At 66.3% G+C, this 56861-nt stretch carries 56 protein-coding genes (2 of these 56 running past the window's edge); 25 read left to right on the top strand and 31 right to left on the bottom strand.

Annotation, left to right across the window (positions count from 1 at the left end; all coding sequences use genetic code 11):
* Positions 1-1135 carry the 3' portion of a thiolase C-terminal domain-containing protein gene (locus OG716_RS12765; RefSeq protein ID WP_405137854.1) on the top strand. 26 nt of this gene lie to the left of the window's left edge, so 1135 of the gene's 1161 nt are visible here — the last part of the coding sequence; its start codon lies off the left edge, out of view; it ends in the stop codon at positions 1133-1135.
* 2 nt (positions 1136-1137) lie between these two features.
* Complete coding sequence (locus OG716_RS12760; protein ID WP_405137853.1) at positions 1138-1575, top strand: hypothetical protein; 438 nt, start codon at positions 1138-1140, stop codon at positions 1573-1575.
* Here the strand turns inward: OG716_RS12760 and mftR are convergent.
* A complete protein-coding gene (mftR, locus tag OG716_RS12755; RefSeq protein WP_405137852.1) occupies positions 1543-2145 on the bottom strand; it encodes a mycofactocin system transcriptional regulator in 603 nt (200 codons plus the stop codon). The genes OG716_RS12760 and mftR overlap by 33 nt on opposite strands.
* Positions 2146-2237: 92 nt before the next feature.
* On the opposite strand from mftR, the gene mftA reads away from it, so the two are divergent.
* Genes mftA through mftD form a run of 7 tightly spaced genes read left to right on the top strand, consistent with a single transcriptional unit; the run spans position 2238 to position 8173 of the window.
* A complete protein-coding gene (mftA, locus tag OG716_RS12750; RefSeq protein ID WP_405137851.1) occupies positions 2238-2339 on the top strand; it encodes a mycofactocin precursor MftA in 102 nt (33 codons plus the stop codon).
* Positions 2329-2622 carry a mycofactocin biosynthesis chaperone MftB gene (gene mftB / locus OG716_RS12745; RefSeq protein ID WP_405137850.1) on the top strand — a complete coding sequence of 98 codons (294 nt, stop codon included), beginning with the start codon at positions 2329-2331 and terminating at the stop codon, positions 2620-2622. The genes mftA and mftB overlap by 11 nt, the downstream gene beginning before the upstream one ends.
* Complete coding sequence (mftC, locus tag OG716_RS12740; protein ID WP_405137849.1) at positions 2619-3839, top strand: mycofactocin radical SAM maturase; 1221 nt, start codon at positions 2619-2621, stop codon at positions 3837-3839. Before mftB ends, mftC begins: the two co-directional genes overlap by 4 nt.
* 5 nt (positions 3840-3844) lie before the next feature.
* Positions 3845-4537, top strand: a complete 693-nt coding sequence (gene mftE, locus OG716_RS12735; RefSeq protein WP_405139651.1) for a mycofactocin biosynthesis peptidyl-dipeptidase MftE — start codon at positions 3845-3847, stop codon at positions 4535-4537.
* On the top strand, positions 4513-5589 hold the full coding sequence (locus OG716_RS12730) for an SDR family oxidoreductase (protein ID WP_405137848.1): 1077 nt from the start codon (positions 4513-4515) through the stop codon (positions 5587-5589). Before mftE ends, OG716_RS12730 begins: the two co-directional genes overlap by 25 nt.
* Entirely contained in the window at positions 5586-6992 is a 1407-nt protein-coding gene (gene mftF, locus OG716_RS12725; RefSeq protein ID WP_405137847.1) for a mycofactocin biosynthesis glycosyltransferase MftF, read from the top strand. The genes OG716_RS12730 and mftF overlap by 4 nt, the downstream gene beginning before the upstream one ends.
* Positions 6989-8173 (top strand): pre-mycofactocin synthase MftD, encoded by a 1185-nt coding sequence (gene mftD / locus OG716_RS12720; protein WP_405137846.1) that lies wholly within the window; start codon positions 6989-6991, stop codon positions 8171-8173. Before mftF ends, mftD begins: the two co-directional genes overlap by 4 nt.
* Before the next feature lie 280 nt (positions 8174-8453).
* On the opposite strand, the gene OG716_RS12715 is transcribed toward mftD, so the two are convergent.
* The 4 genes from OG716_RS12715 to OG716_RS12700 all read right to left on the bottom strand — a co-directional run bounded on the left by OG716_RS12715 (position 8454) and on the right by OG716_RS12700 (position 12945).
* Positions 8454-9848 (bottom strand): amidohydrolase family protein, encoded by a 1395-nt coding sequence (locus OG716_RS12715; protein ID WP_405137845.1) that lies wholly within the window; start codon positions 9846-9848, stop codon positions 8454-8456.
* The gene (locus OG716_RS12710) at positions 9842-11092 is read right to left on the bottom strand and encodes a CoA transferase (RefSeq protein WP_405137844.1); all 1251 of its coding nucleotides are present in this window, start codon (positions 11090-11092) and stop codon (positions 9842-9844) included. Before OG716_RS12710 ends, OG716_RS12715 begins: the two co-directional genes overlap by 7 nt.
* Before the next feature lie 87 nt (positions 11093-11179).
* Positions 11180-12283, bottom strand: a complete 1104-nt coding sequence (locus OG716_RS12705; RefSeq protein WP_405137843.1) for an enoyl-CoA hydratase/isomerase family protein — start codon at positions 12281-12283, stop codon at positions 11180-11182.
* A gap of 2 nt (positions 12284-12285) precedes the next feature.
* A complete protein-coding gene (locus tag OG716_RS12700; RefSeq protein WP_405137842.1) occupies positions 12286-12945 on the bottom strand; it encodes a TetR/AcrR family transcriptional regulator in 660 nt (219 codons plus the stop codon).
* Positions 12946-13055: 110 nt separating this feature from the next.
* On the opposite strand from OG716_RS12700, the gene OG716_RS12695 reads away from it, so the two are divergent.
* Positions 13056-13844 (top strand): enoyl-CoA hydratase, encoded by a 789-nt coding sequence (locus OG716_RS12695; RefSeq protein WP_405137841.1) that lies wholly within the window; start codon positions 13056-13058, stop codon positions 13842-13844.
* A gap of 39 nt (positions 13845-13883) precedes the next feature.
* Here OG716_RS12695 and OG716_RS12690 read toward each other — a convergent pair whose 3' ends face one another.
* The 10 genes from OG716_RS12690 to OG716_RS12645 form a co-directional block, all read right to left on the bottom strand.
* The gene (locus tag OG716_RS12690; protein WP_405137840.1) at positions 13884-15134 is read right to left on the bottom strand and encodes an acyl-CoA dehydrogenase family protein; all 1251 of its coding nucleotides are present in this window, start codon (positions 15132-15134) and stop codon (positions 13884-13886) included.
* On the bottom strand, positions 15131-16261 hold the full coding sequence (locus tag OG716_RS12685) for an acyl-CoA dehydrogenase family protein (RefSeq protein ID WP_405137839.1): 1131 nt from the start codon (positions 16259-16261) through the stop codon (positions 15131-15133). The genes OG716_RS12690 and OG716_RS12685 overlap by 4 nt, the downstream gene beginning before the upstream one ends.
* Before the next feature lie 31 nt (positions 16262-16292).
* Positions 16293-17048, bottom strand: a complete 756-nt coding sequence (locus OG716_RS12680) for an SDR family NAD(P)-dependent oxidoreductase (protein WP_405137838.1) — start codon at positions 17046-17048, stop codon at positions 16293-16295.
* A gap of 22 nt (positions 17049-17070) precedes the next feature.
* The gene (locus tag OG716_RS12675) at positions 17071-18729 is read right to left on the bottom strand and encodes a thiolase C-terminal domain-containing protein (protein WP_405137837.1); all 1659 of its coding nucleotides are present in this window, start codon (positions 18727-18729) and stop codon (positions 17071-17073) included.
* Between the two features lie 42 nt (positions 18730-18771).
* Positions 18772-20133: a cytochrome P450 gene (locus OG716_RS12670; RefSeq protein WP_405137836.1), complete on the bottom strand. Its 1362-nt coding sequence runs from the start codon at positions 20131-20133 to the stop codon at positions 18772-18774.
* A gap of 10 nt (positions 20134-20143) precedes the next feature.
* Positions 20144-20338, bottom strand: coding sequence for a ferredoxin (locus OG716_RS12665; RefSeq protein WP_405137835.1), 195 nt, complete (start codon positions 20336-20338; stop codon positions 20144-20146).
* 13 nt (positions 20339-20351) lie between these two features.
* Positions 20352-21212 (bottom strand): mycofactocin-coupled SDR family oxidoreductase, encoded by an 861-nt coding sequence (locus OG716_RS12660; protein ID WP_405137834.1) that lies wholly within the window; start codon positions 21210-21212, stop codon positions 20352-20354.
* A gap of 32 nt (positions 21213-21244) precedes the next feature.
* Positions 21245-22498: an amidohydrolase family protein gene (locus OG716_RS12655; protein WP_405137833.1), complete on the bottom strand. Its 1254-nt coding sequence runs from the start codon at positions 22496-22498 to the stop codon at positions 21245-21247.
* Between the two features lie 160 nt (positions 22499-22658).
* Positions 22659-24122, bottom strand: a complete 1464-nt coding sequence (locus OG716_RS12650) for a FadD3 family acyl-CoA ligase (protein WP_405137832.1) — start codon at positions 24120-24122, stop codon at positions 22659-22661.
* Positions 24119-25300, bottom strand: coding sequence for an amidohydrolase family protein (locus OG716_RS12645; RefSeq protein ID WP_405137831.1), 1182 nt, complete (start codon positions 25298-25300; stop codon positions 24119-24121). The genes OG716_RS12650 and OG716_RS12645 overlap by 4 nt, the downstream gene beginning before the upstream one ends.
* A 154-nt stretch (positions 25301-25454) precedes the next feature.
* Here OG716_RS12645 and OG716_RS12640 point away from each other — a divergent pair, with 154 nt between their 5' ends.
* Complete coding sequence (locus OG716_RS12640) at positions 25455-26186, top strand: enoyl-CoA hydratase/isomerase family protein (protein WP_405137830.1); 732 nt, start codon at positions 25455-25457, stop codon at positions 26184-26186.
* A gap of 20 nt (positions 26187-26206) precedes the next feature.
* Positions 26207-27100, top strand: coding sequence for an alpha/beta hydrolase (locus OG716_RS12635; protein WP_405137829.1), 894 nt, complete (start codon positions 26207-26209; stop codon positions 27098-27100).
* Here OG716_RS12635 and OG716_RS12630 read toward each other — a convergent pair.
* The 13 genes from OG716_RS12630 to OG716_RS12570 form a co-directional block, all read right to left on the bottom strand.
* The gene (locus OG716_RS12630) at positions 27075-27482 is read right to left on the bottom strand and encodes a DUF427 domain-containing protein (RefSeq protein ID WP_405137828.1); all 408 of its coding nucleotides are present in this window, start codon (positions 27480-27482) and stop codon (positions 27075-27077) included. The two genes, OG716_RS12635 and OG716_RS12630, sit on opposite strands and share 26 nt — an antisense overlap.
* 13 nt (positions 27483-27495) lie before the next feature.
* Positions 27496-28362, bottom strand: a complete 867-nt coding sequence (locus OG716_RS12625; RefSeq protein WP_405137827.1) for an acyl-CoA thioesterase — start codon at positions 28360-28362, stop codon at positions 27496-27498.
* A gap of 18 nt (positions 28363-28380) precedes the next feature.
* Positions 28381-28962, bottom strand: coding sequence for a carboxymuconolactone decarboxylase family protein (locus tag OG716_RS12620; protein ID WP_405137826.1), 582 nt, complete (start codon positions 28960-28962; stop codon positions 28381-28383).
* 45 nt (positions 28963-29007) lie between these two features.
* Positions 29008-29751, bottom strand: coding sequence for an SDR family NAD(P)-dependent oxidoreductase (locus OG716_RS12615; protein WP_405137825.1), 744 nt, complete (start codon positions 29749-29751; stop codon positions 29008-29010).
* Complete coding sequence (locus OG716_RS12610) at positions 29748-30575, bottom strand: TauD/TfdA dioxygenase family protein (RefSeq protein WP_405137824.1); 828 nt, start codon at positions 30573-30575, stop codon at positions 29748-29750. Before OG716_RS12610 ends, OG716_RS12615 begins: the two co-directional genes overlap by 4 nt.
* Positions 30576-30597: 22 nt before the next feature.
* Positions 30598-32034 (bottom strand): aldehyde dehydrogenase family protein, encoded by a 1437-nt coding sequence (locus OG716_RS12605; protein WP_405137823.1) that lies wholly within the window; start codon positions 32032-32034, stop codon positions 30598-30600.
* Positions 32034-33740, bottom strand: a complete 1707-nt coding sequence (locus OG716_RS12600) for a thiamine pyrophosphate-binding protein (protein ID WP_405137822.1) — start codon at positions 33738-33740, stop codon at positions 32034-32036. The genes OG716_RS12605 and OG716_RS12600 overlap by 1 nt, the downstream gene beginning before the upstream one ends.
* A gap of 3 nt (positions 33741-33743) precedes the next feature.
* Positions 33744-34661 carry an SDR family NAD(P)-dependent oxidoreductase gene (locus tag OG716_RS12595; RefSeq protein ID WP_405137821.1) on the bottom strand — a complete coding sequence of 306 codons (918 nt, stop codon included), beginning with the start codon at positions 34659-34661 and terminating at the stop codon, positions 33744-33746.
* Positions 34662-34670: 9 nt separating this feature from the next.
* On the bottom strand, positions 34671-36494 hold the full coding sequence (locus OG716_RS12590) for a flavin-containing monooxygenase (protein WP_405137820.1): 1824 nt from the start codon (positions 36492-36494) through the stop codon (positions 34671-34673).
* A 26-nt stretch (positions 36495-36520) separates the two neighbouring features.
* Positions 36521-37903, bottom strand: a complete 1383-nt coding sequence (locus tag OG716_RS12585; protein ID WP_405137819.1) for an SRPBCC family protein — start codon at positions 37901-37903, stop codon at positions 36521-36523.
* 27 nt (positions 37904-37930) lie between these two features.
* Positions 37931-38779 carry an SDR family NAD(P)-dependent oxidoreductase gene (locus tag OG716_RS12580; protein WP_405137818.1) on the bottom strand — a complete coding sequence of 283 codons (849 nt, stop codon included), beginning with the start codon at positions 38777-38779 and terminating at the stop codon, positions 37931-37933.
* Positions 38780-38787: 8 nt separating this feature from the next.
* Positions 38788-40383 carry an SMP-30/gluconolactonase/LRE family protein gene (locus OG716_RS12575; protein WP_405137817.1) on the bottom strand — a complete coding sequence of 532 codons (1596 nt, stop codon included), beginning with the start codon at positions 40381-40383 and terminating at the stop codon, positions 38788-38790.
* A 228-nt stretch (positions 40384-40611) separates the two neighbouring features.
* Entirely contained in the window at positions 40612-41418 is an 807-nt protein-coding gene (locus OG716_RS12570) for a FadR/GntR family transcriptional regulator (protein ID WP_405137816.1), read from the bottom strand.
* A gap of 120 nt (positions 41419-41538) precedes the next feature.
* Between OG716_RS12570 and OG716_RS12565 the strand changes: the two genes are divergently transcribed.
* The 5 genes from OG716_RS12565 to OG716_RS12545 are packed head-to-tail and all read left to right on the top strand — an operon-like array spanning position 41539 to position 46789.
* Complete coding sequence (locus tag OG716_RS12565; RefSeq protein ID WP_405137815.1) at positions 41539-42687, top strand: acyl-CoA dehydrogenase family protein; 1149 nt, start codon at positions 41539-41541, stop codon at positions 42685-42687.
* On the top strand, positions 42687-43691 hold the full coding sequence (locus OG716_RS12560) for an acyl-CoA dehydrogenase family protein (protein ID WP_405137813.1): 1005 nt from the start codon (positions 42687-42689) through the stop codon (positions 43689-43691). The genes OG716_RS12565 and OG716_RS12560 overlap by 1 nt, the downstream gene beginning before the upstream one ends.
* 4 nt (positions 43692-43695) lie before the next feature.
* Positions 43696-44478, top strand: a complete 783-nt coding sequence (locus tag OG716_RS12555; RefSeq protein WP_405137812.1) for an enoyl-CoA hydratase/isomerase family protein — start codon at positions 43696-43698, stop codon at positions 44476-44478.
* The gene (locus tag OG716_RS12550; RefSeq protein ID WP_405137811.1) at positions 44475-45683 is read left to right on the top strand and encodes an acyl-CoA dehydrogenase family protein; all 1209 of its coding nucleotides are present in this window, start codon (positions 44475-44477) and stop codon (positions 45681-45683) included. Before OG716_RS12555 ends, OG716_RS12550 begins: the two co-directional genes overlap by 4 nt.
* Before the next feature lie 59 nt (positions 45684-45742).
* On the top strand, positions 45743-46789 hold the full coding sequence (locus OG716_RS12545) for an acyl-CoA dehydrogenase family protein (RefSeq protein ID WP_405137810.1): 1047 nt from the start codon (positions 45743-45745) through the stop codon (positions 46787-46789).
* A gap of 192 nt (positions 46790-46981) precedes the next feature.
* On the opposite strand, the gene OG716_RS12540 is transcribed toward OG716_RS12545, so the two are convergent.
* On the bottom strand, positions 46982-47509 hold the full coding sequence (locus tag OG716_RS12540) for a hypothetical protein (protein WP_405137809.1): 528 nt from the start codon (positions 47507-47509) through the stop codon (positions 46982-46984).
* Between the two features lies 1 nt (position 47510).
* Positions 47511-48203 carry a helix-turn-helix domain-containing protein gene (locus OG716_RS12535; protein ID WP_405137808.1) on the bottom strand — a complete coding sequence of 231 codons (693 nt, stop codon included), beginning with the start codon at positions 48201-48203 and terminating at the stop codon, positions 47511-47513.
* A 118-nt stretch (positions 48204-48321) separates the two neighbouring features.
* On the opposite strand from OG716_RS12535, the gene OG716_RS12530 reads away from it, so the two are divergent.
* A complete protein-coding gene (locus OG716_RS12530) occupies positions 48322-48858 on the top strand; it encodes an SEFIR domain-containing protein (RefSeq protein WP_405137807.1) in 537 nt (178 codons plus the stop codon).
* A gap of 279 nt (positions 48859-49137) precedes the next feature.
* Here OG716_RS12530 and OG716_RS12525 read toward each other — a convergent pair whose 3' ends face one another.
* Entirely contained in the window at positions 49138-51456 is a 2319-nt protein-coding gene (locus tag OG716_RS12525) for an NB-ARC domain-containing protein (RefSeq protein ID WP_405137806.1), read from the bottom strand.
* A gap of 129 nt (positions 51457-51585) precedes the next feature.
* On the opposite strand from OG716_RS12525, the gene OG716_RS12520 reads away from it, so the two are divergent.
* The 7 genes from OG716_RS12520 to OG716_RS12490 form a co-directional block, all read left to right on the top strand.
* A complete protein-coding gene (locus tag OG716_RS12520) occupies positions 51586-51909 on the top strand; it encodes a hypothetical protein (RefSeq protein ID WP_405137805.1) in 324 nt (107 codons plus the stop codon).
* Positions 51910-51936: 27 nt separating this feature from the next.
* Positions 51937-52329: a hypothetical protein gene (locus OG716_RS12515; RefSeq protein ID WP_405137804.1), complete on the top strand. Its 393-nt coding sequence runs from the start codon at positions 51937-51939 to the stop codon at positions 52327-52329.
* A gap of 21 nt (positions 52330-52350) precedes the next feature.
* Positions 52351-53247 (top strand): tetratricopeptide repeat protein, encoded by an 897-nt coding sequence (locus OG716_RS12510; RefSeq protein WP_405137803.1) that lies wholly within the window; start codon positions 52351-52353, stop codon positions 53245-53247.
* Between the two features lie 198 nt (positions 53248-53445).
* Positions 53446-54453 (top strand): SEFIR domain-containing protein, encoded by a 1008-nt coding sequence (locus tag OG716_RS12505; RefSeq protein ID WP_405137802.1) that lies wholly within the window; start codon positions 53446-53448, stop codon positions 54451-54453.
* 132 nt (positions 54454-54585) lie between these two features.
* On the top strand, positions 54586-55458 hold the full coding sequence (locus OG716_RS12500) for a DUF1707 domain-containing protein (protein ID WP_405137801.1): 873 nt from the start codon (positions 54586-54588) through the stop codon (positions 55456-55458).
* 227 nt (positions 55459-55685) lie between these two features.
* On the top strand, positions 55686-56453 hold the full coding sequence (locus OG716_RS12495) for a SecDF P1 head subdomain-containing protein (protein ID WP_405137800.1): 768 nt from the start codon (positions 55686-55688) through the stop codon (positions 56451-56453).
* A 334-nt stretch (positions 56454-56787) separates the two neighbouring features.
* Positions 56788-56861 carry the beginning of a TolB family protein gene (locus OG716_RS12490; RefSeq protein ID WP_405137799.1) on the top strand. Its footprint extends 922 nt past the window's final position, so 74 of the gene's 996 nt are visible here — the first part of the coding sequence; it begins with the start codon at positions 56788-56790; its stop codon lies beyond the right edge, outside the window.

Genomic DNA, 56861 nt, shown 5'->3' with positions numbered 1-56861 from the left:
GGGGATGACCGCGTTCGCCGAGCATTTCGCATTGGGTATCAAGGATCTGCTTCCCATGGCGTTCGCCGAGTGCGCCGCCACCGTCGACAAGGGCTTCGCCAAGGCCGATATCCAGGCCGCCTGGTTCGGTGAGTGCGGCACCGCGGACGGATTCCCGTCCGGCATTCTGGCCGATACGCTGGGACTGGCTGATATTCCGGTGACGCGGATCGAGAACGCCTGTGCCACCGGTCATGACGCACTGCGTAACGCACTGTTCGGGATCGCCTCCGGGGCCTGCGATGTGGCGCTGGTGCTGGGTGCGGACAAGCTGCGTGAATCGGCGTCGAAGGACATGCTGTGGGGCTGGGAGGCGATGTCGCGCGACAATGCGTGGGATTACCCGCTCGGGCTGGTCTCGCCGGCCGAGTTCGCTTTGCACGTCACCCGCTACCTGCACGAGTCCCCGGCCACCCGTGAGCATCTCGCGATGGTCGCGGTGAAGAACCATCGTTTCGGTGCGAACAATCGCAAGGCGCGCTTGCAGTTCGAGATCACCATGGAGCAGGCGCTCGGCGCGCCGACGGTGGTGACGCCGTTCGGGCTGTACGACTGCGCACCACAGAGCGACGGTGCGGCGGCCCTGATACTGGCCGCGGACGAGGTGGTGGACCGCTATACCGATCGCCCGGTATGGGTGCGCGGCGTGGGTTTGGGCCTGGATTCGGTGATGCACCAGCACAAGCGGGATATGACCACGTTCCCGGCGAGCGTGCGGGCCGCCCGCCAGGCGTTCGGGATGGCGGGTCTGACGCCGTCGGACGTGGACGTCGCCGAGGTGCACGATTTCTTCACCGGTGTCGAGCTGATGAGTTATGAGGACCTCGGTTTCGCCGAGCGGTTCGAGGGCTACAAGCTCGTCGAATCAGGGGCCACCGGCCCGGGCGGTACGCTGCCGGTGAATACCAGTGGCGGCCTCAAATCGAAGGGTCATCCACCGGGGGCGACCGGTGTCGCCCAATGCGTCGAGCTGTTCGAACAGCTGCGCGGCTGCGCCGTCAACCAGGTGGACGGTGCGCGAATCGGGTTGGCACACAATGTCGGCGGGCCTACGGCAGTCGCCGGAGTGACCCTGCTCGAGGGGCCGGAGCGGTAGCGATGGGCGACATGGTCGCCCTGGTCTGCGGGGGCGCCGCGCGCCGGCGCGCGGTAGTGGAACGGGCTGCGGCCCACGCGGGGCCGGGTGGGGTGGTGCACGTCGTCTGCGATGGTTCGCTGACGGTGACGCTCTCGGGCGCATTCGCGTTCCATGGCCTCGTCGTCGATCCTGAACAGTTGGAATGCGCGAACTTCGCGCAGACCGCAGGCACGCTGGCGCCTTACGCCTGTGGGTGGACATGGTCGCACCCGGTACTGGGCGCACGGACCGAAGCGTTCGAACTGGCCGCTCGGCTCGGTGCCCCGCTGGTAGTGCCCGATCGCCACTGGGCTCGGACCTGGACACCACGAATCATCGTGCCCGAGGCTCGTTCGGCACACCGGCGACGCTGGTCCGCGCTCCTGTCAGCCGCCGATCACGGAATCCGCGAACCCTGATTCCAGTGCGCGCAACGCCGATTCCAGATAGGCCGTCAGCGGAACCTCGTGCTGCTGTATCCAGCATTCGTAGGCGGCGCGGCAGGCGGCCAGCGTGGCGCGACCGACGGTGAGCGGATGAATCGAATCCGCCGGTTGCCCGGTGCGAGCCGCGACGAATTCGCTGATCGCCCGCTCCCAGGTGTCATAGCGCAGGGCGGCGCTCGCGATCAGGTCCGGTGTCGCGGTCAGCAGCCGGATGCGCTGGCGCAGTTCGGGTTCGTCCTGGGCGCGAGCGTGATTGACGTCCAAGACTGCGCGGCGGATGGCGGCCATGATCGCTGCGTCGGCGGGTGTCTGTGCCAGCGCCGCGCGAATCGCGGCCACCTCCCGTTCGAAGCCGTACCAGAGCACGTCCGGCTTCGAGTCGAAGTAACGGAAGAAGGTCCGCCGACTGACCCCGACCGCCGCGGCGATCTGGTCCACGGTCGTGTGCTCGAACCCCTGCTCGCTGAACAGCCCCAGCGCGACCAGTTCGAGACGACGACCGCTGGTCCCGGGCGGGCGACCCCTGCGAATAGTTCTTGTCACATCGTAAGAATCACATTATCTTGAGTGAGAACGCAATTATCGTCACGGAGTGACAGAACACCGGCCGTGGCAACCATCAGCAGGGAGTCGTCATGAGCAAGAACGTTTCCGACAGCAGCGGCGAGGATGCTGTGCTGGCCGAGGAGATTCTCGTAGAAGAGGTTTCGATCGACGGAATGTGCGGTGTCTACTGACCCGCAGCGGACCTTCGAACTCGATGTCGCCTGGAAAGTGTCCGACCAGGTCTCGGTCCGGCCGGAGCGGTTCGGCGCGCTGCTTTACCACTTCGGCACCCGGCGATTGTCGTTTCTGAAGAGCCCCATGCTGTTTCAGGTGGTTCGGACCCTGGCCGAATCGGTGTCGGCACGGCAGGCGTGCACGCTCGCCGGGGTCACCGAGGCCGAACTTTCCACCTATCGCAATGCCCTGGCCGGACTGGCCGCCACCGATATGATCCGGAAGAGGGATGCCCCATGACGGCCGCACCATTGCCTCTGGTCGAGCAATTCCAGTTCGGCCTGGACGCACCCATCTGCCTGACGTGGGAATTGACCTACGCCTGCAATCTGTCCTGTGTGCACTGCCTGTCGAGTTCGGGCCGCCGTGATCCACGCGAGCTGAGCACGGCCGAATGCCTGTCGCTGATCGACGAGTTCGAGCGGATGCAGGTGTTCTATGTGAACATCGGCGGTGGTGAGCCGACGATGCGGCCGGACTTCTGGGAGATCGTCGACTACGCCACCGATCACCACGTCGGAGTCAAGTTCTCTACCAACGGGGTGCGCATCAACCCGGCGGCTGCCACCCGTATCGCCACGAACAGCTATGTGGACGTCCAGATTTCCCTGGACGGAGCGACCGAAGCGGTCAATGACGCGGTCCGCGGCAAGGGGTCCTACGCCACGGCGGTCCGAGCCATGGAACTGCTGGCATCCGCCGGCGCCACCGGCTTCAAGCTCTCGGTCGTGATGACCCGGCACAATGTCGGTCAGCTGGACGGATTCCTGGCCATTGCCGATATGTTCGGCGCACAACTGCGACTGACTCGGCTGCGGCCCTCGGGGCGGGGGGCGGACAGCTGGGACGATCTGCATCTGCGGCCGGAACAGCAACGGACACTGTACGACTGGCTGCTCGAGCACGGCGAGCGGGTCCTCACCGGCGACTCGTTCTTTCATCTCGCCGCGTACGGTGAATCCCTGCCGGGCCTGAACCTGTGCGGCGCGGGCCGGGTCGTGTGCCTGGTCGACCCGATCGGCGACGTGTATGCCTGCCCGTTCGCCATCCACGACGAATTCAAGGCCGGAAATATCCGCACCCCGGGCGGTTTCCAGCGAATCTGGCGTGAATCGGAGCGCTTCGCGGATCTGCGCCGCCCGCAAACCGGTGGTGCGTGCACCTCCTGCTCGGCCTTCGACAGTTGCCGAGGCGGCTGTATGGCCGCGAAATTCTTCACCGGCCTGCCGCTGGACGGTCCCGATCCGGAATGTGTTCGCGGGCACGGGGAATCGGCGCTGCGGACTGCCGATCGGGCGCACGCGCCGCGGCCGTCGCAGGACCATTCGAGGAAGGGGCGATCGGTGGCGATCGGCATGCCGGGTATGTCCGGCAAGCCCGCCGCACTCGCCGCACCGGCGCGCGCGTGTGACGAGAGCCCGCTGGCCGGCCTGACGGTTCCCGGACGACCATCGTGACCGCAGTGTGGCGACTGGCCGACCTGGCGTGGCCAGAAGTGCATGAACTGGCGGGAAACGGCGCCCTGCTCGCGATCCCCCTGGGAGCCACCGAACAGCACGGCCCGCATCTGCCGCTCTCCACGGACACCGAGGTGGCGGTCGCACTGTGCGAGGCACTCGCGAACTCACGAGATGATGTGGTGATCGCGCCGGCCGTGTCCTACGGATCCAGCGGTGAACACGCCGGATTCGCAGGCACTTTGTCGATCGGCCAGGACCTCACCGAACTGGTGGTCACCGAATTGGGCCGCTCCGCCTGTGAGACCTTCGCACATGTGCTGTTCGTCTCGGCGCATGGCGGCAATGCCGGACCATTGGCCCGCGCCGTGGCCCGGCTGCGCGCCGAATCGCGCGATGTGCACGTCTGCGCCCCGCACTGGGACGGCGATCCGCATGCCGGACATATCGAAACAGCGCTCATGCTCGCTCTCCGCCCCGAATCCGTCCAGATGGCACGTGCGGAGACCGGTAACACCAGGCCCCTGCGCGAGCTCATGCCACAACTGCGCGAACACGGTGTCCGCGCCGTGAGCGACAACGGCATTCTTGGGGATCCCATGGGAGCGACCGCCTTTCACGGAGACCTCCTGTTGGACCGATTGGCCGCAGTCCTGTCGAAGGAAGTGGCGGCATGGCGCGCACCGGAGACGCTATGAACGGCCGCGTCGCGATAGTCACCGGTGCAGGTCGCGGCATAGGGGCGGCCACTGTCCTGCAACTCGCCGAAGCGGGCTGGTCCGTACTGGCTGTCGACCTCGGAATATCTGACCCCGATCTGCCCTATCCACTCAGCACAGCCGCAGAGCTCGACGCCGTTGTCGCCGAGGCCAATCGGCGCTCGGTCGAGGCGCATCGGGAGAGTCGGCGCGCGGTCGAGTCGCTATCGGGCGCCGAATCGCGCGGCCGGCGCGCGAAGCAGCACTCCCATCGAGCAGTTCGGTCCTTGACCGGTGTCTTCCGGCCAAAACTGTACGCGCACGCGGGTAAGCGAGTGCGGGACGTGTCCGCCCCACGGGACCTCCTTTTCGCCGAGCCGGGCGAGTCGGCAGCCGAGCAGCTGGGTTCACCTCTCGCACAGGTGGAATCGTCTGCAGACCAAGAGCATGCGGTGCGCGCGTGGTTCGCCGATGTTCGTGATCCCACCGCACTGATCGAGGCCGTGGCGTTCGCGGAGGCCGAATGGGGTGGGCTCGATGCCGCGGTTGCGGCCGCCGGGGTGATCGCGGGCGGGGTGCCGCTGTGGGAGATGCCGGTCGTGCAGGAGCGGGCAGTGCTGGATGTATGTCTCGGCGGGGTCGTGAATCTGGCTCGGGCCGCCGTTCCGGCACTGTTGCGCCGTCCGGAGCCGCGGTCGGGCCGGTTCCTGGCCGTCGCGTCCGCTGCGGCGACCAAGGGATTGCCGATGCTGGCGGTGTATTGCGCCGCGAAAGCCGGTGTCACCGGACTGGTCCGGTCACTGGGCGTGGAATTGGGTGGCACCGGAGTGACCGCCAACGCGGTGAGCCCGGGCTCCACCGATACCGCTCTGCTGACCGAGACCGCACGGCTCTACGGGCTGGCGGATGCGAAAGGGTTTGCCGCACAGCAGCCGATCGGCAGACTGCTCGACGCCGCGGAGATCGCCGCGGTACTGGTGTTTCTTGCAGGTCCCGGTGGCAATGCGGTAATGGGCACGACGCTGGCCGTGGACGGGGGGCTGGCGTTGTGACGACACCGCTGCCGGAGAATTTCCGGCTCATCCTGGATGCCGGTGTGCGGATGCTCGGTGAGAATCTGTGGTGGGGCGGGTCACCCGCGCGCCTGCTGCGGTTCACGCCCACGGGATACGAGGCGTGGCAGGAGTTACGGACCGGGCCGGTGCTGACCCCGGCGACGGGCAGGCTGGCGCGACAGCTCACCGATGCGGGTCTGGCGCATCCGCATCCGCCCCGGTTGGAGAGGACGGCGGATGTCACCGTGGTGATCCCGGTGCGTGATCGGCCGGTCATGCTGAGCCGGTGCCTGGACGCATTGGGGGATCGCTATCCGGTGGTCGTGGTCGATGACGGCTCCGTCGATGCCGCGGCGGTGGCGCAGGTAGCGGCCCGGCCGGGTGTGACGCTGCGAAGGCACAACGTGAATCAGGGCCCGGCCACGGCACGCAATACCGCATTGCGCACGGTGCGTACCGATCTGGTGGCGTTTCTCGACAGTGACTGTGTCCCGAGTCCGAGGTGGATCGACCGGCTCGCAGCACATTTCGTGGATCCGATGGTGGCGGCGGTAGCCCCGCGCGTCACCGCCCTGCGCGAGGGCGAGCGGTGCGCACTCGATCGTGGTCCACACGCGGCACGTGTGCTGCCCAACGCACGCGTATCTTTCGTTCCCGCCGCGGCATTGCTGGTTCGCCGGGGTGCACTGGACGACATCGCGACACCGGACGGGGTCTTCGACCCGAATCTGCGCTATGGCGAGGATGTCGATCTGGTGTGGCGGCTGCACCAGGCCGAATGGCGGGTGCGCTACGACCCGAGTGTGGAAGTGGCACACGAGGAACCGGTGGGTACGCGCAGGCTGCTCACGCGGCGGTTCCGCTACGGTGGCTCGGCCGCTCCGCTGGGGCTGCGGCATCCGGCCGCGCTCGCACCGCTGATCGTCTCCGGGTGGTCGGCCGCCACGGTGGTGGCGTTGCTGCGCGGCCGCCCGCTGCTCGCACTCATGCTGTTCGCCGGATGTCTTTCGGGCACCGGAAAATCCCTGACGACCGCAGGTGTGCCCGCGGGCCACGCACTTCGGCTGACTGCCGGTGATGTGTACCGCACCTGGCTCGGAATTGCCCGGTACAGCACGCAGTTCACGGTTCCGCTGCTGCCACTACTTGTTTCCGGCCGGGGCGGCGGGGCGCTGCGCTGGTGGCCGATCGGCGCCCTGCTGCTGGGCCGGATCGCGGGCGAACCGCCCGGCCGCCACCCGCTTCGCGCCATCCCGATCCTGCTGGCCGACGACCTCGCCTACGGGCTCGGTGTCGTCGCCGGATGCGTGCGCGAACGCACCGTGATTCCTTTGCGGCCCCTGGTGATTCACCGCCCGGGCCGTACCGAACAACGAACCGTACCGAGGAGTTCCCGATGACCGGCAGCTGGATGGAATCCGTCGAGGAGGCGCGGCGGCGCGCGCGCAGGCGCCTGCCACCGTCGGTGTACAGCGCGCTGTGGGCCGGGTCGGAGAAGGGTGTCACGCTGCGTGACAATGTCGAGGCCTTCGCCGAAATCGGCTACGCCCCACGGACAGCCGGCCTCTCGGACAAGCGTGATCTGGCGACCACCGTAATGGGACAGGAGATTTCGCTTCCGGTCGTGATATCGCCGACCGGGGTGCAGGCGGTCCATCCGGACGGCGAAGTGGCCGTGGCGCGCGCGGCCGCCGCGCGGGGCACCGCGCTCGGGCTGAGTTCGTTCGCGAGCAAACCCGTGGAGCAGGTGCTCGAGGCCAACCCCAAGACCTTCTTCCAGGTCTACTGGATCGGCAGCCGTGACGATATGTCACGCCGCCTCGAGCGCGCCCGCACCGCCGGCGTGGCCGGACTGATTCTCACCCTGGACTGGTCGTTCGCGCACAGCCGCGACTGGGGCAGCCCGCACATCCCGGAAAAGGTCACTGTCCGCGAGGCACTGCGCTTCGCACCCGAGGCGCTGCGCCGTCCACGCTGGCTGGCAACCTACGCCCGCAGTGGTGGGGTACCGGACCTGAGCGTCCCGAACATGGCCGACGAGAACGGCACGGTGCCGACATTTTTCGGTGCCTACGGGCAGTGGATGGGTTCGCAACGCCCAACCTGGGAGGACGTGCGCTGGCTGCGTGACCAATGGGAAGGGCCCTTCCTGCTCAAGGGCGTCATTCGAGTAGACGAGGCGCGCCGCGCCGTGGACGCCGGGGTCACCGCCATCTCGGTGTCCAACCACGGCGGCAACAATCTGGACGGCACACCCGCCGCGATCCGGGCGCTGCCCGCTATCGCGGAGGCCGTCGGCGATCAGATCGAAGTGCTGCTGGACGGCGGCATCCGGCGCGGAAGCGATGTCGTGAAGGCGGTCGCGCTGGGAGCCCGCGCGGTCATGATCGGCCGGGCGTACCTGTGGGGCCTGGCGGCGAACGGACAGGCCGGTGTCGAGAACGTGCTCGATATTCTGCACGCCGGTATCGACTCGACACTACTGGCCTTGGGGCACAGTTCGATTCACGATCTCGGCCGGTCCGATGTGCTTCTCCCGCCGGGCTTCCAGCGTGTGCTCGGTGCGGAGCCGCCGGGCTAGGGCGTGTTTTGAAAGTAAGTCGTGCTGGTTGAAAAGTGTGTCGGCGTGGGCGGACCGCTGAGTCGAACCTTCCCTGCACGGGTGCAATCCGTGCAGGGATGTCACTGCTCCGCCGCTGCTTACGGGTGCAGCGGGGCGGTGAACTGGTCGATGGCAGCCCACATCTCCGGGCTGGCGAGCATCGCGATGACCGCGACAGCCGCCCTGAACCCTGTTCTCGGCACCCACATTCTGAACCGCCTTCGTCTCGGTCCCGGCTGCCCGTTCGGTGTATCCCGCCTCACTGGGAAGCGAGATAGACCGGCTGTCCGCCCACGATGGTGGCGGCGACCAATTCGGCGCCGGCGGCCGGATGGTCGGCGATCTCCGCCGGTGCGGCGCGCAGCAGGGTGAGGTCGGCCACCGCGCCCGGCCGTACGGTACGGGGCACTGCGGGCCGCTCGGGGTAGCCGAAGAACAGTTGCAGCGCACAGTGTAGCGAAATCGCTTCGCCGACAGTGGTATTCATCTGCTTCGTGAGGCAAGCCGCCAGGACGCGCCAGGGGTCGGCTCCGCCGAAGGGCGCGTCCGTTCCGGCAGCCACCGCGACGCCCCGGTTCAGCAGGGAACCCAGCCGCCACAGGTCCGCTCGATCCTCCTCCGGGACGTCGAGTGCGTACTGCGCGGCTCGCTCGACCGGAAAGTGCGGCTGGGTCACCACGGTCAGCGCTAGAGCGCGCATGTGGTCCAGTACCGAATCCGGAACTATGGCGCCGTGCTCGATGCGGTCACCCGGCCGTACGCCCGCACTGTCGAGTGCCGCGAGGGTGAGAATCAGTTGCACCCGCGTCACGCAGTGCACAGCCACCGGCCGCGACGCCTCGTGTGCCTCCCGAATCGTCTCGGTGAGGTCGTCGAGGGTCGGGAGGTTCGTATCGTCCAGAAGAATCTTGGTGGGCCCCAGCGTGAAACGCGCGATCCGCGGATCGGTGATGGACGGCGGAGCCATGCAGTGCACCCGCTGCACGATCCGTCCGTCGGCCACCGCTCCCGCCAATTCCGACACCTCCTGCTGTGTCAGCCCCGGCGTCGCGTCGGTGAACCCGGTGATCCCGTGTCGAGCGGCCCGGCTGCTGACACCCGCGAGATCCAGTGGCAGGGAGGGGATTCGCGCACCCAGCCAGGAATCCATCCGCCACAACCGGCCCGTGAGCCGGCCGGCTGCGTCACGTTCGACGCCCGTGACCGCGCACTCGTCGAGCTCGATCTCGGCGCAGGCGGCCGAATTCAAGATCCACAGCCCGCCGCTGCGGTGCTGGACCCGGACCGGGCGGCCGGGCAGGGCGCGGTCGAGTAGTCGCCGATCGAGTGACCCCGCGACTGACTCGTGATATCCGATGCCCCGAATCCACTGTCCGGCAGGCAATTGCGCATCCGCGCGGTGAAGTTCGGCGATCAGGCCACTGAGATCCGGGATTCGCTCCGGCCCCAGTGGCACCGAATCGGAGAGGGCGGCCAGCGCCCGCAGATGGATATGGTGGTCGTGCAATCCGGGCAGCAGCCAGCCACCGTGTGCGTCGATATCGTTCTCGCCGGGCAGCGGGCGCAGGTCGGTCCCGCATTCGACGATGCGCCCACCCGTCCAGCGGACATCGGTGTGATCGCTGCCGAAGATATGTGCGCGCCGTATCAGCATCGAATACCGCTCGCCCGCAGTGGATATCGCAGGGAATCCGCCGGGATCGGCGGTGGCAGTACGGCCTGCGCGAGTTCGAAGGAGGTGCATTCCAAGATCCATCCGTCGCCGTGCGGTACGACCCGGTGTGGGCCGTGATCGACATCCGGCGCCGCCGCGAACGTCGCGGCGGTCGCGCGCATCGACAGGTCGATCAGCACACCCCCGCCGGTACGCACCGCGGTCGCGACCGCGAGCGCCGCGATGATTCCGGACAAGGGGTCGGCGATCGCGTCGCCGCAGAACACCGGCTCGTCCCCGCACCAGCCGACCAGTCCTCCGGCCGCTGCGGCGTCGTCTCCGAAGGCGACCCGCATGGGGTTCGTCCGCCCATATCCGGTGAGACTCAGCCACACCCGGCCGGGGCGGTGCGCCACCTGCTCCGGAGCGAGGCCGAGCTGCGCCAGCGCTCGGGGCCGGGACGCCTCGATGACGATATCCGCCACGGCGATCAGATCCGCCAATTGCGCACGCCCGGTGGCAGATCGAAAATCGACGGTGTGGAATTCGTGGCCGTCGTGCAACCACTGGAACAGCTCCGGGCTCCCGGTGCGACCGGCATCGGGGCGGTGCGAGCTCTCCACTTTCACGATTCGGGCGCCCGCGAGTCCGAGCAGTCGCGCGCACAGCGGACCCGCCCACAGCGAGGACAGATCGACCACCAGGCAATCTCGCAGGGTTGCCGCCGGATCGGCCGGGGCAATGCGGGAAGTGCTCCAAGGCAACCCAATTCGAGGCAGCGTTGTTTGCGACGGCGTCGCGATGCGGGGCCTCGATGGCACGGCGGCCGCGGGTACACCGAGCAGCCGGGCCTGCGAGGCGAGGGCCTGCGCCGACCACCGGCAGGCCGCGGTGGCAAGGGATGTCCAGGCATCCGATCCCGGTGCGATGCCGAGAATTGCCGGAACCGCGTCGATATCGTCAGGTCGCGACAGCGTCACCGCACACCATCCGTCCGCCGTGCGGAGCATTCTGCTCGCGCCCCCGACCGAGGTCCGGCCGTCCCGGGTTCGGCCGGACCAACCGGCCCGCCCGAAAACCGTTGCCGCCGGATCGATCACCACTTCCGCACCCACCTCGCCGGTCACCCGGGACAGTGTGCGCGTCACCGCGCCGAGCAGCTGGTACGCGGGCGCGGGCGAGGACACCGGCATACCGTCGCGGTGTCCGGTGAGCGCCATGCCCCCCGACGCTGCCCAGTTCACGACGGGACACTCCGGCAGTGCCCGCTGTATCAGCGCCGAATCTCGGGACAGTGCCGAGCCTGTTGACTGGGGTGTGTTTCTCATCGCTCAGCCCGGCGCGCCTGATATATCGTCCACAAGTCCCCATTGCAGTGCCTCGCGCGCGCACAGCGGTGTTCCGGTCAGCATGAGCCATGCTGCGCGCCAGCGGCCGATGCGACACGGCACGCTCACGGTGCCGCCGGCGCCGGGAATCAGGCCCATCGCGACCTCGGGGAAACGGAACCAGGTATCCGGTGCGGCGACGACATGACCGGCGAAAGCCGCTATCTCGGCGCCGGCGCCGATACACGCGCCATGCACGCGCACGGTCAGCCGGTCGGCGATCCGGTCCAGCACTCGCCACGGTGCGCGGTCCAGTCGCACCAGGTAGGCGGCGACCGGATCGATGGCGACGCCGAACTCGGCCAGATCGCCGCCACTGGAGAAAGCCGGTCCGGCGCCGCGGAGTTCGACCGATTCGATTCCCGGGTCCGACTCGGCCACCAGCAGTGCGTCGAGCAGCTCTTCGCGCACCCGTGCACCGAGCGAATTCCGGCGCGCCGAATGATCGAGCACGATCGAGAGCCGAGCCCCCTCGCGCCGCACCCGCACCAGATCACCCGAGGGGGCCGGTGCCGGTCGGGCAGTGCCGCGCTCGGTGAGCCAGCGCGCGAATTCGTTCCCGCCCAGCAACATCGAGTACGCCGCCGCTTCCGCGGCCAGCGCGGACGTGGTGCCCGCACCGCCGGTCCGCCGCAATAGCTGACCGCAGACCAGAGCGGCCCGGGGTGCGTGTGTCACCGCGTCCGTCACCTTCTGTAGCGCCGCATCGACATCGGGTACCGAAACCACCTCGCGCGGCGTGCGCTGCGAGGGCGCTGCGGTGAGCGTCACGGTAAGGGCATCGAGGAGGGGCTCCAGCCCCGGTGCCAGCGGCCGTCGCAGCACGCCCACCGTGAGGGGGAGGCTTTCGTGCAGCAGGGACGCGGCGCGCGTGATGGTTACGGACCCGGAGGCTGCGAGATCATCGAGTTCGACGACGACCAGGGGCGTGCCGGGCGCGCCGGCCGAAGAGAGGTCCAAGCCCGCGTATAGCAGTCGAGCGTGCAACGCGTCGACCCCGGCGGCGCCTGTCAGCGACGGGCCCGCACAGCTCGGTTCGGTACTCATTGTCATTCCTGACGCGCTACGCCCCGCGCGCACAGATTCCACACCTCTGCGGCGGTAATCGCCTGGGGGCCATTGCGATCGGGATTGCCGGGTGATTGGGCGGTGAACATGACGGTCTGCATGACCAGGGCCGCCATCCGGCGCGGCGTGATGTCCGCGCGTACGTCGCCGGCCGCCTGTGCCTGCGTCATCAGATCGGTGAACAACGTCAGCAGCCCGGCGTGCGCGATTTTGACCTGCGCCGGATGGGTGGCGAGCAATTGCGGCGCGAAGTCGGTGAACAGTGGACGCCGCGTCTCCGGATCGGGGCGGCAGCGCTCGAACAGCAACTCGACGGCCATCCGAAGCCGATCCAGCGGTAGCGCCGTATCGGCCGTATCGACGCGGATCTGTTCGGCGGACTGGTTGAGGGCGTCCTCGAACAAAGCGAGCAGCAATTCGTGTTTACCGTCGAATTGCAGATAGAAGCTGCGCAGGGACTGGCGGGAGCGGTCGACGACCTCCTGAACGGTGAGGTCGATGGTGCCGTTTTCGATGATGATCGCGCGGGCGGCATCGAGGAAGCGCTGAACGCGCAGTTCGGCACGTAGTTTGGCGGTGCGCAGCGAGCGCTCGACGGCCCGCTGTTTCCAGGCCGGCTCATCGGTTGGACTGGTGCTCACGGTCGCTTCGCTCCTCCACCTATGAGATCCTTGATTGCGTAGTGAGAGAATCGTATTCTCCGATTGTTGCACACAGCTGCGGTCAAAGACGCGTCTATGAGGAGCTCCTGATGAATATCCGCTACGAGGTCGCCGACAAGGTAGCGACGATTTCGCTGAACCGTCCCGAGGTGGCCAATGCCCAGAACGGAGCGCTGTTGGACGAACTCGATGCCGCCTGGCGCCGCGCCGCGGATGACGACGAGGTCGCGGTCATTCTGCTGCGCGCCGAGGGCAAGCACTTCTCCTCCGGGCACGACCTCAAGGGCGACAGTTCCGCACCCCGCCCGGCCAAGATCACCCTGGAAATGCTCTACCAGAGCGAATCTCGTCGCTACCTGGAGTATTCGCTGCGCTGGCGGAATGTGCCGAAGCCGTCCATCGCCGCGGTGCAGGGACGCTGTATCGCGGGCGGATTGCTGCTGTGCTGGCCGTGTGATCTGATCATCGCCGCGGACGACGCGCAATTCTCCGACCCGGTGGTGCTCATGGGGATCGGCGGCGTCGAATATCACGGGCACACCTGGGAACTCGGGCCGCGCAAGGCCAAGGAGATGCTGTTCACCGGACAGTCGATCAGCGGAGTCGAGGCCGAGCGGTTCGGGATGGTCAACAAGGTGGTGCCCCGGGCGGAACTGGATGCCGAAGCGCTGGCGCTGGCGCGGCAGATCGCGGCGATGCCCGCTTTCGGCCTGCGGCAGGCCAAGCGCGCGGTGAATCAGACGCTCGATATCCAGGGCTTCTACGCCGCGATCCAGTCGGTGTTCGACGTCCATCAGACCGGACACGGAAACGCGTTGAGCGTCAACGGCTATCCGGTCCTGGTCGATCTGGAACGAATGAAGGCAGCGAATCGCTGAGGTGTTCGCGGCCCGGGTCGTGGTGACCCGGGCCTGTTGCTAGCGACCGCGTTTCACCTCATTGAACGGCACGCCGCGGTCGGCTGCGAATTCCCGCGGCATGCCCAGCAGTCGTTCGCTGATGATGTTGCGGGACATTTCGGTACTGCCTCCGGCCAGACTCCAGGCCGCGCGGAACAGATAATTCAGGCCGATCCGGTGCTCGGGGTCGTGCGCGCCCGCGGTGGCGGCGGCGGCGCCCGCGATCTTCACGGCCGTATCGGCCTGGAGTGACGCGTTCTCGGCGCTGAACACCCGCACCAGGGAGCCTGCGGCGGGTGGCAGGGCACCCGCCGTGATCGCCTGTGAGACATGGGCGATGAGTTGATCGCGGACGATACTGCGGGCCCGCGCCGCGCCGATGTCCTCACGCACCCGGGCGTCCCCGATTCCGCCGACCGCGCGAGCCAGCTCGACCAGTGCGGTGACATCGCCCCCCAGATGCGGTCGCGCGCCACTGGTATAGGGGGAGGTGCCGCCGACCGCCGCGCGTTCGTGGTTCAGCAGTCGCTGGGTAGAGGCCCACCCGTCGTCCACCGCTCCCAGGACCGCATCGGCGGGCAGCCGCACATCGTCGAAGAACTCCTGGCAGAACTCGGTGGACCCGGTGACCTGCCTGATGCGCTGGATCGTCACGCCCGGCGCATGACACGGCACCAGGAACAGGGTGAGCCCACTGTGTTTGGGCACGTCCCAATTCGTGCGCGCCAGGCACAGACCGTAGTCGGAACCGTAGGCGCCGGAACTCCAGATCTTGGAGCCGTTGAGGAGCCATTCCTCGCCGTCTCGGTCCGCGCGGGTGGTGAGACCGGCCAGATCCGAACCGCCGCGCGGTTCGGAGAGAAATTGCGACAGAATCTCCTGCCCGCGCAATACCGCCGGGAGGTGGGCGCGCTTCTGCTCCTCGGTGCCGAGGTCCAGGATGGTGGCCGCACAGATGGCCAGGGTCGGCACATTGAGCACCAGCGGCATCTCGTAGCCGAGCGACTCCTCGGTGAAGGCACGCTGATGAGCCGAGGTGAGTCCTTGTCCGCCATAGGCTTTCGGGAAGCAGATGCCGGCGAACCCGCCCTCGTACAGAAGCTGCTGCAACGCGCGAGCGCGCTCCCAGATCGCATCGTCGTCCGCGCCGGTATAAGCCTTGGTGGCGGGTGCGAGATTGTGCTTCAGCCAGCGCCGGGCGCGGTCGCGGAAGTCCGCGACGGCCTCGGAGTCCGGGCTGTCCACGGTGTGGCTGTCGGTGGCACTCATGCGGCGGTCTGCTCCAGGAATTCGGTGATGCGGCGATACTGCTCCTCGGGGGTGCCGTACAGCGCCCGGCCGAGGGTGACGCGGCGCAGATACAGATGCAGATCGTGTTCCCAGGTGACACCGATCCCGCCGTGCAACTGCACACAGTCCTGCACGATGACCGGGGCACGGTCTCCGACATACGCTTTCGCGACAGCGGCGCATTCCGGCGCGGATTCCGCAGCGTCGTCCCATGCCGCGGCGGCGGCCCACGCGGTCGCGCGACAGGCTTCCAGCCAGGTCTTGTTGTCGGCCATCCGATGCTTGAGCGCCTGGTAGGACGCCAGCGGACGGCCGAAGGTGTAGCGGTCGAACATCCACCCGACGGTGACATCGAAGGCACGGCCGGTCGCCCCGACCATCTCGACGGCGGTCAGGGTGGAGGCAACCTGTAGCTGCGCGCGAGCCGCTGCCGCGGCGGCCGGACCACGATGCACCACGCCCTCCGACCCGACGGCCACATCGGTGAATTCGATGCTGGCCGTGGTGCGGACCAGATCCAAGGTCCAGGTGCGCGTGACGCTCACCCCGGGCGCGGTCGCGGGGATGAGCAGCTGCAGCGGCCCGTCCGAACTGTGAGCGGTCACCAGGAACAGGTCCGCGTCATCGCCGTACTCGACGCGATCCTTGACCCCGGTCAGCCGGTAGCCCTTCCCGTCAGGCGTTGCCAGGCACTCGGGAACGCTCAGGTCGAGTCCGCGTCCGGGCTCGTACAGGGCCCAGGCGGCGATCGAGGCACCCGCGGTGATCGCGGCGAGCGGCGCGGCGAACCGCTCGCCCGCGCGCACCAATCCGGCGAGCACGGCGCTGGTCGTCGCTAGGGGCCCCGGCGCGCAGGCGCGGCCGAATTCCCCGGCGATAATAGCGAGCTCTGTCAGAGGTCGTCCGGAAACGCTACCGCCGCCCAGGCTTTCGGGTACCAGCGGTGCGGTCCAGCCCAGTTCTGCCCCGCGTCGCCACCATGCGCGATCGATCCCGGTTCCGCTCTCACCGAGTGCGCGCACGGTGGTGAGGGGGACCGTGCCGGCGAGAAAGTCCCGGGTTGCGTCCTGGAAAAGCCGCTGATCGGCCGTGAGTGCGAGATTCATGAAATGCGCTCCCTGTTCGGCTGATTCGTGCTCACGCGGCGGACCAGGCGGCGTCGACCGGGACTATCGCGCCATTGACGAACGACGCGGCGTCGGAGGCGAGGAAGACCGCGACTTCGGCCATCTGCTCCGGCAGGGCCAGCGCCTGGGGAATGGCGATGATCGACTGATAGCGCTGAACGCCGACCGGGTCCAGCTTCGCGACGGCCTCGGCGAGGCCGGTGAGGGTGGGGCCGGGAAGAATCGCGTTGCAGCGAATTCCCTTGTCGGCGTAGGACCATGCGACATTGCGTGTCACCCCGACCACGCCGTGCTTGGACGCGGTGTAGGCGACACCGGAGGCCCCGCCGCGGATACCGGCCTCGGAGGCGGTGTTGACGATGGCCCCGCGACCCTGGCCGAGCATATGCGGCAGCACCGCGCGAGTCACCAGGAAGGTTCCGGTCAGATTCACGCCGATCACCCGATTCCATTCCTGCACGGACATATCCGCGGGCAGCGCCATGGTGTCGATGATGCCCGCGTTGTTGCACAGCACGTCGATGTGCCCGAAGGCCTCGATACTGCGAGAGACCGATCGGGTGACGGAGTCCTCGTCGGCTATGTCCACGGTGAGCGCCAGGGCGGCGTCTCCGATAGTGGCCGCGGTCTTCTCCGCGCTGTCCGCATCGAGGTCGGCGACCACGACGCGGGCGCCCTCGCGGGCGAAGGCGACGGCCATCGCCCGGCCGATGCCGGATCCGGCACCGGTGACGATGACGACTCGATTCTCGAAACTGGTGTTCACGAGTGGTTCCCTTCGGAAGGTGTCAGGTTCCGCTACGGAGCAGGATCGCGCCGCCCGGGGTCAGCCCGCCGCTCGAGACCACTCCGACCCGCGCACCCGGGACCTGCCGGTCCCCGGCCTCGCCGCGCAGTTGTGTGACCGCCTCGTGCAACAGGCCCATGCCGTGGGTGCGGCCGTGCGAGAGCTGGCCACCGTGCGTGTTCAACGGCAGCAGGCCGTCTCGCGCGATGTTCTTGCCGCCTTCGAGGAAGTCGCGAGCCTCGCCGATACCGCAGAAGCCGAGCGCCTCGATCCAGGACAGGCAGTTGAAGGTGAAGCCGTCGTAGAGCTCGGCGATGTCGACGTCGCTGGGGCGCAGGGTGGTTCGCGTCCACAGATGCGCGGCCGGGCCCAGTACCTGCGGCTCATGGGTCAGGGTGCTCTGATCCCATTCGATCCGTTCGATGATCTGGGTGCCGACAGCTTCCACCAGCACCGGTGGTTTGGGTAGATCCTGTGCCGCATCGACGGCGGAGACGATCACCGCGACCGCGCCGTCGCAGGGTACGTCGCAGTCGTAGAGGCCGAAGGGTGTGGTGATGGTCCGCGCCGCGAGGTAATCCTCCATGGTCATCGGATTCCGGTACACCGCAGTGGGATTGAGTTCGGCATTGGCGCGCTGGTTGAGTGCGATCCAGCCGAGGCTCTCGCGGGTGGTGCCGTAGCGGTGGAAGTGCCGCTGGGCGTTCTGGGCCAGGGTGTGCGCCGCGGAGGTGGCACCGAACGGAGCCATCCAGCCGGTGGTGCGCCCACCGGACGGGGTGATGCGGCCGCTGCGCATCAGTTCGTTGAACGTGGCCTCCCAGACGGTGCGGAAGCATATTACGTGCCTGGCCAGTCCGCCTGCGACCGCCAGCATGGCCGCGATGACCGAGCCGCCGGGCCCGAAGGTTTCGATGCCGCCGTTGTGCCAGGTGGGCCGGATACCGAGGGCGGCCTCGAGTGCGGTGACGCCGCCCTCGCCGAATCCACCCATATTGCCTCCGCCGGGATAGGAGGAGAGGCCGTCGATATCGTCCATGGTCAGCCCGGCATCGGCGACCGCGCGCTCGCATGCGCGCACGGTCAGCTGGAGCGGCGGCACCATCAGCCGGCGGCCGATCTCCGACATGCCGACACCGGTCAGCGCGACCTGGTCCTCGAATTTCTGCTGCCGGATCATCGGGCGCACGTGCCGCCAGATCTCCTGTGGCGCAATCTCGTCCATCGGAAGCGCGGCGGGCTCGGGCTGGTCCGCGACGGGCCGGAACAGCGGCAGCCAGACGTCACCGTCGGCCAGGAAAGTCACCTCCACACGCAGACCGAGTACCAGATCGGCTGGGGCGCAGTCGATTATGTTGGTGGTCAGGCGCACGCGCGGGTCGTCGTCGAGCGCGACCTGCGCTACCACATAGGGCGCGGGCATCCCGGGCACAGCGAAACGCTCGTTGACGGTGAACCCGGCCAGCGTGGCGAAGCCCGAGACCACCCGCACCCCGAGATCGTGCCCTCGGCAGTAGCGGCACACCGGTTGCGGCGGATGTATCAGCGCCGCACAGGACAGGCACTCCTGGATACGCAACCGGCCGTCCTCGCCGGAGGTCCAGAAGAATTCGTTGTCCAGGGTGAGTAGCGGCAGGGGTCGTCCCGAAGCCTCGGCCACATCGTCTCCTCGTATTGTCGTGGGCGCGTAAGGCCGGAGTTGTCAGATCTGTGCGACGTCGCGGTGCACCGTCACCGGTTCGGCGAGTCGTTGCTCGTTGCAGACCCGCTGCAACTTCTCGAGGGTCTCGTCGAGGCCCAGGCCCAGGCGCGGTCCGGGGGTGAAGGTCGCCGGCAGGTGCCGCATGCCCTGGATGACCGCGATGGTGTCGTAGTGCACCGTGGTCTCGAGATCGCAGACATAGTCGGGCATCCGGTCCAGGACCGCCACCAGCATCCGCTTGAACACCGTGCGCGCCACATTGGAACCGATGCACCTGTGCACGCCGAGGCCGAAGCTGTAGTGCCGGTTGCCTTTCCGGTCGAGGATGAGCTGTTCGGGATCGTCGAACACCTGCGGGTCCCGATTGGCCATGGCCCAGGACAACCAGACGCGATCGCCCTCCTCGAACCGCTTACCCGCTACTTCGCAGTCCTCGGCGATGGTGCGGCCGTCGCCCGGCGCGGGCGTGTAGTAGCGCAGGAACTCCTCGGTCGCCGCGTCGAGCAGCTCATCCCTTTCCTTGCTGAGGGTTTCGCGCTCGTCCGGGTGCTGCGAGAGCCATTCCAGTGAGTGCGCGGTGAGCGCGGTGGTGGTATCGAAGCCGCCGCCGATGAGCAGGCCGAGCATGCCCAGCGATTCGATATCGGGCAGTGGTTCGCCGTTCAAAGTCGCTTGCGTGAGGGCGTGAATCAATCCGGGGCGTGGGGTCTCCCTGATTTCGGCCATGTTCGCGAGCAGGTCGAGTCCCATGGTCCGATGCATTTCGGCCACTCGCGGATAGTCTTCGGACATCGGGGGCGTATAGACCGCCGCGTGAACCGGCTCGTTGTACACCTCCCATTTGTGCAGCGGGACACCCAGCATTCCCAGCGTGAGCACGGCGGGCACGATATTCGCCAGATCATCGACGAAATCGATGCGCCCGCTCTCGATCTTCTCGTCGATCGCGGCGCGTACCACTTCGTCGATGAACGGAATCCAGCGCCTGACCGCGGCGGGGGACAGGTAGGGGTTCAGCACCGTGCGCAGTTCGCGATGCTCAGGCTCGTCCATCTCCAGAATGCCGCCGCGGATACCCCGCGCCCGGGGTGCGGGCGGAATGCTGATACCCCGATAGCCGCGCCGAACCCCTTGCGGGTCATGGTCGCTGGAGGTGTACGGGCAGCGGGAGAGTTCGAAGACCTCCCGATTACCCGCGGCCACCCAGTGCCCCTCGTGGGTATCGGTCCAGGCGATGGGGCATTTACTGTGCATCTCCCCGGTGATGGCCTGGAAATTGTCGCGATAATCCGGCGCGAACCGGTCGAAGGGAAAATTGGGCTGCTTGCGTTCGGCCGTCTGGTCGGCATTCTCTACGGTCATGGTCGGCCCTCTATTCGCTGATGGAGATCGCGCGTTCGGGGCAGGAATGCACGGCCTCGCGCACCCCGGCCTCCTGGTCGGCGGGGACGTCTTCGCTGACAGCGGATGAGTGGCCGTCGATGTCGCTGAGCTCGAAGGCTTTCGGGGCGATCATGGCGCACAGCGTGTGGCCCTGGCAGCGGTCCGGATCGACTCGGACTTTCACGATGTCATTCCCTTCAGATGTGGTAGTCGTACCACTTCAGGTAGCCGCCGGCGTCCACGCGCAGTTGCGTACCGGTGATGAAACGGGACTCGTCGGACGCCAGGAACAGCACCGCATTGCTGATGTCCTCCGGTTCCACATAGGGAACCGGCATCGCCTGCTGGACATGGAACGCGGGTTCGGCGTCGGCGCGCGTCGGGTGTTCGAGATCCGGCCGGAAGGACCGGTACATCGGCTCGCTCTGCAGCATAGGGGTGTTGCAGTTGGTCGGATGCACGACATTGGCGCGAATCGACTTGGGCGCGAGGTGCGTTGCGATTTCATGGACGTACTGCGACAGGAGCCGTTTGGCGACCATGTACGCGACACCGCCGGGATCCTTGCCCGGCTGATCCACTTTCGCGATGTCCATCAGCGCCGCCACCGAACCGGTCGCGATGATCGAGGAGCCGTCCGCGAGATGCGGAAGCGCGGCCTGCACGGCATTGATGACGCCGACCAGATTGGTGTCGATGACATCGGACCAGGCCTGCCACTGCGGCTGGCCCTTCATTCCGGCGATACCGGCCTGCGCCACCACGATGTCGAGCCGGCCGAACTCGCCTACGCCGCGCTCGAGAACCGTGCGCAGCGCGGCGGCGTCGCGCACATCGGCCTGTTCGGCGATGATCCGCCGACCGGTCTTCTCCACCAGCCGGACGGTCTCCTGGAGATCCTCCGGTGTAGACAGCGAATAGCCGATGCTGTCGATATCGCGGCAGATATCGACCGCGATGATGTTCGCGCCCTCTTCTGCCAGCCGGACGGCATGGCTTCGGCCTTGGCCGCGCGCCGCCCCGGTGATGAAGGCAACCTTGCCCTCGACTCGTCCCACGGGACTTTCCTTTCGATCGGCGAAATGTGTTGTCAGTGCGTGCGCTGGGCGTACAACTCGGCGTATTCCTTGCGCGATCTGGTCGAGATGTCGACGTCCTTCGCGAGCGCCCGCAGCGCGCCGACGGTGGCCTGCTCCTTCGCAGTGCGCGCGAAGGGGTCGATTCCGAAGAATCGGCAGGCGTTCTGCCAGGTGATCTTGTTGATATCGGAGTCGTCCGCTCCAGCTGCCTGTAGTTCGGCCAGCACGAATTCGGGAGCGTTGGGCCACAGTGAATCCGAATGCGGGTAATCGCATTCCCAGGCGATCGAGTCGATGCCGATCTCGTGGCGCAGTTTGAGCGAGGTCTTGTCGGTGACGTAACACGCCAGCACATGCTCGCGGAAAACGTCGCTGGGCATTTTGCCGCCGAAGTCGCGGCGCAGCCAGCGCTGGTTCGTGTAGTGCCGGTCCGAGCGGTCCAGGAAGAACGGAATCCAGCCGATGCCGCCTTCGGACAGCGCCACCTTGAGCTTGGGGAAGCTGCGGAACGCGGGACCCCACAGCAGGTCCTGGGCGGCGAGCTGAGAAATGCTGGGGGCCAGCACCATCAGTGCGTCGATGGGGGAGTTGGGGGCCAGCTTCAGGGCGCCGAAGCCCTGCCCGATATGCAGGTTCATCACCGTGTCGTTATCGGAGAGGGCGGCGAAGACCGGTCCCCAGTAGTCGATGTCGTGGTAGCTGGGCAGCCCGTCGATATGCGGAAGTTCGGCCATCGTCACCGAATGGCAGCCCCGAGCGGCCAAGCGCTCGATCTCCGCGACCGCCAGGGCTGGATCCCACAGCGGCAGAATGGCATTGGGAATGAAGCGGTCCGGGTAGGCGCCCACCCAATCCTCGATATGCCAATCGTTGTAGGCCTGGATCATGGCCACGGTGATCTCATCCTTGAAGTGGCTGAGATGGCCCGCGCTGAATCCGGCGAAGGTCGGGAAGCACATCGAGATGTGAATGCCGTTGGCATTCATATCCTTGATGCGTTCGTGGATGTCGTAGACCGCCGGGCGCATCTCGGCGTAGCCCGCGGGGTCGCGTCCCCACTCCTCCGGCGGCCAGGACACCACGGCATTGAGGCCGGCGACTCCGGTGGGCCGGCCGCGGTACATCCACCGGTCGATGCCCTTCTCGTCGATCACGACCCGGGGCGTCTCCTCGGCCCACTTGCTCGGTACCCGGCCGTCGAACATGTTGTGCGGCTCGACGACGTGGTCGTCGATGCTCACCAGAATCATGTCGTCGATGTTCATGTGATTCCTCGCTGCTGTGACTGGGGTCGGCGGGGTGTACGCACCGTTCCCGGACGGTTGAGATTGTAAATCTCACATATGGAGAATGTCACTCTCCAATGACAATAACAGTGCACGCCGCGGTGTGCGAGAGCCGAATCGGCACCGGGCCGGTCCGGCGCTACCGCAGGTGGTCCTTCTGCACTTTTCCGGTCGCGTTGAGTGGCAGTTCGTCCAGGAACCGGACCGATCGGGGCACCTTGTACCCCGCCATGCGATCGCGGGCCCACTCGATCAATTCCGATTCCGAGACAGTGCCTTTCGCGACGACGAAGGCGCTGCCGACCTGTCCGAGCCGCTCGTGGGGAACACCGACGACCGCGACCTGCGCCACCGCCGGATGTTCGAGCAGCGCGCCTTCGATCTCGGCCGGGTAGGCATTGAAACCGCCCACGATGAACATGTCCTTCTTGCGGCCGATGATCCGGAGCCTGCCCTGCTCGTCGAGCCTGCCGAGATCGCCGGTGTACAGCCAGCCGTCGGTATCGATGGCCTCCGCCGTCGCCACCGGATCATCGAGGTAGCCCTGCATGACGCTGTAGCCGCGCACGAGGATCTCGCCGTCGGCGGCGATCCGCACTTCGACTCCGTCGCAAGGGGTTCCGACCGTGGTGGCGATCTGCTCGAAGGTGTCGTCAGGCCGGGACGCGGTCGCCGTACCCGCTTCGGTGAGTCCGTAGCCGGTCATGATCGACCGGAACGGCAGTTCGGTGCGAATCCGCCGGATCAGTTCGACCGGGATGTCCGCGGCTCCGGTCACCGTCGCGCGCAAGGAGGACAGGTCGTGTGACCCGCGGGCTTGCAGAAGCGAGGAGAGCAGGGTGGGGGGGCCGGGCAGCATCGTGACCCGTTCGCGTTCCACCAGTTTCAGGACCTGCTCGACGTCGAAGACCGGCACCGGCAGGATGGTCGCGCCGCGGATGAGGGCGGCGATGACACCGGCCTTGTAGCCGAAGGTGTGGAAGAACGGGTTGACGATCAGGTAGCGATCACCCACGCGCAAATCGGCCAGCCCGCACCATTCCGAATACAGCCGGAGCGTTTGGGCATGATTCATCATGACGCCCTTGGGTTTTCCGGTGGTGCCGGAGGTGTAGATGATGTCGGCGATATCGGTACCGCTGACCTCGAGTTCGAAAGGCGAGCCGCCGGACAGGAAGCCCGACTTCAGATCGATCAACCGCACGCCCTCGGGCGCGGCGTGGTCGATGCCGAGAAAACCCTGTTGCACCAGCACGATTTTCGCGCCGCTGCGCCGGATGATGTCGGCGGCCTCCCCAGCTTTGAAACGCGTGTTGACCGGCACCAGCACGCCGCCCGCGGTCAGCAGGCCGAAGGCGGCGATGATCCATTCGGCCGAGTTGGGCGCCCAGATCGCGACCCGGTCTCCCTTGCCGACACCGGCCGCCGCGAACGCGCCGGCGGCGCGGCGCACCCGCGCGGCGAGTTCGGCGAAGCTCACCCGCAGCGGCCCGTCGACGACCGCTTCGGCGTCACCGAAGCGGTCGGCCGCACTCAGGACCAGCTGTGGGATCGTTTCCCAGGTTGCGCTGTATCTCGTTGTGCGAGAGCCTGGTTCGGTCATACGCCGAGTAGTCGCGCGAGATTGCCGCCCATGATCTTGGCTTGATCCTCGACGGGCAGTTGAGTGAGCATATCGGCGAAGTGGGTGGGCTCGGCGAGACCTTCCGGATGCGGGTAGTCCGAACCGAACAGCACCCGGTCCACGCCGACCAGGTCGATCAGATCGGTGACGCCCTCTTCGTAGAAGGGGCTGACGTGGATGCTCTTCTTGATGGCGGCCACCGGATCCTGCATGCCGAAACCCTCCGGCGCCTTCTTGTAGACGTCGGCGAGGGTTTCCAGGAGCGGTTTGAGCCAGCCGGAACCGCTCTCGATGACCGCGATCTTCAACTCCGGGAAGCGGAACAGCGCACCGTGGCAGACCCACGAGGCGACGGTGTCCTGCACCGGGCGCCATTCGTTGACCATGCGGAAGGCGTTGGTCTGGAACGGCAGCATCTCGGTCTTGCTGCCCTCCCACTCGGCGTCGAAGCGGGAGTAACCGCTGTCCGAGGAGTGCATCGTCACCAGGATGTCGTGTTCGACGACCCGCTTCCAGAACGGATCGAATTCCGGCAGCGCGAACGAGCGCGGGCCTTGGAATCCGGGCACCGGGGCGGGCCGCACCAGAATGGCCTTCGCGCCGTGCTCGACGACCCAGTCCAGTTCCTCGATGGCCTTGTCCAGAATGGGCAGCGTGATCACCGGAGTGGTGAAGATTCGATCTTTGTAGTTGAATTGCCAAGCCTCGAGCAGCCATTCGTTGAGGGCATGCACCACGGCGTGGATCAGCTCCGGATCGTCACGCATGCGCTCCTCGACCAAGCTGGCGAGAGTCGGGAACATGAGACTGCGGTCCACGCCCAGTTCGTCCATGAGCGCCAGGCGCGCGCCGGGCTCGCGGAAGGCAGGCAGGGCCTTCATGGATTTGCCGAAGATCTCGCGCTTGCTCTTGCCCTCGGGGTTGCCGTTCTTGAAGTAGTCCTCCATCGCGCCGGGCCGCGCCACCACCTCGAAGGTGGGGTTGGGGATGTACTCGCTGATGTGCCCGCGCACGGCGATCTTGGTGCGGCCGTTGACCTGGACGTACTGGATGGCCTTCTTGTACCGATCGGGCAGGTACTTGGTCAGCGATTCCTCGGTCTCGTAGAGGTGATTGTCAGCATCGAACAGCGGGTACGGCAGGATGTTCGCCGTCATGGAATCCTCCTTCGCGGTTTGCGAGAATCATATTCTCGCTCCGCGTTCGTGGCAATGCCCCACAGTCGCGGCTACCGCGACCTCGGACCTGGGACCGTGCGGTTAGGTTATTCTCCGTGGAGGAGAATCAGGATTTCAGATTGGAGTGCCGGACATGGTCGACCTGGAGTTGGCTCGTCTCACCACCGACGCGGACGTCGCGGTCATCACGATCGATCGCCCGCACGCCCGCAACGCCATTGCACCGGCCACGATGGATCAGCTGGAGAAGGCCATCGACGCGGCGGCCGGCGCCCGTGCCCTGGTGATCCGCGGCGCGGGTGAGAAGGCCTTCGTCTCCGGTGGAGATCTCAAGGAGCTCAGCGCATTACGCACCGAGGCCGATGCGGAGGCGATGGCCTGGCGGATGCGAGGGATCTGCGACCTGCTGGCGGATTTTCCGGCCCCGGTGATCGCCGCGCTGAACGGGCACGCCCTCGGTGGCGGCGCGGAAGTCGCGGTGGCCGCGGACATCCGGGTGGCGGCCGACGACATCAAGATCGGCTTCAACCAGGTGACACTGGAGATCATGCCGGCCTGGGGCGGGGCCGAGCGGCTCGCCGCGCTGGTGGGCCGCAGCCGGGCGCTGCTGCTGGCCGGATCCGGTGTCACCCTCGATGCCGTCGAAGCGGAGCGCGTGGGCCTGATCCAAAAAGTGTTTCCGCGAGAGGATTTCGAGGACGGCTGGCGTGCGCTGGCCCGATCGCTGGCCAATCGGCCGGCGGGGGAGATCAAGCGCGTGCTGGCTGGGGTCTCGGCGCAGGAGGCGGTGACGGCGTTCGCGCGGCTCTGGGTCGAGGACGCGCACTGGGCCGCCGCGGACCGGGTCATGAATCGGAGCAGATAGTGCGACAGGAGCGGAAAGCCATGACACTCACCGAATTCGAGCTGCGCGAGGTAGGAGACGACCAGCCGGTCCCGGTGCTCGTGGAGGTCGGCGGTATCCCCGTGTCCGGTCTGCTGGCCGAGGCACAGGAGCCGCGGGCGGTGCTCGTCGCACTGCACGGGGGCCAGACCACCTCGATCTACTTCGACTGCCCAGGGCACCCCGGGCTGTCCTTGCTGCGGACGGCGGCCCGGCTGGGATACACCGCGCTCGCGCTGGACCGGCCCGGATACGGCAGCAGCGCGGCGTACTCGGAGGTGCTGGCGGACCCGGCGAAGCGCGTCGAGTTGATGTACGCCGCACTGGATGCGGCGCTGGAGTCGCGACCGCGCGGCGCGGGTGTCTTCCTGCTGGCGCATTCGGCCGGATGCGAATTGGCGGTCCGCATGGCGGCCGAGGCACGCGGTGCGCGACTGCTGGGTATGGAGCTCGGCGGGTCGGGCGCGGAACCGAAGCCGCATGCGCCGCCCGCACCGGGCCAGACGCCGAATGTCCGGCATCTGGTGTGGCATCCGGAAGCGCTCTACCCACCCGAACTGGTCGGCGGCGGCGCGATCGGCGCGCCCCGTCCGGAGCACGAGAGCATTGCCGCGCATCTGCGCTCCAGGGATGAGTTTCCCGATCTGGCCGCGCGGGTGCGAATTCCCCTGCACATCACCGTCGGTGAGCACGAGCAGGTGTGGCGGACCGACGCCCCAGCACTCGCCGAGTACGCCGGGATGTTCACCGCCGCGCCCCGGGTCGCGCTGGAGGTGCAGGGCGGCGCCGGACACAATCTGAGCCTCGGGTACGGCGCGCGGGCATATCACCTGAAGGCGCTGGCATTCGCGGAGGAATGCCTGACCGCAATCACCGGCGATGCGGGGGGCCGCTGACCGCCGGGGCCGCCACCGCGACTTCGACACGGACCCGGTCCTGGTAGAAGGCGATATGCCCGCGCAGCAACGCCACTTCCGGGTAGGGCTCGTGATACTCCCAGGCAACCGGGTCCGGACCGGCCGCCGGCCGCCAATATCGGGCGGTGCCTTTGAACGGACAGCGTGAGGTGTGCTCGTCCGGGACGAGCAGATCGAAATCCACATCGTGCTCGGGCAGATAGAACACGATGCCGTGGTCCTGTTCCGCCACGAGCAGACCCGTGCTCGACTCCGCGAGCGCGGTGCCGGCATGCGTCACCCGGATCAGATTGCGGACGCGCTGGATGGTGACGCGGTAGTCCGGCCAGCGTGCGAATCCCGATGGTTCCGTTGTTCCCATCAGCTGTCCCTCTCTAGAGAACGGCGCCGGATGCGTTGCCGCCCTGTATATTCGGGCGGGCGAGTCCGCGCACCATGGCGTGCACGGCGTACGAGGCGACCAGGCCGCCGTCTTCGGTGTGGACCCGGCCCTCGCTCTGTACGTGGCCGTGCCCGGCGTAGGTGACGCGGGTGGAATACAGCAGCCACTGTGTCACGTCGACTTCATCGTGAAATGTGATGGTTGCCATGGTGATTCCGCTGGAGATCGTCCGGTGCGCCATCGATTGAGTCATATGCGGATGCGGGCGCAGCGCCGCGGCGACCGTCCAGTGGGTGGTGGACTGGGTCAGCAACGCGGCATGCAGGTATTGATACTCGGGTTTGTCCTCGAATCTGGTCCATACGAACAGCTCCGGCGGGCCGATCAGGTCGGAGTCGTCGGTGTAGGCGTCGTCGACCACACGGATGTCCCGGCCCGCGACTACGGTCCCGGATTGATCGTGTGAGCGCAGCCGGTCCGGCGGATCCACCTCGGGCATCGGCACTGCGGAGCGGATGAGGTCGGGCGCGTCCGCGTCCAGCAGCACGATGCCCGCGCTGCACAGCGAATCATGCTGGTGCACACGGACTTGCGCGGAGCTGAAGGTATGGCCGCTGCGCAGCACTTCGACCTCGACAGACATCGAAGCCTCGTGCTCGGCGGCCCGCGAGAAGATCATCGACGCTGACACCACCCGCTGATGCGGCACCTCTTTGGCGGCCGCGACCACCGCGCTACCCAGCAATTGCCCGGCCTCCACGACGTTGCGCTCCGTCGGGCCGTGCGCGGGCCCGAAATACCGGCCGGGGGTGCGGGGCCGCACATCCATCAGCCGCAGCAGCTCGGCTTGACTCCACATTCTTCTCTCCTGTCCGTCCTACCGGCGGCCCGGCAGATGCGGGACCAGGCCCGGTTCGGGCTCGACGCCGAACGACCGCAGTGCCATGGCCACCAATGCGTACGTGCCCACCGTGAACACGATGTCCATCAGCTGCTCCTCCTGGAACTCTGCGGCCAGTGCATACCAGGTCGTGTCTGTGATCGAGCCTTCGTCGAGCAGTTCGTCGGTGGCCTGCAACAGCATTCGCTCGCAGGGCTGCCAACCGGGTGCGCCGGGTCCGGCGGCCACCCTGGCGATGTCCTGCGGTGTGTGACCGGCGTCGGCTGCGAGCAGCACATGCTGGGCCCATTCGTAGTCGCTGCCCCGCACATGTGCCACCCGCAGGATGAGCAATTCGCGGTGCGCGACCGACAGTGAATTACCTTGCAGCAGCTGGCGATTGAACAGCAGGAACGGCTTGGCCAGCGCGGGATAGCGGGCCAGGGTGCCCAGCAGATTGGCTCCGCTCTGGCGTCCCGCCGCAGGCTTGCCCGCGCGGGCGGAAGTGCGGAACTCCTGGATGAAGGTAATCATGTCCGCCGACCAGTCCGGCTCGGGCGTAGGTGGGATACGGGGCATCGCAGCTCTTTTCGGTGTGCCCGGAACGAGAGAGACAGGGGAAGATCAGGTATTGCGGCCGCCGTTCACGCCGATGATCTGGCCGGTGATGTAGGCCGCCTCCTCGCTCACCAGGAACGAGCAGGTGGCGGCGATATCCTCGGGGCGGCCGACCCGGCCGACCGGAGTCTTGGCGACCTGCAGGTCCATATCGAAGACGCCTTTACTGAGGCTGTCACGCATCATGGGCGTCTCGATGAACCCCGGCGGAATCGTGTTGACGGTGATGCCTCGACGGCCGAATTCCAGGGCCAGCACCTTGGTGAGCCCCACCATGCCCGCCTTCGAGGTCACATAGGCCGCCATCCCGGGCACACCGCTGTGCATGCTGGAGGAGGAGATATTGACGATGCGTCCCCAGTTCTGTTCGACCATGTCCGGCAGCACCGCCTGGCAGCAGTCGAACGTACCGGTGAGATTCACCGCCAGCACCCGGTTCCAGGTCTCGGCGGTGAGTTCGAGAAACGGTCCGGCAACGGTGATTCCGGCATTGTTGACAAGGATCGCCGGGGGGCCCAGGGTCGAGCGCACCTCGGTGACCGCGGCGTCGATGGCGGTGCGATCGGCGACGTCGACGGCCAGGCCGATGGCCTTGCCGCCGTCCGTGCAGATCTCGGTCGCCGCATCCCGCGCCGCGCCGCCGTCGACATCGAATATCGCCACCACTGTGCCGTCCCCGACCAGCCGGCGGCTGATGGCCAGGCCGATTCCGGACGCGCCGCCGGTGACTATGGCTGTGCGAGAGGTCATTTGATGGACTCCTCGCCCAGGACCGTGGAGCGATGCATACGACGCGGCTGGGATCGGTCGAACTCGCACGCCCGATGCACCAATCCGGTGTTGTCCCACAGCACGAGGTCCCCGACGGACCAGGCATGTGTCAATACCAGATCGGGTGTGGTCGCGCGGTGTTCGAGGTCGTCGAGCAGGGCCCGGCTCTCATCCGGATCGAGGCCGACGATGTGGGAGGCGCTCGCCCCGAACACCAGTGATTTGCGCCCGGATTCGTGGGTCCACACGAGCGGGTGTACGCGATCGGACCAGCGGGCCCAGTCCGCCAGCTGTTCGGGTGTCGGATCGGGATAGCTCAGGCGCTGAATCCGCTCCATTCGGTGCACGACCCGCAGTCCGGCGAATCGCTTACGCTCCTCGCCGGACAACCCGTCGTAGGCGGCATAGGTACTGGCGAAGGCTGTCTCGCCGCCCCGGTCGGTGATCACGTGCGCGCTCAGGACGGACGTCTTGGCCGGGACCGGGTCCATCGACCCGTCGATATGCCAATAGTCGTTGCTGGGAAAGTATTTCGCGTTGGGGTTGCCCGGGTCGAAGCTGATCTCCATCACGTTCGGGTTGGTGTATTTCCCGAACTGCACGAGTTCGCCCAGCTTTCGGGAGAACGCCACCTGTGCCTCGTCGCCCGCGTGCAGCTCGCGAAACAGCACGACGCCGTGCTGTTCGAGCAGGTCCACGCAGGCCACGGCGATCTCGTCGTCGTTCAGAAGTCGCTCGACATCGACATCGAGCACTTCCACGCCGACGCGCGCACTCAGTTCTTTCGTAGCGATCGCGGACATCTGCCGCTCCTGTCCGTCTATGTCACGCCTGTGCGTCCTCGGGCGCGTACCCGAGGATGCCCTTGGTCTCCAGGTATTCCTCGAAACCGAATTCGCCCCACTCCCGGCCGTTTCCGCTCTTCTTGTAACCGCCGAAGGGGCTGGAGAAGTCGAATCCGTCATTGATCGACACGTAGCCAGCCCGGATTCGGCGGGCGACCGCGCGCGCCTGGTCGAGGTCGGCTCCGGCCACATTGGCCGCGAGACCGTATTCGGTGTCATTGGCGATGATCACCGCGTGGTCGATATCGTCGTAGCCGAGAATGCTCAGCACCGGACCGAAGATCTCTTCCCGGGCGATGGTCATGTCATTGGTGACATCGGCGAAAACCGTCGGCCGCACGTAGAAGCCGCGCGTCAAACCCTGCGGCCGCCCCACACCGCCGGTCACCAGCGTGGCTCCTTCGTCGATACCCTGCTGGATCAGCGACTGGATTCTCTCGAACTGCGATCCGGACACCACGGGCCCCACTGCGGCCGCGCCGGTCGGGTCTCCCACGGTGACCTGTTCGGCTGCCGCACGGGAGAGTTCGACGGCCTCGGCCATCCGGGCTCGGGGAACCAGCATTCGCGTGGTGGCACTGCATGTTTGACCGGAGTTGAGCGTGACCGCCGCCACTCCCTTGCCGACATTGGCGGCGAAGTCCGCATCGTCGAGCAGGATGTTCGGGCTCTTACCGCCCAGCTCCTGGGTCACCCGTTTCACTGTGGGCGCGGCGTTGCGGGCGATGTCGATGCCGGCGCGGGTGGATCCGGTGAAAGAGATCATGTCCACGTCCGGATGCGCCGACAGCGGCACTCCGGCACCGGGCCCGTCGCCCTGCACCAGATTGAACACACCGGCGGGAACGCCTGCGGCATCGAGTATCTCGGCGAAGAGCTGTCCGGTGAACGGGGACCGTTCGGATGGCTTGAGCACCATGGTGCAGCCGGTGGCCAGCGCCGGGAACACCTTGACCGCGATCAGGCTCAGCGGCCAATTCCACGGGGTGATGAGTCCGCAGACACCGATCGGCTCCTTCACGATCAGGGTCCGGCCACGCCGCTCGCTGAAGACGTAGTGCTCGAGCACGTCGATCGCCTTCGCCAGATGCCCTGCCGCCAGATCCAATTGGAAGCCGTGGGCCAGTGCGGTCGGCGCACCCATCTCCTCGGTGAGCGCCGCGCCCAGCTCATCGCGACGTTTCCCGTATGCCTCGGCAATGCCGCGCAGCACCTCGATCCGCTCGGCTACGGCGGTCGAGGACCACGCCGGAAAGGCCTGCCGGGCCGCGGCCACGGCGCGATCGACATCGGTCCCCGTGCCCGCGGCGACGATGCCGGCGACCTCCTCGGTCGCCGGGTTGATCACCTCGAAGGTGTTCGATCCCGCCGGCTCCACCCACTGGCCACCGATATAGAACTTCGAATAGTCGCGCATCACTGCATTCCCTCCGCGTACCAGGTACGGAATTCGTCGTAGCTGGGCATTTCCTCCGAATTGGCCTTCGGATCGACGGCCACATGGATGACGCCCGGTTTGCCGCTGGCATAGGCCCGTTTGATGGCGGGTGCGATGTCCTCGTCCCGCTCGACGTATTCGCCGTAGCAGCCGAAGCCCTCGGCGACCTTGTCCAAGCGGGTCGCGGTGCTCCAGTGCACGCCGGTCTCGAGCGATCCCTGACCGAAAGTTCGCTTGTAGACACCGACTTCCAGACCCCAGGCGTAGTCCACGGCCACGACGCACACCAGCGGCAGATTCAAGCGCGCCGCCGTCTCGAGTTCCGCGATGTGGAACTGGAAGGACGAATCACCGGTGACGAGCATGACCGGTCGTTTGCCGCCGTCGGCGACGGAAGCGCCTACGGCATAGGGAAGCCCGGTGCCGAGATGCCCGAAGTTCTGATTCCAGATCACGTCGTGCGGTTTGGCCTGGGAGTAGGTCCACCCGAAGATGGTGGTGGCGCCGCCGTCCCGGACCATGATGCCGTCGGCCGGAAAGGCCTGGGTCGCTTCGACTATCAGCCGTGCGGGGTGCACGGGTGAGATGCCCGAGGGTGCGGAGGCCGCCAGTTCCGCGAGCCGGGTCGCGTCCTGCTCGATCCAGCGGCTCAGTTCCGGGGTGGGAGTGCGCGGCGTGTCCCGCAGGGCCGTGGTCAGCTGTGGCACGATCGCGCGCAGATCACCGACCAGCGGTACGTCGATAGGACGGTTCACGCCGATGGCCGTGGGGTCCTGCTCGATCATGATCCACTTGCGTGCGGCCTCGCCCGCGACCCAGTGCCGGCCACGGCCGTAGTGCACCGGTTCCCCGAGTTCGGTGCCGATGGCCAGGCACAGATCCGATGTCACCACCGCGTCCACCGCGGAGGGAGAGAAGCCGTACGGGAAGGTGCGGTCCTCCACGCCCTCGATATACGAAGTGCCGCCGGAGGTTTGGATGATCGGGCAGGCCATCTCCTCGGCCAGCGCCCGGACCGCCTGCCCGGCGCGGGAGGTGTGCACCCCGTGCCCGGCCAGCAGGATGGGCTGCTTCGCGGCGCGGATGAGCGCCGCCGCCGCGGCCACCACATCCGGTCCGGCGGTCTGACCCACCAGTCGGTACTTGCTCGGCGGCAAGGCCGGTTCGACGTCGAGTTCCTCCTGAATGACATGTGCCGGGTACTCGATGTAGACCGGCCCGGGCGTTCCGGACAGTGCCTTGCGCAAGCCCTCTCGAATGATCTCATCGGTCTGATCGGCGTATTCGATGCTCGCGGCGTACTTCACCGACGGTTCGAACAATCCCGACTGCTTCACGAACTGGATGCGGCCGCGCCGCACTCGCTGCTCGGTGATCCTGGAGCGCTGCCCGCCCAGGAAGACGACCGGCGAATTCTCGACCTTGGCGCACATCATGGCGGCCGCCAGATTCGCGACACCCGGGCCGAGTGTGCCGATGCAGACGGCGGCCTTGCCGGTCATGCGCGAGACGGCCTCGGCCATGAACCCGGCGGATTCCTCATGATGCGGTGCGACCACAGTCCAGCCGCGCTGCTCCGCGAGGTGGAACAGGTGCACGAAATTCGGGTCCGGAATGCCGAAGAGGGTATTGATGCCCTCTGCCTCGAACAGGTCCAGAATGCGTTCGTAGACTTTGACTCCCATAGGTCACTGCCCTTCCGTGGTCAAGGCGAAGCTCTTGACGATGTGGTCGATGTGTGCGGACGGGACGACCGGCAGAATCCAGTTGTCGCCGGTGGTGTCGCGAATGTCGTCGATCTGCTCGGCGATCTGTTCGATCGTCCACGACGGCTGATACACGCCGGGGGTCTCGCCGATGTAGGCGCGGGCCACGCGGCCCGCGATGGCGACCAGCATTTCGCCACTGACAGAACAGGTTTCGTGGGCCAGCCAGCCGACGGCCGGTGCCACCAGTTCCGGCTGCATGGGCGGGTAGGCGGAGGTGTCGATGCCCTCGGCCATGCGGGTCAGCGCGGCGGGCGCGATCACATTGGATTTCACACCCACCGGCGCACCCTCGAGTGCGATCACATTGGACAACCCGATCATCGCCGACTTGGCGGCGGCGTAATTGGCGACTTTCTGATTGCCGTACAGCCCTCCGATGGAGGAGGTGAGCACCACTCGCCCGTACCCGGCGTCGCTCATCTGCGGGAAGGCGGCCCGGACGATATGGAATGCGCCCCGCAGATGAACGTCCAGGACGGCTTCGAAATCCTCGAAGCTCAATTCCGTCAGTGATCCGGGGCGAACGGTGCCCGCATTGTGAATCAGAATGTCGATGCGGCCGTAGGTCTTCAGGGCCGTATCGATGATCGCCTGCCCACCGGCGGGGGTGGAGACCGAGTCGGTGGAGGCGACTGCTTCGCCACCGGAATCCGAGATGGCCCGCACCACCTCCGCCGCGACATCGGCCTCGAACAGGTCTCCTCGCATCGTGCCGCCGGGGTCGTTGACCACGACCTGCGCGCCGCGGGCGGCCAGCAGTTCGGCATAGGCGCGACCCAGGCCGCGTCCCGCGCCGGTGATGACGGCGACGCGATCATCGAATCGGAGTTGGGTCATGAACGCCCCCTACCGGCCGAGCGTCAGACCGGGCAGCTCACCGGTCGCGCGCCAGGCCTCCAGCAGATCCTCGAAGGCGTGGAAGCCCGGCCAGTAGGGCTCGCCCAGATGTGATCGAATCTGCTTCTCGCCCTCGTTGTTGTAGTAGCCGGGCGTGCATTCGCGCTGGAAGTTGGAATTGTCGACCGCGGTCTCCCGGACGGTGGTGCACCATGTCTCGACGGCCTCCGCGGTGGGTTCGACTGTGGTTGCCCCGGATTCGAAAGCGCGGGCCAGGATGTAGGCGATATGACCCGCCTGCTGATCGAACATATCGGTGGTGCTGGCGGTGATGCCGCCCTGAATGAATCCGGTGAAGAAGACGTTCGGGAAGCCGCGCGTGGTGAGCCCGTGCAGGGTTGTGTATCCCGCGACCCAGTGGTCGTAGAGCGAGAGACCCGCACGGCCGGTGAACGGTGCGATGCCGAGACGGCGGTCCAGATCGGTGGTGATCTCGAAGCCGCTGGCGAAGATGATGCAGTCCACCTCGTGCTCGACGCCGTCCGCGATGATGCCCGTGGCGGTGATGCGTTCCACGCCTTTGGTTTCGGATACGTCGACCAGGGTGACGTTCTCGCGGTTGTACGTCGGCAGGTACTCGTCGCTGAAGCACGGCCGCTTGCACAGGAAACGGTAGTAGGGCTTGAGCGCCGCCGCGGTCGCCGGATCGCGCACGATCTCGTCGACGCGCCGGCGCACCCGCTCCATCGCGCGGTAGTCCTCGATTTCGCGCAGCTCCATGAATTTCTCGGGAGTCAGCGTCGCCCAGCCGCCGGTGGCGGTCAGATGCGCCTCCAGATTGCGGCTGACCTCGGTCCAGCCGTCGCAGATCAGATCCGGTTGACCGGGCGCGAACGCCTCGAAGGCGGCGGTGTGGAAATTGCGCTTGCGCTCGCGGGTCCAGCCGGGCTGCAGCGAGGCGGCCCATTCCGGATCGGTCGGCACATTGCCGCGGTCATAGATATAGGAGGGCGTGCGCTGGAAGACGAACAGATGCTCGGCGGACTTCGCGATATGCGGAATCACCTGGATGCCACTGGCTCCCGTGCCGATCACCGCGACTCGTTTGCCGGCGAGTTTGTCCAGCCCGCCGTGCACGGTGCCGCCGGTGTACTCGTAATCCCAGCGGGCGCTGTGGAAAGTATGTCCCTGGAATTGCGTAATACCTTCGATGCCGGGCAATTTGGGCTTGTTGAAGGGGCCCTGCGCCATGATGACGAACCGAGCGCGAATATCGTCGCCTCGATTGGTTCCGATCCGCCAGCGGCCGATCGCCTCGTCCCACTCCAGCGATTTCACCAGCGTGCTGAAGATGGTGCGCTCGTAGAGATTGAAATGCTTGCCGATCCGCTGGGCGTGTTCGAAGCATTCGTCGCCGCGAGCGTATTTCTCCGACGGTATGTACCCGGTCTCCTCGAGCAGCGGCAGATAGCTGTAGCTGTCGGTGTCGACCTGGATCCCGGGGTATCTGTTCCAATACCAGGCTCCGCCGAAATCGCCGCCCAGTTCGATAATTCGGAAATCGGTGACACCGGCCTGTTCGAGCCGGGCTGCGGCGATCAGGCCCGCCCAGCCGCCGCCGAGCACGGCCACGCCGATCTCGGCGGTGATCGGTGCGCGCGGCACGACGGTCGTGTAGGGATCGGATTCGTAGAACTCGTCGAAGCCGTCCTCCGTGACCAGGTACTGGCCCTGGCCCTCGGTGCGCAGGCGCTTGTCGCGCTCGGCGAGATAGTGGTCCCGGAGTGCGGTCAGGTCGATCTCGGGAGTCTGGGTGGGCGCACAGTCGTGCATTCGAACTTCCTTGCTGGGGAGGGTGATCAGGCCAGGTCGCGGGGTTCGCCGGTGCCCATATACGCGGCGAGGTTGTGGTGCAGGTTCACGACGCTGCGTTCGCGATAGGGATTGGGTTTGGGGCCGGAGAACCCCCGGCTCTTCATGCCTCGCTGGACGGCGGCCATATTGTCGAAGTCCTGCGGCAGCACCGTGCGCCAGTTCGGGTCGCCCACCGGGGTGTACTCCCACTCGGTGGACGGTTCCTCGCCGGGCGGGAAGAGTTCGAAGACGGCGGCCTCGAAGACGCACTTGTCCGGATCGCGGCCATAGGGCCGGAACCGGTAGCAGAGCATATTGTTCAGCGCGTGGCCGATCTGGAAGTTGGGGAAGATCTGCCATGCGGTACCGGCCGCGGCGACGATGCCCGGATCGATCTTGGGCCAGACGACCCCGCGCGCCTCGTCCTCGGACCGGGCGGTGTCGAGCCAGTAGCGCAGTACCTCGGGAGCCGGTGTGCCCTCGGGCAATTCGTCCACCAGACGGTTCGCGACATCGACCAGCGTGCGAGTGGTGTTGGTATTGGCGTTCTCCCAGGTGAAGTTCTGCAGAATGGCCGTCGACACCCGGGCGTCGGGACCGCTGCCCAGGCGCACCTTGGCTTGGTTCTCCTCCATGCCCTTGGGTGCGTCGTAGCCGATATTGCTGTGCCTGCCCTGTGCTCGCGCCCAGCCCAGGAATTGACCGAAATTCATGAATTCCGGATGGGTGTAGGGCACGTGGTAGGTCTCCATGAACGCTTCGAAGGCGACTTTCCAATTGCAGTCGAAGGTCAGCCAGCGTCGCCACCGGTAGCGCATGTTCTCCAGTTCGAAATGCTCGAGCAGACTCGCCGCCGGTTCCAGGAATTCCCGCAGGGGTTCGCACTGCGGATCCATATTGATCCAGACCCAGCCACCCCAGGTGCCGACCTGCACGGGGTTCAGGCCGTCATTGCGTTCGTCCAGCCCGCAGGGCCAGTCCGCGCGCTCGGCTGCGAAGGTGTTGCGGCCCTCGAGGTCGTAGCGCCACCCGTGGAATCCGCAGACGAACTGTTTGCGGCTGCCGCGCGCATCGTGCGCGCCGGGCGGGGTGTCCACCAGCCGGCGGCCGCGATGGGCGCACACATTGTGGTGTGCGCGAATGGTGTCCGGTGCGGTGCGCACCACGATGATGGAGTCGTTGACGATCTCGTAGGTGAGGAAATCACCCACTCGCGGGATCTCTTCCACCCGGCAGACCTGCTGCCACACCTTGGCCCACAGCTTGTCGCCCTCGGCTCGGGCGTATTCGGGGGAGATGTAGGCCTCGACACCGATCGTCATCGGTGTCGAGAGCGGTTGTGCCGACGTGGAAGCGGTTCCGGTGCTGTGGTCGACGGCTTCGGTCATGACGTCCTCCTGATGGAAACCGTTGTGTCAGTGGGTGATGGCGGCGCGGAAGGCGTCGTCCTCGAGGAACAGGGAGGTGTGGTCGGCGCCGAGATGGGTCCACTTGAGATTCAGGCCGCCGTCCACCAGCAGGGTCTGCCCGGTGATGTAGCCGGCCAGCTCGGACAGCAGGAACAGGACCGCGCCCGCCTGCTCCCGGGGCCGGCCGCGCCGGCCCATGGCGATGGCCCGCCGATCCCGCTCGGGGTCCTCGCCGACATAGGCCCGGGACGCCGGGGTTTCGGTGACACCCGGTGCGATGGCATTGACTCGAATGTCGTACTGCGCCAATTCGACTGCCAGGGTGCGGGTCGCGGCGACCAGGGCCGCCTTGGCGGTGCCGTAGGCGATGTGGAACGGCGCGGTGTTCATGCCGCTGATCGACGAGATCGACACGATCGAACCCGGCAGTCTGTGTGTGGTGAGTTCCGCCGCCACCGCCTGGCTCATGAAGAACATGGTTTCCAGGTTCTGGGCGAACAGGGCGCGCCAGTCCGTACGGGTGACCCGGGTGGCGGGCATCCAGGTCGCCGGTGCGGCGCCGCCCGCCACATTGACCAGCCCGTAGAGCTCGCCTTCGGCGCGGCGGGCATGCGCGAGGACGGTGGCGATACCGTCGTCGGTCGACGCGTCGGCCGCCACCGCGATCACCGGAAGACCCTCGGCGGCAAGCGGTTCGATATGGGTGCCGAGATTCTCCTTCGACCGGCTCACCGCGACGACTGTCGCGCCGGCCTCGGCGACCATCCGTGTCACCGCCGTGCCGATTCCGCCACCGCCCGCACCGGAAACGATGATCACGCGCCCCTGTAGACCAGGAAAGCCATTGTGCCCCATGGCTTTACCTACTCGCTGAACCGCAGCGCCAAGACGCTGCCGTCGGCATCGGCCGAGAGATAGACAGTGCCGTCCGGTCCGGCGGCGATGCCCGCGAAGGGGCCCATCGGACCGGAGAACGGGGGAGTGCCGCGCAGCGGTTTGGCGACGATACCGGGCGGCGCGCCGACCGGGAGATTCGAGGCGAGCGTCCGGCGCACCCTGGTCTCGAGATCGACGCCGATCAGGGCCTTCAGTCCGACATCGACGATCAGTAATTGCTTGCCGCGCACCAGGATTCCCTGCGGCGTCAGGAGTCCGTCCACCACGGTGTCGACACCGCTGCCGCTGATCGAGACGACCCGCCCGGCCCCGGATTCGGAGACCAGGACGGCGCCGTCCGGGCCGAATGCGACACCCATCGGGGCGTTGAGGCCGGAGGCCAGCACCGACACCTGCTGCGCCCGGATCGAGAGCACGCGGCCGGTGCCGAGTTCCGCGGCGACGATCGTGCGGTTCGCGATCGCTGCCACACCGTAGAGCTGGTCGAACCCCTGGGCCACGACCTCGGTCTGTGCGTCCGGCCCCGGGCGATAGTAGGAGATCTCGCCGGTGGAGGTGGTGCACAGGAGTTCGCCCGGGCCGACGGCGGCGACGCCGCGCACGTAGCCCGGCGTTCCCGGACTGAAAAGCGAAGCGATCTGGTGCAATTCGCCCTCGCGCAGTACATAGAGGTAGGTGCCGTCCGCGAGGTAGAGGTTGCCGTCGTGTCCGACGGTCATATCGAGCGGCCACATGAGACCGCCCTCGAGGATCTCCCGGGTATCGCCGCCGGTGAGTATCTCGGTGATCTCGCCGGTGAAGCTCGAGACGAACAGTCGATTGCCGACGAAGGTGCAGTTGTCCAGGCCGGGCGCCATGCGCGCCAGTACCTGCTTGTCGCCGGTGCGTGGATCGATGCGCAGCACCTCGCCGGTCTGCACCTGGGTGGAGACGATGAAGCCCTCGGCGTCGAACTTGACCGAGTCCGGCACGCCGAGATCACCGGCGACGCGTTCAGGCACACCGCCGTCGGGGTCGATGCGCCAGATGTCGTTGGTGCCCATGACCGGGTAGTAGAGGAGCCCGTCGGGCCCGACCTCCATGGCGTTGGGCATCGGCAGGTTGTCCTGCAGGATGTGTGGCGCACTCCCGTCCAGCGGCAACTCCATGAGGCGGCCGCCGATCCGGCATTCGTTGACGAACAGCCGGCCGCGATGCACGGTGATGCCGTTGGCTCCGGGGACGTCGTCACGAATGACGCGGGTGCGACCGTCCTTGCCGCGCATGCTGACTCGCGCGTCCATGTACTCGGTGGCGATGAGATTGCCGTCGAGATCGAAGGCGATGTCGTCGGGGGCGATGATGTCGCTGCCCTTGGCGCTGATCGTTTCCAGATCGCCGGTGGTGACGTCGAGGGCGCTGATCGTACTGCCGGCGACCTGCGCCACGTAGATGCGATTGTCGGCCCCGGTGCGCAGACCGTTCGCCCCGAACAATCGGCTCGGTGGGGTGAGTCGTTCGATGCGTACCCCGTCGGCGAGGGTGATGGCTGTGGTGCTGCTGTAGCGCGCGCCCTGACTCAAGGCGGCCTCCCTGAACGGTGAGAACGTCGATGTGCGTGGCGATCTGCGCGACGGCCGGATCGAGCCGTTTTGTGAGGCAGGCCACTGGCTTGTGCAGGCCACAGTACGACAATCCTCATAAGGATAGCAATACTTGACATTTAGATCGCCGCGCACGAAAAAGCCTGGCCTGCGAAATGATTCGCGGGCCAGGCCGGGGAGCAGCTGAGGGAGAAGCGGTTCGGCGGCTCAGGTGCGCATGCCGCGACTCGATTGCATGGCCTGGCGCACCACGTCGGCTGAGGCATTGACGACGCCGTTGTCGAAACGATCCAGCACCAGTGTCTGGGTGGCGGCGAGGTGGACGCGGTAGAGGCGTTCGGCCTCGGCGTCATCTCCTGTCGCGATCGCTTCGGTAATTCGTACATGGGTGCGCACGGCTTCCGTGGAATCGGTCGGCGAGGGGTACTCACCACGCTGGGTGAGCACCTCGGCCCACGCTTCCTCCTGGGCTGACCAGAGCGCGACCAGGCTGCTCACGACGTAGCGCACCGTGGCATTGGGAGTGAAGGACACCACCAGGTCGTGGAATTCGCGTGCGGTGTGGGTGAATTCGATGCCCTCGCCGATCAGTGCCTCGCAGGCCGCGATATTGGCGTGCAGTGCCGGGACCACGATCTCGGCCCGGTCCTCGCGGCGCGCGCATTCGGCGGCGCACATCGGTTCCAGGGTGCGGAGGCCGGAGGCGAGATCTCCGAGGGTGACGCGCGCGCCCTGTAGTGCGAGTCCGAGGTGGTAGGCCGCCGAGGATTCGTTCGGCCGGTGCACTTCGGCGCCCCCGACATTGCCGCGGCGCACGGTGACCAGACCTTCGGTCTCGAGGATGCGCAAGGCTTCCCGGATCGAGGGGTAGCTGACTCCGAAGTCCTGAACCAACTGGTCCTGGGTGGGCAACCGGTAGTCGTCCTCGCCGGACAGGATGCGGGTACGCAGTTCCGCGGCAACGGTTTCCGCGATGCGGCGTTGCGGGATCCGGCCACGCCGGGGGTTGGTCACGCAGACCTCTTTCCTCCATCGTCACACACTGCCGCTGTTGTCGACCTCGCGAGTTTACCCACAGGCCGCTGACCATTCAAACATTGCTATCATTATGAGGATTGAAGTACTGTCCGCCGCATGGACTTCGAGATGGGCGAAGCCGCCACCGGCCTGCGCGGTGAGCTGCGCCGGTTGGTGGCGGCGGAGGTGCCCGCGGACTTCCTCGGCGCGTTCACCGACGATCCGGCCGATCTGGCTGTGGCCCAGCACTTTTGCCGTGTACTCGCCGATCGCGGTCTGCTGTGTGCGGCGTGGCCACCGGAGTTCGGCGGCCGCGATGCCTCGGTGTGGGAGCAGACCGTGGTCCGCGAGGAGATGTGGGCGCATCACGAGCCCCGCGGCGCGCAGTACATGGGTGTGAACTGGGTGGGCCCGGCGCTCATGCGGCACGGGAGCACAGCGCAGCAGAACCGACATCTGCCGCCGATCGCGCGCGGCGAGGTGATTTGGTGTCAGGGCTTCAGCGAGCCCGACTCCGGTTCCGATCTGGCGTCGTTGCGGACGGCCGCGCGTCCGGACGGGGACGGATGGTCGATCTCCGGTCAGAAGATCTGGACCTCCTACGCCCAGATGGCACAGTGGTGCTTCCTGCTTGCCCGCACCTCGAAGGAAGACCGAAAGCAGCAGGGCCTCACCGTTTTCCTGGTACCGATGTCCAGACCGGGTATCGAGGTCCGGCCGATTCGCTCGATGCTGGGGCCGCACCACCTCAACGAGGTGTTCCTCGACAATGTCCGGGCGACCGAGGCCGATGTGCTGGGACGGGTCGGGGACGGCTGGCAGGTGGTGCGGGAAGTCCTGGCCTTCGAGCGGGTCGGGATCGCCCGGTACGCCCGCTGCGAGCGGCTGCTGCACGCCGCGCCGGAGGTGCTCGGGCCCCAGCGATGGGACGAACTCGTGCCGCAGCTGCGCAGTGGATGGGCACGCATGCTCATCCACTGCCGGCGCGCCAGGCTGCTGGCCTATCAGGTCCTGGCGTTGCAGAACGAGGGTCGTATCTCGCCGAGTGACGCAGCGACCTACCGCATTGCGGTCACCCGGCTCGATCAGGACAGCGCCACCGTGCTTGCCGAGATCGCGACCGCCGCACCGGACGACGAACCCGGACGGCGCTACCGCCGCGCGATTGCGGACCACTGGCGGTATGCCCAGGCCTCGACGGTGGCGTCGGGGAGCATCGAAATGCAGCGAATCCTGTTGGCGCGGAAGATGTTGGAGGCCGCCTGATGGACGTACAACTCTCACCCGAGGCCCTCGAATTCGGGCGACAGGCCCGACGCGCCTTCGAACTCGCCGGCGGCGACGCCCTCCTGCAGCGCGCCGAACAACACCCGCACCTGCGACGAGAACTGATCGAACCGATCCTCGACAGCCTCGGCGCCTGGGACCTGGCACCCCGTCGCGACGCGGACGAGTTGGAAGCAGCGGCCGCCCTGTGCCGCAGCGCCGGCTACTGGGCTGTTCCCTATCCCGTGGCCGAGCGGATGGCCCGCCCCGACCACGCCGATTCCGGCGGCCGCGTCCCGGACGGACTGGTGGTCATCGCCGAACAAGACCCCCACGGACCGCTGACAGAACTCAACTTCCACTGGGCGGCAGTGACACTGGATGGCACGCTGGGCAACGTCGCAGTGACGCAGATGACTTCGCCGCCCCGCCAGACCGCCTTCAGTACGCCATTGGCGTGGCATCCAGTCGAGCAGACCGCCGCCGGGCCGGAGGAAGTCGCCGGTAGACGCGACGGAACGCTCGATCTGGCGCTGGCGCTGGTGCTGCCGTGCTGGGCACTGCTCGGAATGCTGGATCGGGCAATGGATCTCGCGCGAGCGCATGTACTGGTGCGGGAGCAGTTCGGGCGGCCCCTGGCGGAGTTTCAGGCGGTGCAGTTTCAACTCACCGATGCGGAGGTGGAGCGGCGCGGGGTCGACATGCTGGCCCGGTACGCGCTGTACGCAATCGCGTCCGGCAGTCCCGAGATGGTCGAGGACGCGCTGGCATTGCGGCTGGCGGCGCTCGAGGCGGCCGAGATCGTCTTCCGGGTGGCACACCAGTTGCACGGTGCGCTCGGATTCTGTGACGAGTCGCCACTGTCGTGGGTTTCGCGGTACAGCTTGCCATTGCGCAGATTCCCGCTCGGTATCGCCGCGACCGGGGAGTTGTTGAGCCGCCGGATCGGCCGACGAGGTTTGACCGGATTGTTCTCCGGGCCGGTAAATGTGAAGGGGGCGTAAGGACATGCAGTACGAACTGCCGGATGCGGTGTCGGTCCGGGTCGAAGGGCCGATCCGCGTGGTCGTGCTGGACCGGCCCGACGAGCTCAATGCCGTCGACGAGGACATGCATTGGGCGTTGGCCAATGTCTGGCGACAGCTGGCTGCGGATCACGAGGCTCGCGTCGTGATACTCACCGGAGCCGGGCCCGCCTTCAGCGCGGGCGGTGATCTGGACTGGATCACCTCGTTTCTCGAGGATCCGGCGGCGCGGAACGAAAGCATTCGGGAGGGAGCGCAGATCATCGAGGAGATGCTGCGATTCCCACTGCCGGTGATCGCCGCGATCAACGGTGCGGCAGTGGGATTGGGGGCGAGCCTCGCGATACTGAGCGATATCGCGTTGATCTCCGAGCGGGCATATCTCGCCGATCCGCATATCGCGGTAGGGCTCGTCGCCGGGGACGGCGGTGCGGCGTTCTGGCCGCTGCTCACCCCGATCCTGCGCACTCGGGAATATCTGTTCACCGGTGACCGCATCGACGCGCGGACCGCCGTACAGCTCGGATTGGCCAGCCGGGTCGTGCCGGACAACGAGCTGCTCCCCGCTGCGTATCGGCTGGCGGAACGTCTGGCAAAGCAACCGGTGCAGGCGCTGCGCAGTACCAAACAAGTGGTCAATATGTATCTTTCGCAAGCGCTGGCAGGTCCGCTGCAAGCGGGATTCGCGGCCGAAGTGGTCACCATGGAGTCCGCCGAACACCGGGAGCGGCTGCTGGCCCTGCGGCAGCGGGCGGCCACCCGATGACAACCGCCGGCGACCGAGTCGAGCTGACCGAATTCCGGGCCGAGGTGCGGGACTGGTGCCGCGCACACATTCCGCGCGATTGGCGGGCAACTCAGACCGTGGCGACCGGGGCCGAATTCGCTGCGTTCCAGCAGGACTGGTTCCAGACCCTGCGCGGTGCGGGTTATGCGGTGCCGCACTGGCCGCGCGAGTGGGGCGGCGGCCTGCCGATCCCACGACAGGTCGTGCTGTATCAGGAGCTCGCAGCCCACGACGCACCACGACTCGTGCTGGCGTTCGTGGCGATTCATCACGCGGCCGCGACCCTGCTCGCCGCTGGGACCGAAGCCCAGCGCAATCGTCACCTGCCCGCCATTCTCGACGGTGAGACCTGGGTGCAGGGTTTCTCCGAACCCGGGGCCGGATCGGATCTGGCCGCGCTGTCCACGACCGCGCGCCGCGACGGCGACGATTACGTGACCACCGGACAGAAGGTGTGGGCGAGCGGCGCACAGTATGCCGACTGGTGTCTGCTGCTGGCCCGTACGGACCCGAATGCGGCCAAACGTCACGGCATTTCGTACTTCCTGCTGGATATGCGAACGCCCGGTCTCGATGTGCGCCCGATCCGGCAGGCCACCGGCGAATCGCACTTCTGCGAGATCTTCCTCGACGAGGTGCGGATTCCCGCCGCCAACCTGATCGGTGCGGAGCATGCCGGCTGGCAGGTCGCGCAGCGCACCCTCGGTGCGGAACGCGGCCTGACCATGCTGGAACTGGCCGAGCGCCTCGGGAATGCCGGATTCCGTTGGCTACTCGAGTCGTGCGCGCAACCCGATCCGGGCGGCAGGCGGCCGATCGAGGATCCGGTGACACTGGACCGGCTGGCCATCTTCGAAACCGAGATCACCGGTCTGCGTGCGCTGTGCCTCGACCTGGTGGAACGCCACGACCGCGACACCGCCGGTCCGGCCGACGCCTCCATCGTGAAGTTGTACTACAGCGAATTGCTCCAGCGGATGACCGATTTCGGTGCCGAGCTCGGGGGAGTGGCAGCGCACAGTGTGCTGCGCAAGCCGATGTCGGGCGGCTGGGAGTCGGGGGCCTGGGTGCTGGACTTCATCGGATCCTGGGAATGGACCATCCCCGGCGGTACCAGCGAAATCCAGCGCACCATCATCGCGGAGCGCGGCCTCGGCCTGCCCCGGGAACCGGTCGTCCGATGATGATCGAAACAGCATGCCCTGACTCCGAATTCGTTGCACTGCATGCAGAGTTGCGCGGAATGACCCGGGATGTCCTCGCACGAATCGGGCCGGCAGGGCGGGTCGAGCTGGAAGTGGCCGCCCACCAGGGTTGGCTCGGACTGGAGGTGCCGGAGGAATTCGACGGCGCCGGGGCCACCTTCGCCGAGACCGCCGTCGTTGCGCGGGAATGGGGCCGGGCGGTGGCGGCCGGCCCTTATCCGAGCGCCGCCCTCGCCGCTGGAGCCTGCCTGCTGCTCGCCCCCGATCCCGGCCGAGGTCTATTGTTGCGTGCCATCGCCGCGGGCGAGTCCACGGTTGCGGTCGCGTTCACCGCCGATGCCGATGCGTGCGGTCCTTTCGGGTCGCCGTTCGGTCTCCGGCGCTCCGGCGCCCACCTGATCCTCTCGGGCAGTGCGGAATTCGTGCTCGACGCACCTGCCGCGGATCAGCTGCTGCTGTTCGCCGCCGGCGACGACGGTCTTCCGGTCGTGGTATCGATGGTCGCGGAGGCCGCTGGCCTCTCTCGCACCGCACAGCCCGTGCTGGACCGAACCCGGGAATTCGGCCGAATAGTGGCCGAAGATCTCACGGTGCCCTCGACGTCGATCCACCGCTTCGCCGGTGACCCGATCGCCGCGGTGCGCCGACTGCACGATCGAGCCGCGATCACCATCGCCTGCGACAGCCTCGGCCTCAGCGAGGCCATGCTTGCCGCGACCGTCGCCTACGCTGGGACGCGCACCCAATTCGGCCGCCCGATCGGTTCCTTCCAAGCGGTCAAACACGCGTGCGCCGATATGCTCGTTCGGCTCACAGTCAGCCGGCACCTGGTCGATGCAGCGGTGCACCAGGTAGCCACGAACGCCCCGCACGCCGAGGTCGCCGTCGCCATGGCCAAATCCCACGCCTGCGCCGCCGCGGTCGACATCGCCGGTAAGGCAATGCAATTGCACGGCGGTTACGGCTACACCTGGGAAAGCGGCATCCACCGCTTCCTCGAGCGCGCAACCCTGAACCGCGCCCTCTACGGCACCCCGGCCGCACACCGCCGCCGCATCGCCGCCCGCTACCGGAATCTGGGTTAGTGCTCCGCCCTCCAGGGCTGGGGTGAAGGACAACGCGGGAAGCCCCGGCCGAGCGTGCCCCAAACGGGCTGCTCCTGAGCGCCGCGGCCTTCGGGGTCGCCGGTATCGGCAAGCGCGTCCAACGCTTGGAGCGCTTTGGCACATGCTTGTTGTGGTGAGGGTCTAGCGTGAATGTGTTGATCTGCAGTCCGGTCAGTGCGGAGGCAGCAGGCGTTGCCGCTCGGCCATCAGCAATTCGAATGTGTCTCGCACGTGCCGTACGTATGGGTCGCCGGGATGCCGCACCAGCGGTGGGATGGTGATGCCGTCGGCTTCGGCGGCCAGGACCACTTCGAACGAGGCGACATGTGCACAGAACTGTCGAAGTGGTTCCGGCAGATCGGATTCGGGCAGTAGGTCGGCGTGGTCCAGGATGAGGTCACGCATAGCGCGGTTCGCCGGCATCAGTACGTGGTCGCGCCACCTGCGCCATTCCGGATCGGGAGTGTCGAAGCGGCGCTGCGCCCGCGCCGGCAGCCGAGCGGCCCGAAGGGACTCCCACACCTGTTCATTCGCATCGACCAGTGCGCGCAGTGGTGCGTAGAGCTCCGTGAGCTGGCTGCTGACGTGCAGCAGCCGCGCCTGCCGCCGCTCCTGGAGAATCGCCCCACGTTGGGTCAGCACGAATGTCAGGGTCGCCACGAAAATGCTTGCCCCTGCGGCGATCACCGCTGTCAGCATCTCAAGTCTCCAACACCGTAATCGAGAGCACGATGCCGGCCGGGTTGGAGGTCGGAAAGTAGAGGTGGCCGTGCTGGTCCGCCATCTTGAAGTGCGCGACCGACGAACCGGCGAGCACGTGCGCTTTGCAGGCCACCGCAATGGATACCTCATGCCCTGCAGGCGTATCGGGAATCGGAGTGAGTCGCGGAGTGGAGATCTGCCCGACCCCTCCCAGCGCACCGATGCGTTTGAGGTAGCGCTCTGTCCAGTCGACGGTCCCCGCGTTCCGGATCCGCCAGACTTTGGTGAAGGTCTGCCCGGGTAGCAAGAGGGTCCCATCCGGGATGGTGATATCCGCAACCCATTCGGTCCGGTCACCCAGCAGCGGGTAGGTCGGCGCGGTCGCCGCCGGTAGGCGATCACTCGAGTGACGCTTCTGCTCGCGCTGTTCGTACCGCAGGTCCTCGTAGTGCGCATTGAGCAGATTGTTCGCGTCCAATGCCGCATCCCACACCTGAACCAGCGTCTCACTCGGCAGGTGCTGGCCACGCTCGGCCTGACCGATGGTCGTCGCCGAACAGCCGGCCGCCTCGGCCATCTCGCCCACGGAGAATCCCTTGAGATGGCGGAGCTGCCGCAGTTGCGCCCCGAAGCGCTGCTTGGCGTTCACCGGCGCCGGCAGTGGCTTCTCCGGCCGTCCTCTACCGGGCATGGCATCCACCTCGAGTCCTGGAATTGATTACCGTTCGCCTCATAATTGCGTGGTGACACAGACTCTTCCGTAGTCGGCCGAGCGGAATCGGCGTGATGGGACAGGGAGAGGCAATGTGATGTCCACCGTCAACCGGGTGCCGCGAGTATTCGTGTCCTATACCCACGACAGCCGCGAGCACCGGGAAATGGTCCTGCAGTTCGCGCAATTCCTCACCGAGACTTGCGGTTTCGATGTGAACATCGATTTCTGGGATCTCGATCGACGGCGAAACTGGTACCAGTGGGCAATGGAACAGATCACTATGGCCGACTACGTGCTGGTGATCGCCTCGCCGGTGTGCAAGATCGTCGGCGACGGCCGTTGCGGCAACGAGAGCAACCGGGGCATGCAGTCGGAGATCACGCTTCTGATGGAGTTGCTGCACAGTGACCGGGAGGTGTGGCAGCGCAGGCTGCTCCCCGTCGTGCTGCCTGGCCGGTCGGCTGCGGAGATTCCCTTGTTCCTGCAACCGCGCACTGCGGATCACTATGTGGTGCAGGACTTTACGATCACCGGCGCGGAGGATCTGTTGCGCACGATCACCGCGCAGGTCCGATACCACCGACCGGCGATGAATCCGGCGGTGGTCCGGCTGCAACCGAGGGGGGTGTGACATAGATCGATGCTAAGGGCGGTGGTAGCCGGTGCGGACGTTGTGACCGTGCAGTGCTTTTCAGTGCTTTCCAGAGGTCGCACTCGAGCGACCTGCCATATGGCTCGATGGGATGACACAGGAAGGAGCGAGGCATGGCCGAGGTTTGCCCGCAGTGTAAGAGGAAGACCGGCATGGATATCGGTGAGAAGGATCGCCAGGGCTGGCAGAAGTATCAATGTCAGTTGTGCAAATTCGAGTGGAAGGCGCCCGCACCGTAGTTGCTCGCCGGGCACCGAATCAATGATCGGTGCCCGGCAGCAATGCCATCCGCGCACGAATCTCGGCTTGCCGTCGGCTGTCACGCAAGGTGGTGTAACCGGAAAGGGCTCTGTTCCAATACATTCGGGCCGCCGGCCAGCTGGACTCGGCCGCGGCGATCTCACCCAGCCCCTCGTATCCACGGGTCTCCTCGAGCAGGCTGCCCGACCGGGAGGCAAGTTCGGCTGCACGCGAGAACATCTCGTCCGCATGTCGAAGAGCGTCGAGCCCCTGGTAGGCGCGTCCGAGCACGTTGTAGGCCATCGCCTCGTCGAACTGGAGTTGCTCGGCGCGGAAGACCTCCAGTGCCCGGAGCACCATCGGTACTGCCGCCTCGCACCGGTTCATAGCGATTTCTATCGTGGCGGTATCGCGCAGCAGGATGGCCACGTTCCGGGGCTTTCCATGGGCGGTCAAATACGCGAGCGCATCGATACTTTTACGCCGCGCTTCCGCCAACTCGCCCCGCAGGAACTGTGCCCAGGCTTCGTGCGCCAGCGCAATGTGCTCTCCGTAGGCGTCGCCGATCTTCCCGAACAGAATTCGAGCTCGCTGGTAGAGCGCTGACGCCGCCTCGGTGTCCCCGCCCGACAGCTCGGCGAGTCCGAGATTGTTGCAGGTCACCGCCTCGGCATAAATGTCACCCGCGCGCTCGGCGGCCTCCAGCGCCCACCGATGGGTTCGAATCCACAGGTTGATGTCGTGGGTGATGAAGGCGAACTCCCGCACGGTGAAGGCCAACTGCCAGCACTGCTCGTCGCGCCCGCGCTCGAATGCCATCTGCGCGGCGGCCAGCAGATTGTCACGGTCCGCGGTCAGTTGCGCCAGGGCGTGGCGGTACTCGCGCATCGGGTACGCCGTGTTCTGCACCGACGGAGCCATGCTCGCGCGGTGTCTGTCGGGTGTGAGCAGGCGGTCTGCCGCATCGGCGGTAGAGAGGTAGTGATCGACCATCCGATCGCAGACCCGTGCGCGTTCTTCCGGGGCAAGCACGGCTTCGGCTCGCTGTTGTGCGAAAGACTTGATGAGATCGTGGAATTCGTATCGTCCGGCCTTCGGAGCCGCGAGCAGATTGACCTCGATGAGGTGCCGCACCGCACGGCGGGCGGCGGCGCGGTCGATATCGGATATGGCGGCAGCCGCCGCGATATCGAAGTCGGAACCACAGTGCAGTCCGAGCGCGGTGAAGGTCCGGGCGTGCTCCGGCGTCAATCGGGCCACCGAGCATTCGAACAGATCCTGCAGATCGCGGTCCCCGTCATGGAACATCTCGATCCCGACGGTGTCGTCCTCGGTCGGCCACGGTTCCGTATGCACGAACGCGGCGGCGATCCTGATCGCGACCGGCAGGCCGTGGCACCGGCGCGTCATCGCGGCGACCTGTTCCTCGGAGGGGCGACGAACGTCGGGCAGATCCGTGATGAACTCGCGCACCAGTGCCGCCGAATCGAACTGTGACAGTGGACCTATCGGTATCCGATGAGCATCGTCGAGCCCGTTGAGGTTGCTACGGCTGGTGAGCAGCACCCGGCTGGCTCCCTCCGCAGGAAGCAGCGGCCGGATGTGCGCGGCATCGAGTACGTTGTCCAGCACCAGCAGCAGGCATCTGTCGCGCAACATCTCGCGCAGCGCGGCGAGGCGCTCATCCTGCCGTGTCGGAACGGACTCGGGCGGCGCGTCGAGTTGGCGCAGGAGCTTGTCCGCGGCTTCTGCTGCGGACATGACGGGGGTGGCGGCGTAGCCGTGCAGGTCCAGGAATAGGCACCCCTCGGGAAACGACTTCTCCAGACTACGGGCCGCCCGCACAGCCAGCGCGGTCTTGCCCACGCCGCCGACGCCCGACAGCACGCACACGGTGCTCGGGCCGGCATCCGCGGACTCCGGCGCAGTCAGCAGGTCTATGACCTGCTCGAGCTCCGCTTCCCTGCCGCGTAGTTGCCTTGTGTCCCTGGGTAATTCGGTGGCGTAGGAGCCGCGTGACGGTCGTGCCGAGCCTTGGTCGCGCCGGGTCCGGCGTGCGATCTCCACCTCGTCGCGCAGGGTGAGCAACTGGCCGATCGCGAGCCCGTCGAGATGCAGCTCGAAGAGCATCGCTTCCAACGCCGCCGAGGACGGCAGGGTCGTCCCCTTGAGATAGGCGTACACACTGCCCATCGAGATACTCAGCTGCTTGGCTAAATTCGCCCGCTTCACGAAGCCGTGCTGCTTTTCGGCGTGCAACACAGCCTGATTCAACGTGGTGACGAAGTGCTCCAGGGCCGCATCCGGATCGGCGGCTTTTCGCTGCGAGCTGGTCATCGTCACCTCCGCAGTCCCTGTGACGGCATCGTGCAGTGTATTCAAGCCCTTTCCAGATGTCCAGGAAAGCCCGTGCCGCCCGTGATGCAGTTGTGCACAACAACATTCCCGATCGGAAAAGAAGTCACCATGAAGCGCATCGTGATCGCCGCTGCCGCATTGGTAACCGGCGCACTACTCGCCTGCGGCTGCTCCAGTTCGCCGCACAATTCCGGGACCACCGCGAGCCCCGCGGTGAGCGCCGCCGTGCAGACCGCCGACGGAGGCGACACGACCTGCAAGGATTTCATCGCCGCCGCGAAAACACGCAAGGAAACGATCATCGAGAACTACTTGCGCAGCACCGGCCAGAGCACGAACCGCACCTCGATCACTGCGACCCGGTTGTCCGCAGAAGCGTTCTGCCGCACCAGCGGTAAGAACAAGCTCGTCCGCGACATCACCACCGGCTGAGTCTCGGATCGCGTTCAGGAGTTCACGATGGAAGCCTTTATTGTTCTGGTCGGAATCATTTTCGTCACTGCGCTGGTGATCTCGTTCTTTCTCAGCGCTGGCGCCAGGAAGCAGATCGACACCTATGTAGAGGCGCCACACAATCATGTCATCGACCTGGTGCAAGATCATTTCGGATCGGTGTGGTGGCGCGCCGTAGACGGCCCGGGGGATATGAACTATCGGGCCAGGGGATTCGGCATGAGTTCGGTGGGCAGCGCGAAACCCGTCATCTCGGTTTCGGTCACCGCGCTGGACAACGGGAGGGTCAGCGTCGCTGCCTGGATGTCGTCGTGGTCGCAGCGAATGGGAATCGTGGGGTGCTGCGACCGCGTCTACTTCAAGCGGCGCAGTCTGATTCAGAAGATCGAAGCGCTGTAACGAAACAAGGCAGGAAGTCTCATGGATCCACAGTCTGAACATGAAGCACTGCAACGTGACTGGAAGTCGGCAGCGCTGAACTACCTCGACAGCGGCGACGGATTTCAAGCACACATCACCGCGAAGGAAGCGACCCGCGAACATCCCGGGGACGCGGAAGCGTGGTACATCCGTGCTCAGGCCTCCCTCGAACTCGACAAGGCCGGTGATGCCCTGTTCGAGATCAACGAGGCAATCCGATTGAACGCCGAGGATCCTCGGTTCCACGGCGCGCTCGGCGACATCCACTGCGGCGCTGAGGATTGGCTCCGCGCACGGGCGGCGTACGAGCGCGCCCAAGCCCTCGATCCGGGTAGCCCGCTCTATGCGATCGGGATCGCGAACACCTACGCCGGCAACAATCTGGAACTGGCGATTCCCATCTACGAGAAGGCGGTTCGGGACTACCCGAACGTCCCCTACTTCAGGGAGAACCTGGCCGGCGCACTTTTGGACTCGATAACGGAACAGTGGAGCGAATTCGCCGACGGCAGCCGCAGCATCACCAACGAGGCCCAACTCGAGCTCTCCCGGCAGGTGCTGAAGCGGATCGAGAATCTCGATCTGCGCGCTGACGAGTTCGCCGAGGTGCGCACCCACATCGCGGAGATACGCCGTCTGGTCGACCGTGCTGCGCAGGTGAAGTGGTACGGGTCGGACCACATTGTGGCGTACCTGGTCGCGAGCGGGGCCGGTCTGCTGACCTTCTTCATCGCGCTGGGGTCGGGGAGTGGGGGTCTGGCGGTGCTCGCTCTCCTTGCGACTGCCGCCGTTGTCACCGGTTATGTTCTGCGCCATCGCATGCCGGACTGGAAATGGACCCAGCGCTCGGTTTCGCAGAGCGTCCGCCGGACCGGCCTACAGGCTCCCGGTCGATAGCAGGAGACCAGATCTCTGATAACACAGTCGAATTCGACCTTCGAAACTGCGACTAATCGGATAATTCAGACCGGGGTGGATAATGACAGGCTCCAAACGCTCACCTCGAGCGTAGGCTGCCTGCGAGACGGCAAATATTTGGCGTTCAGGACGGGCATGATGGTTGTCGGAGAACAAGTTTCGTACGGTTCCAGCACGGTGTCACCACGCGTATTCATTACCTATTCGCACGATTCGGACGAACATAAGAGTCTGGTCCGCGAATTCGCGAACTTCCTACGCGTGGAGGCGGGAATCGACGTTCATCTGGATCAGTGGTACGACAATCAGCGCCGCGACTGGTCGAGTTGGGCGATCGAGCAACTGACACGAGCAGACTTCGTCCTGGTCATCGCCTCGCCCGACTACCAAAGCCGCGCAGATGGATTGGCGCAGTCGCACGAGGGCCGCGGCGCCCAGTTCGAGACCGCGATCCTCCGCAACGACATGACCAGAAACCTGAACGAGCAGACTCGCCGAATCCTCCCGGTGGTGCTCCCGGGGCGATCCATCGATGAGATCCCGATGTTTCTGATGGCTTACTCCGCCACCCACTATGTGATCAGCGAATTCACTCTTGCGGGGATAGCGGATCTGCGCGTCGCGCTCACCGGCCAGGGGGAGCATCCCATGCCGGAACTCGGAGAGTTCGTTGGCTCCCCGTTCGCCGAAACATTCACTGCCACAACGATTGCGGTGCCGGTCCGCCGTAAGGCGCGGCTGCTGACAACGGTGCTCGAGCCGGTGAAACGCGGGCCTGACCTGATATTCGGCGGCGCTGATCTCGATGCCGAGCACTACGGCAACAGCATCGTGCATCGCTGCGCGGTCCTGTGCGGAGATCCTCGCAGCGCCGTCGAGTACAACCTCGGCCGCAGGTACCGCGAGTTCGAGACCATGGTCGGCGTTCTCGACGATGCGGCGGACGCCGGCCAGATCGGATACTTCCAGGTATTCCTCGACAATGAACCGCAGAAACACGTAGTGACGACTCACGGTTCGCCGATCCGCATCCATTACGACGTCACCCGCGTACTTCGGCTCCGACTGGTCGCCTATCGGCCGGATACCATCGGGAACCCGATGCTGGGGGGAGTCTTGTCGGCTGTGGGCAGGTCGAGTCGGCTACCCGAACTCGCCTGGGGCGACCCGACTCTGTTCGTGTGAACAGGGTCGTTCGGTCTCTTCTCGGAGCGCCTCAGAAGGTATTGCTACACAACGCAATAACTGATATAGCCGGTGAAAACCGCACGGACACTATAAAACTCGATACCAACAATACGAAGTTAGGCTCCGGGCATGGACGAGAACCTCCAACCCCGCATTGGGACCGCTGAACGTGAGCGTGCGTTCGAGCTGCTCAGAAGACACCTCTCCGCAGATCGAATCGCCATCGCCGAATTCGACGAACGGTCGGCGCGCATCCACGCCGCCACCACGCAGTCGCAGCTCGACTCCGTCTTCGGTGACCTGCCCCCGCTTTCGGATGGCCCCAGCCGCTGGAGACGGTACGCGGCGCCTGCCGCGTTCGGTGGTGCGCTACTGCTCCTGGCCGCCACCATCACAATCATCACGCTGTACGAATCGCGGCCGCAGGCAACTCGGACGGTCATCGTCACCACTGTTGTCGCGCCCACAGCGAGCCTCGCCACCACGACGGTGGCATCGTCAACCACGGCCGCGTCGTCCACCACCGCTGCGGCGTCGTCGTCGTCCAGTCGCTCCTCGATAACCCCCACCAGCCCGATATCAGGCACGCCCATCGTCGGCGTGCAGTACCTCATGGACTTCAAGAAACTTGACGGCGCAACGTATCTCAACTTCGACACCGGCCCGGCTGCCGTATCCGGCACCACCTTTACCCGCTCGGTCATGATCGACCCGCAAGGACACCACCTCGCGTTTGTCGAATACGATCTCGCCCGCAAATACTCTCACCTGGACGGCACCCTCGGTGTCCGCGACGACGCGACTCCTAGTGGGATGTCCATGCAATTCCAGATCTACGCGGACGGCGTCGTGACAACCGATACCGCGGTCAAGATCGGAGACTCGGTCCCGGTCCACCTCGACCTGGATCATCCTCTCCGCCTCCGGCTTCAGGTGACCAACCTCAACCCCGGAGGCGACGCCTACGCCATCTTCGGCGACCTCCGAGCGACTCCCAATTGATCCGGCGCGGGCGTTCCACGCGAGGTGTCCCCGCTGTTGTCTGCGCAGTGGCGACGGTGACACTGGGGTTGATCGGGTGCAGCCCCAGTCATCAGGACTCCGCGCAGACGCAGACCCCGAGTCCGTCGAGCACGCAGCGCCCCGACTGCACGAGGTGCACCTCCCGAATTACATACACGTACGCGACTCTCGCGGGTGCACCACCGACCTCTGCGCAGCTGGAACAGATGAAGCAGACAATCGACGACCGGCTGAACCTCACCAACACCGGCGCTCGGATAGGTATCGAGGGGGCCTCGATCGTGCTCACACTCGACGAGATCGACACCGACGGGGTCCGCACGCTCGGCCAGGTGTCGACGTTACGAATCCGCCCGGTATTGCATGTGATCGGTCAGTCGCCGGGTGGACCGTCGCAAGGTGGGTCGGCCGGCCCGACCGCTTCGGCCACATCCGTACTGCCGAGAGCGACGTCAGCCCCGAACACCGACACCGTCGCCGAGGCAAAAGCCTTGCGGCAGAGCACCGATCCCGATACGCAGGTGCGTGCCATCACCACGTTGGACTGTTCGGCACCGGACCCGCTGGACGGTCAGGATGATCCCACTCGCCCACTGGTCGCATGCTCGACCAACGGCTCTGAGCGATACGTGCTGGGGCCCAGTGTCATCGACGGAACCGGAATCGTCAGTGCAACGACATCGAGCGTCAACGATCGGCCGGTCATCCTCGTCACCTTCACCAGCGCCGCCGCGGACGTGTGGAGCCGCGCCACCAGCGACAACGTCGGCAGACAGCTGGCGTTCGTCGCGGACTCCGGCGTAATCAGCGCGCCGTTCATCCAGGAAGCGACGCCACCGGGGACCAGTACGACACAGATCTCGGGCCTGTTCACCGCACAACAAGGGACGGCCCTCGCTCGCCAGATGCAGAATTCCGGATCCGGCCTAGAACTGACCTCGACCGTCAAGATGACTGTCTCCCCGACCAAGTGAGGCACCACGGCAGGCCTCGCCGATGATTGCTGCAGAATCCTCCCATCTCCGTCGACGTCACATCAAGTATTCGAGCGACACATCCCAATCTTGAGGTGCCCACGTAGGCAGGTTCATTCCCTGCCGGAACCCAGCCGCCGTCCGGCACCTGAGCATCGAACTGCACCAATTCGGATAAGAAAGATGACTGACAGGTCTCCGTCCGGATCTGAATTCTGTTGGTGGAGTGAGGGGCTCGGCCTCCACGGCGTAAGGCGCAGCGGGCGCTCCCATCGGCCGTTTCGTATACGTAGCAACGCATCGCGTCACCTGCCCCATAAGGAAGTAGACAGAATTGCTCACCTCGGCCGCCCGACCACCGTCTTCTTCGCCCCGTGCTGTCAATCGTTTTAGTCTGGCGGCCGCTGT

The organism is Nocardia sp. NBC_01388, from assembly GCF_045040085.1.
In the GTDB taxonomy this organism is placed as follows: domain Bacteria; phylum Actinomycetota; class Actinomycetes; order Mycobacteriales; family Mycobacteriaceae; genus Nocardia.
Note: the sequence above shows the minus strand (reverse complement) of the source record. Positions and strands in the feature narration are given on the sequence as shown.

Coding starts and splice junctions, on each gene's coding strand:
- OG716_RS12695 (WP_405137841.1), top strand. CDS start 13,056: ATGAATATCCGCTACGAGGTCGCCGACAAGGTAGCGACGATTTCGCTG.
- OG716_RS12595 (WP_405137821.1), bottom strand. CDS start 34,661: ATGACCCAACTCCGATTCGATGATCGCGTCGCCGTCATCACCGGCGCG.
- OG716_RS12705 (WP_405137843.1), bottom strand. CDS start 12,283: ATGAGTACCGAACCGAGCTGTGCGGGCCCGTCGCTGACAGGCGCCGCC.
- OG716_RS12515 (WP_405137804.1), top strand. CDS start 51,937: ATGGAAGCCTTTATTGTTCTGGTCGGAATCATTTTCGTCACTGCGCTG.
- OG716_RS12685 (WP_405137839.1), bottom strand. CDS start 16,261: ATGAATCTCGCACTCACGGCCGATCAGCGGCTTTTCCAGGACGCAACC.
- mftC (WP_405137849.1), top strand. CDS start 2,619: ATGACGGCCGCACCATTGCCTCTGGTCGAGCAATTCCAGTTCGGCCTG.
- OG716_RS12630 (WP_405137828.1), bottom strand. CDS start 27,482: ATGGGAACAACGGAACCATCGGGATTCGCACGCTGGCCGGACTACCGC.
- OG716_RS12590 (WP_405137820.1), bottom strand. CDS start 36,494: ATGCACGACTGTGCGCCCACCCAGACTCCCGAGATCGACCTGACCGCA.
- OG716_RS12510 (WP_405137803.1), top strand. CDS start 52,351: ATGGATCCACAGTCTGAACATGAAGCACTGCAACGTGACTGGAAGTCG.
- OG716_RS12715 (WP_405137845.1), bottom strand. CDS start 9,848: ATGCTGATACGGCGCGCACATATCTTCGGCAGCGATCACACCGATGTC.
- OG716_RS12640 (WP_405137830.1), top strand. CDS start 25,455: ATGGTCGACCTGGAGTTGGCTCGTCTCACCACCGACGCGGACGTCGCG.
- OG716_RS12690 (WP_405137840.1), bottom strand. CDS start 15,134: ATGAGTGCCACCGACAGCCACACCGTGGACAGCCCGGACTCCGAGGCC.
- OG716_RS12545 (WP_405137810.1), top strand. CDS start 45,743: ATGACCCGGGATGTCCTCGCACGAATCGGGCCGGCAGGGCGGGTCGAG.
- OG716_RS12600 (WP_405137822.1), bottom strand. CDS start 33,740: ATGGGAGTCAAAGTCTACGAACGCATTCTGGACCTGTTCGAGGCAGAG.
- OG716_RS12605 (WP_405137823.1), bottom strand. CDS start 32,034: ATGCGCGACTATTCGAAGTTCTATATCGGTGGCCAGTGGGTGGAGCCG.
- OG716_RS12625 (WP_405137827.1), bottom strand. CDS start 28,362: ATGTGGAGTCAAGCCGAGCTGCTGCGGCTGATGGATGTGCGGCCCCGC.
- OG716_RS12650 (WP_405137832.1), bottom strand. CDS start 24,122: ATGACCGAACCAGGCTCTCGCACAACGAGATACAGCGCAACCTGGGAA.
- OG716_RS12560 (WP_405137813.1), top strand. CDS start 42,687: ATGGACGTACAACTCTCACCCGAGGCCCTCGAATTCGGGCGACAGGCC.
- OG716_RS12580 (WP_405137818.1), bottom strand. CDS start 38,779: ATGGGGCACAATGGCTTTCCTGGTCTACAGGGGCGCGTGATCATCGTT.
- OG716_RS12550 (WP_405137811.1), top strand. CDS start 44,475: ATGACAACCGCCGGCGACCGAGTCGAGCTGACCGAATTCCGGGCCGAG.
- OG716_RS12585 (WP_405137819.1), bottom strand. CDS start 37,903: ATGACCGAAGCCGTCGACCACAGCACCGGAACCGCTTCCACGTCGGCA.
- OG716_RS12535 (WP_405137808.1), bottom strand. CDS start 48,203: ATGCCCGGTAGAGGACGGCCGGAGAAGCCACTGCCGGCGCCGGTGAAC.
- OG716_RS12555 (WP_405137812.1), top strand. CDS start 43,696: ATGCAGTACGAACTGCCGGATGCGGTGTCGGTCCGGGTCGAAGGGCCG.
- OG716_RS12730 (WP_405137848.1), top strand. CDS start 4,513: ATGGCGCGCACCGGAGACGCTATGAACGGCCGCGTCGCGATAGTCACC.
- mftA (WP_405137851.1), top strand. CDS start 2,238: ATGAGCAAGAACGTTTCCGACAGCAGCGGCGAGGATGCTGTGCTGGCC.
- OG716_RS12760 (WP_405137853.1), top strand. CDS start 1,138: ATGGGCGACATGGTCGCCCTGGTCTGCGGGGGCGCCGCGCGCCGGCGC.
- OG716_RS12565 (WP_405137815.1), top strand. CDS start 41,539: ATGGACTTCGAGATGGGCGAAGCCGCCACCGGCCTGCGCGGTGAGCTG.
- OG716_RS12520 (WP_405137805.1), top strand. CDS start 51,586: ATGAAGCGCATCGTGATCGCCGCTGCCGCATTGGTAACCGGCGCACTA.
- OG716_RS12645 (WP_405137831.1), bottom strand. CDS start 25,300: ATGACGGCGAACATCCTGCCGTACCCGCTGTTCGATGCTGACAATCAC.
- OG716_RS12500 (WP_405137801.1), top strand. CDS start 54,586: ATGGACGAGAACCTCCAACCCCGCATTGGGACCGCTGAACGTGAGCGT.
- OG716_RS12530 (WP_405137807.1), top strand. CDS start 48,322: ATGTCCACCGTCAACCGGGTGCCGCGAGTATTCGTGTCCTATACCCAC.
- OG716_RS12525 (WP_405137806.1), bottom strand. CDS start 51,456: ATGACCAGCTCGCAGCGAAAAGCCGCCGATCCGGATGCGGCCCTGGAG.
- OG716_RS12540 (WP_405137809.1), bottom strand. CDS start 47,509: ATGCTGACAGCGGTGATCGCCGCAGGGGCAAGCATTTTCGTGGCGACC.
- OG716_RS12620 (WP_405137826.1), bottom strand. CDS start 28,962: ATGCCCCGTATCCCACCTACGCCCGAGCCGGACTGGTCGGCGGACATG.
- OG716_RS12615 (WP_405137825.1), bottom strand. CDS start 29,751: ATGACCTCTCGCACAGCCATAGTCACCGGCGGCGCGTCCGGAATCGGC.
- OG716_RS12610 (WP_405137824.1), bottom strand. CDS start 30,575: ATGTCCGCGATCGCTACGAAAGAACTGAGTGCGCGCGTCGGCGTGGAA.
- OG716_RS12635 (WP_405137829.1), top strand. CDS start 26,207: ATGACACTCACCGAATTCGAGCTGCGCGAGGTAGGAGACGACCAGCCG.
- OG716_RS12655 (WP_405137833.1), bottom strand. CDS start 22,498: ATGAACATCGACGACATGATTCTGGTGAGCATCGACGACCACGTCGTC.
- mftD (WP_405137846.1), top strand. CDS start 6,989: ATGACCGGCAGCTGGATGGAATCCGTCGAGGAGGCGCGGCGGCGCGCG.
- OG716_RS12670 (WP_405137836.1), bottom strand. CDS start 20,133: ATGACCGTAGAGAATGCCGACCAGACGGCCGAACGCAAGCAGCCCAAT.
- OG716_RS12495 (WP_405137800.1), top strand. CDS start 55,686: ATGAAGCAGACAATCGACGACCGGCTGAACCTCACCAACACCGGCGCT.